This is a genomic window from Gemmatimonadota bacterium, assembly GCA_026705765.1.
Lineage (GTDB): Bacteria > Latescibacterota > UBA2968 > UBA2968 > UBA2968 > VXRD01.
Map to the genome: position 1 here is coordinate 1 of JAPPAB010000168.1, position 57671 is coordinate 57671.

Sequence of the window (57671 nt, forward strand, 5' to 3'; positions counted from 1 at the left end):
TGATGCGGTCTTTTTAGACGGGGCGGACGATCCGTTGATCCGTAGGTGCGGGTTTCAAACCCGCACCTACTTTTTTTTATTTTTTTTGTCTGAAATGCATGCCCGGCAGTTGTTCGACATGGCCCTGGATTTCGAGACTCAAGAGGATGTTGAGGGTCTCTCCAGAAGAGAATTCCACGGCTCTGGCGAGGGCGTCAATATGTACGGAGGGCGCATCTTCAGACAGGTTGGCAAGAGCGTCCCATACGCGTTGTTCCCGTTCAGAGAGAGAGGGTTGCTCAGTGGGTTGAGGGGGGAGTGCTGACTGATGTTCAATTTCGCTCAAGATGTCTTGCGCTGTCTGCACGAGAATGGCCCCCTGGCTGAGAAGGCTATTTGTGCCCTGACTTTTTCCCGAGTAAATCGGACCAGGTACGGCAAAGACATCGCGGTTCTGATCAAGTGCAAATTGGGCGGTGATGAGTGCGCCGCTCTGTTTGCCAGCTTCAACAACGACTGTGCCGAGGCTCAAGCCACTGATGATGCGGTTGCGTCTTGGGAAGTTGTGGGCTTCAGGGCTGGTGCCCAGCGGAAACTCTGAGAAGACCACACCGCGTTTACATATTTGTTGAAATAGGGTGCGATTTTCTGGTGGATAGGGGCAATCGAGGCTGCTGCCAAGCACTGCTGCTGTTGCGCCGTGTTCGAGCGCTCCACGGTGTGCATGGGTATCAATGCCAACGGCCATTCCGCTGACTACTGTTATTCCCGCTCTGGCGAGATCACTTCCCAGGCGATGTGCGGTTTCCCGTCCATAAGGCGTGAAAGAGCGCGAGCCGACAATGCTTATGGTGGGGCTATGGCACAGGCTTATGTCGCCTTTTGCAAAGAGCAGGGGCGGTGGGGCGTAGATCTGGGTTAAAATTTCGGGATAGAGGGGATCGGTGAGTGTGCAGATATGGATGTCGAGGTCTTTTGCGCGTGAAACCTGGTCTCGCGCCCAATTCCAGTCCCGATTGGTAGAGATAGATTGTGCGGTACTGGGACCAATGCCGGGGATTTCGCACAGTGCTCTGGGAGATTGTAAGAGTATATTTTCCGGCGTTTCAAAATGCTCGAGAAGCGCGCAATAGGCGGCGGGACCCAGGCCCGGTACCGCGTAGAGTACCAGCCAGGGTATAGCGTGGTCACACATAATGTCTCGTTTGAGGGGTGCGTTTTTAGGGATACATGTAAGCAATATTTATGCCAAAAAAAAAGCCCGGTAAATGGGCTTTTTTTCTTTTTTATGTGAATATTTTGTTCACAATGCGGGTGGTTGCTTGAAAGATTTGAAAGGGAAGAGGGGGATTCAGTCTCTTGAATATCCGGGGATATTGTAGAGGGGAACCGCCCATCCCGCATCCTGGATTAACAAATTTGCATCCACACTTTTGGGGTCAGCTATTGCGCCAAAGTCTTTCCATTGGTCGCCATCTAGAGGTTCGGTATAGTTTTCGTTTTGGAAAAAGCCTATTAGTTTTTCGCGCATTGTTTTTACCTCGGAAGCGTACAGGATATTGTACGCACAGTTGCGCGTTTCCTCTGCATCTGTGCGGTGATCGAGCAGGTATTCCTTTTGGTCACCGGCTGAATAGATGTATTTCAAGTTGCCGTCATAGGCCATGTACATACCCCGTTGCCCGCGCTGGATCTGACCGTAAATCATTCGTTCGCGCCCATTGCCTACGAGATCGGCCATGTCCAGACCATCTAAATCTGCGTTGTGATGGGAAATGCCTGCTGCGCCCAAAAATGTCGGGATCAGATCCATCAATCCACACGGTGTTTCTTCTACAATACCGCGGGGGAAACGCTCGGGATAGCGCACCAGCATGGGGACTCGGGCCGCTGCATCGAGAAAGCTGCGCTTGCCAAAACAGTTGTAATCCCCCAGTAGTTCACCGTGATCCGATGACCAGGCAATGAGGGTGTTGTCCAGTTCGCCCTGTTGTTCGAGTTCGTCAATGATCCGGCCCACGCTGTAGTCGATGAAAGATATACACGCCCAGTAATACCCGCGCATGACCTGCAACATGCGATTGTCCAATCCCGCATCGCGGTATTTGTATCGATTCTGATGGCGATTGAAATGTGTCCACAGATCTTCCATGTCATCGGGGCGTTTGGGAAAGGGCATTAAGGAACCGCGATAGAGTTTGTTCCAGGGTGTTGGCGGTGAGAAGGGCGGGTGCGGATGGATAAAACTCGACCAGAGGAAGAACGGTTTGGATGTGTCGCGGTTTTTCAGAAAGTCAATGCTGCGGTCTGCGACCCAGGCCGTTGGATGATGGCGTGCGGGGAGTTGAGAAATTTGCGGGATATAATACATTTCTCCTCTTGCACCCATTGGGTCATGTACATAGTCATAGCCGTGTGCATGCAAGTATTTTAGATAATCGTTTGTATCAATCGTTCCCGAAATTTCTTCCTGTACATCTCGTGCGTGAAATCCCCGCAGTCCTCCACGATCCCCGGTAAAGTGCATTTTGCCCACTCCGTGACAGAGGTACCCGCCCTGTGAGAGGAGGTCCATTAGCGATGGACGGTCTGTCGGTTGTCGAAATCCATTGTCAAAGCACCCATTTTTGTGCGGGTATTGGCCGGTAATAAGGGATGCGCGGGCTGACACGCAAACGGGCGAGGGCGTGTATCCTTTGGTAAAATTTACTCCTTCATGACACAACCGATCCATCACTGGTGTGCGAATATGCGGATTGCCTGCCGCGTGAATGGTGTCCCAGCGTTGCTGGTCGGTAAATGCGAATAGAATATTGGGTTGTTTGGGCATTTTTCACTCCCTGGAGAATATTAATAACTCGAAGCTTTCATGTAAAAACACAGCCAGAATCCCACCAAAACGGTTGTGGCTGATAGGGCAAATACACCTTGGAGATGTACGAGGTCTGCGAGTACGCCTCCAAATATGGGATAGAGCGAACCAATGCCCAGGACGGTGTTGGTGATGCCGATATAGGTTGGGCGACGCTCTGCTGGCGCAATGTCCAGAAGATAACTTTTGAATCCGATAAAGATGCCTGTTGTCGTTCCGCCTATCAAGAGAAAAATTGGCGAAAAACACGCCGCGATTATCCATTCAGACGCGTGTTGCAACAAACTCGCCTGGTTGCTCAAGATCAATGCCATACACGGAATTGAAGCCACGCCCAATACGGCGAACAAGACCACGCGGTGGTTTCCGTAATTGAGCGAGAGTCTTCCCCATATTATATTAAAAATAGCTGCGCCTATGGTTTGTATGGCCAAAAAAAAGCCGACTGTGCTTTCCGAGATGTAAAATGTCTCCTGGGCGAGTACCACGTAAAACGGGAGCGAGAATCCGATGCCCGATGCCAGCATTTGAACCAGGAGAAATCGACCGAAGTTGTGATCGCGGCGCAACAATTGAGGAATACCGCGAATCACCTGAATGGCATTTCGGTGGGTCGTGCCCATCTCGCCTTCTGGCTCTCGAACCAGACAGAAACACCCGATGCCCAGGCTCATCATCCCTGCACCCAGCGCGAAGATCATGACGTAATTTATCGGAAAGTCATAACCGCTATCTGAGTCGAGAAAATACTTGACCAATAGACCTGCGAGAATGCTCAATATGCCGCCGAGAAATGAACGGGATGCGTAAAATAATCCCGTGTGCGACCTCGGCAGAGATCTGCCCACAATATCTGTATAGGCATTGCCCGCGGGGCCACCAAAAAGAGAAGCGATGCCGTATAGGATGAGAAAGCTGCTCAATACCAGACTGGGGCGCTCGAGTCCGTACCACGCGAGCAGTGGCACGATTGCCCAGATCAGCGACATGCGCATGAGGTTGGCTTGTCTATAAACAGGTAACCGACGCGCACGCCGCTCCAGATATCCCGCCACGAGCAATTGGGGCAAATGCCAACCTGCGCGGTGTAGAGATGCGGCCAGGCCGACCAGCGTATCTGAGGTTGTAAAATGCCGAATAAAAACGGGTAAGACTGTGGTGGGGTCTAAAAATGCCGTGCCAAATGCGAAGATGCCACCATTTAATGTCCCCACAATAAAGTTGAACCGCGCATTGCCCTTTTCAGGTAAGAATCCCAAGGAATTGTCCCCACACCCAGTGAACCGCTAAGTAGTTATACGCTGTTCCACAATATAATGCTTCTTGACAATCGGGAAACTCGTTTCTATATCTTGGTTATAGATTGATTTTTTACGAGGAGAATAATCTCATGTCCAGAATTATCTATCTCGCCAGTCCCTACGGTTTTTCGTCTCAACAGAAACAGAAACTTTTGCCCGAGTTTGTTCAGGTGCTCGAGTCTCTCGGCGCAGAAGTGTGGGAACCGTTTGGACGCAATAATCAGATTGACAAGGCACAGCCCGGATGGGCGTATCAAATCGGGCAGGCAGATGTGCGCGATGTCAAAGAATCAGACGCGATATTTGCCATTGTCAATGGCACGCCGCCCGATGAGGGTGTGATGGTTGAACTCGGGATTGCCATTGCTTTAGGGAAAAAGACCTTTTTGTTTCGAGACGATTTTCGCCGCTGTACCGATTCAGAAGACTATGCGCTTAATCTTATGCTTTTTACTGGTTTGCCAGAACACGGCTGGGAAGATTATTATTACACTTCTTTGGATGAAGTTGTCGATCCGGATAAGGCTCTGGTGCGCTGGCTGAATGGAGCGGTAGATTGACGATAGATGTGTTCGAAAAAAGGGGCGACCTTTTCAGGTTGCCCCTTTTTGTTGTATTTGCTGTGTATTACCGCGCAGCCTCTATGGCCTCGGCTTTCATTTTTTCCCTTTCCACATCGTCCTGCCATCGCGCTTGAATATCTTCGCGCAAACGCCAGAGTGGATCAAAATAAAAGAAAAATGTATCGGGTTTTACTACGGGACTGATATAGACGGCGATTCCGGTTTCCCGGTTGTAATACTCGTAAGAGTGTGCGTCTCGTTTTCCGCCACCGCCCAATGTATCTACAATAAATGTGGGCATGTTGAACCCGGATGTGGTGCCGCGTATGGCTTTTTCAATGGCGAGGCCATCGTCGAGCGTTGTACGCAGGTCTTCAACGCCGCGCACGAGGTCGTGGAAATATACGTAATAGGGTTGTACGTTTAAGTAGCTCAATCGCTTGACCAGGAGTCTCATTGTCTCGGTGCTGCTATTCACGCCGCTTTGAAGTACTGCCTGGTTGCGTATTGTTATTCCGCGGGACTGCAGCCGATTAAGCCCGTCCTGGGTAATGCCGGTGATTTCGGCGGGGTGATTAAAATGGGTGTGCAGGACGACTTCTTTGTGCATTTTGCGCCCGCGATCTACCACGCGCGTCAGCGCATCTACCCAGGCATCATCTGTGACGAGTTTTTGTGGCATGACCGCCGGGCCTTTGGTCGCAAAGCGAAATCGCCGGATGTGGTCGATATCCAGCAGGCGATTGCCCAATTCTTCGAGTTGATCGGCTTTGAGCTGATACATGTCGCCGCCGCTGACTACGACGTCTTCGATTTCGGGGCGCGATTGAATATACCCAATCGCATTGTCCCATCGCTCGCGATTGACCCGCAGATTTACCTTTTCTACATCTTCTGTATCCAGTCCCACGGCATAGCTGCGGGTGCAAAATCGGCAATATACAGGACAGGTGTCCAATACGAGGAATAACACGCGGTCTGGATAGCGATGTGTCAATCCATCAACGGGGGCGTCTCCCAATTCATTGAGCGAATCGAGGTGCAATTCGGGGTGATCGTGCTCTTGCTCGCATCTGAGAGACAAAAATTGTTTGCGAATCGGATCGCGATATGGGTCATCCCAATTGATCAAGCTCGTGATATACGGCGAAATCCGCACACTCATGGGCGCGTGTTGCAGGCCCGCTGCGACTTCTTGATAAAAGTCATTGGATACCCGATCCTCGAGTACTCGCATCAATTTGCCCACGCTGGTTATTGAATGGCGCATCTGAAAGATGTGCGAGTGAAAGGTGCGCGCGTCTATGTCTGCAAAAGCGGGGATGTGTCGCCAGAATTCGTCCCGACGCAATTCGCGATGTGCGAGATCCTCGGGATCGACGGGATGTTTTGTGCGAGGGGCATATACTTCTTCGATAACGTCCATCTTTCTGCCTTTTTATTGAGATACAAGGTATGGTTACGCCTGTGAGCAGGCTATCTATAATACACCCGCTATGTATCTCTGTCAAGTCTGGGCGCGGACAAAAACCTTGTTCAACCTGTTTGTTTATTTTACTTTAAAAACGCTATTGCCATCATTCTGAACGGAATTTTTTATGACAAAACGCGCGTTTGTTCTTCTCATTTTGGGTTTTGCTGTTTTTGCAGCTTTTGTTGGGCTGAGGCTGCTCTCGGTGGTTTATACCGATTATCTCTGGTTTTCATCACTCGGTTTTCACGACGTATTTATCACCATTATACGCACCAAAACCCTCGCCTTTTTCGCATTTGGAAGTGTTTTTGCACTGATTTGCGGTATCAGTATTGTCGCTGCTCGGCGCTATGGACAGCCCACCCGCGTCATGGCGCTTGAGGTTATTATCGATGGCGCTGTTCCCATACCGCCTGATCACTCTCTCCGACAGCGTTACGCCTGGATTGGGATTGTCGCGCTGTTGTCCTTTTTTATGGGTGTTGCTGGCACCACGGCCTGGTCAGTTGTTCTAAAATACGTCAATCCCACCTCTTTTGATCTGGCTGATCCCATATTTGGTCACGACATCGCATTTTATGTTTTTAGCTTGCCGCTGTACAATTTTCTGCAGGGTTGGCTTATTTCCGCAGTTATTGTGACGGGGATTGCTACGGTTGTTTCCTATCATCAGGATAGAGCGCTTCGATACGATGATAAGCGCTGGATTACGACGCCATATGTGCGAGCACACGTTTCGATTCTCGCCGCTATTCTCGCTCTATTACTCGCGTGGGGGTATTGGTTAAAAAAATATGAACTGCTCTATTCTTTTCGCAAAGAAGCTTTTTTTGGCGCGGGTTATACAGATCTCAATATCCAGATATGGGTTTATTATCTGATGCTTTTGGGGCTGGTTGTTCTCGCGGGGTTGCTCTTTTACAATGTGCGCGTTCGCACATGGAAGATTCCCGGATTTGGCGCGGCGGGCTATCTCGGCGCGCTCATTGTCGTGAGTTGGTGCATTCCTATTATTTTTGAATTGGTGGTCGTGCGGCCCAATGAATTTGACAGAGAGAAGCCCTATATTCAACATGCCATCAATTACACGCGCAAAGCATATCGTCTGGACAAGATCGAGGAGGTGCCTTTTCCCGGCGAATCCGATCTCACTGCGGACGATATAGCAAATAATCAGGCTACCATACAAAGTATTCCGCTGTGGGATCGCCGTCCGCTTATGGACACGTATTCGCAGATCCAGGAAATTCGGTCCTATTACAAGTTTCGAAGTGTCGATGTGGATCGCTATCACATTGACGGCACGTATCGACAGGTGATGCTGGCCGCGCGCGAACTGGCGAGAAATCCGCGCGATTTACCGGGGGATACATGGGTCAATCGGCATCTTGTGTACACGCATGGATACGGTCTGGTCATGAGTCCGGCCAATGAGATTGCCGCCGAAGGACTGCCGGGTTTTCTGCTGAAAGATATTCCACCGGTTACATCGAATGGTATTGAGGTTACCCGCCCCGAACTCTACTACGGGGAAGATATGCGCGATTATATCATCGTTCGGACCAATACACCCGAATTTGACTATCCCAAAGGCGATGAGAATATATACACGAATTATCAGGGGCGCGGTGGCGTGCTGTTGGACGGATTTTTGACGCGTCTTTTATTTTCTATTCGCTTTGTCGATCCATTTATTCTTTTTACCGATGCGATAACGCCTCAAAGTCGCGTTGTTTTTGACCGGCATATCGGCACCCGCTTTGGAGAAGATGCCCCGCGGCGGTTTGATAAAATCGCCCCGTTTCTCCGTTTTGACAGCGATCCCTATCTCGCCGTGGTTGAAGGCCGGTTGCTCTGGATACAGGATGCTTATACTGTCTCCAATATGTTTCCCTATTCGATGCCTTATGGGCGGCCTTATGTGCGAGAAATGAATTATATTCGCAATTCTGTCAAAGTGGTGCTCGACGCGTATAATGGGAGTGTCACTTTCTATGCCTGGGATACGAGTGATCCTCTCCTCGAGACCTATATGGCGATTTTTCCGCACCTGTTCAAGTCGGCCGATGAAATCAGTCCCGCACTTCGCGTACACCTGCGGTATCCGATAGATCTCTTTGATATTCAGGCGACGCTCTACAATACCTATCATATGACCACCCCGATTGTGTTCTACAACCGCGAAGATGTGTGGGAGATTCCCACAGAATACTACGGGACAGTTGATCGTCCTATTCGCATGCGTCCGTATTATGTGATGGCGCGTTTGCCGGGTGAAGACCGCGAAGAATATATTCTCATGTTGCCGGCTACGCCTTCCAGCAAACCCAATATGATCGGCTGGATATTTGCGCGTTGTGACGGAGAAAATTACGGACGACTTGTGGTCTATAAATTGCCGAAGGAAAAGCTTATTTACGGGCCGATGCTCATTGAACAACGCATCAATCAGGATACCGATATTTCGCGAGAAATTACCCTGTGGGACCAGCGCGGGTCAGATGTCATACGCGGCAATTTGCTGGTTATTCCCATCCGCAATTCGTTCATTTATGTCGAGCCGCTTTATTTGCGCGCATCCCAACACGGCATGCCAGAGCTCAAGCGCGTGCTCGCCATTCACGGTGATCGCCTCGCTATGGGCGAAGATCTCAACGATGCTCTCAACAGGGTTTTTGCCAAAACAACGGGCACGCGAGTTCGGGATACTAAAAATTTGCCAGAAGATCTCAAAGGACTCGCCCGGCAGGCCTATCGGCAATTTGAAACGGCGCAAAAGCACTTGCAGGCGGGCGCGTTTTCCGATTATGGCCAAAGTGTTGAGGCACTGCGCCAAACGCTTCGGCGCATGAATGAAAATGAATAAACAGGTCTCAAAGTGGGCTGGATTGCTCACCGAACAGCGCAATTCCAATAGCACCCATATTGATCGGTGTTCGACAGTGGATGCACTGCGCCTTATCAATACCGAAGATCAAAAAGTAGCGCGTGCTGTTGAGGGTGTGATAGACGATGTTGCCCGTGCTGTCGATTTCGTGGTGTCGGCATTCCAAAAGGGCGGTCGTCTCTTTTATGTCGGTGCGGGAACCAGCGGTCGCCTCGGCGTTCTCGATGCGTCTGAATGCCCGCCGACTTACGGCTTATCGCCCGATCTCGTTCAGGGGGTTATCGCGGGCGGTATTCCCGCTTTGACGCGTTCACAAGAAGGCGCAGAAGACCATCCAGAAGACGGCAAAGCAGCACTTAAAGATCTCGGCTGCACGTCCGATGATGTTGTTATGGGCATTGCGGCGAGTGGGGTGACGCCTTTCGTGCTGGGTGCGCTCGAATACGCGCAATGCATTGGCGCAAAGACTTTGTTTTTTACATGCAATCCAGATGTCGCAGAAAAGGCGCGCGCAGATGTCGCGATTGTTCCTGTGGTGGGGCCAGAGGTCATTACCGGTTCGACGCGTATGAAAGCGGGCACGGCAACCAAACTCGTGCTCAATATGATTACTACAACTGCTATGATCCGCCTGGGCAAAGTCTATGAAAATCTGATGGTTGATCTCACGCCGACCTGCGAAAAACTCATAGATCGCGCCGAGCGCATTTTGGAGATTGTATCTGATCTGACCCCTGAAGAAAGTCGCCGGGCACTCGACAACGCACAAGGGGATCTCAAAACGGCGATTGTCATGACAAAACGGGCTGTCTCTATAGAAACAGCCCGTGAATTACTGCGGCAAAACGATGGTGTTATCAATAGGGTTCTGGTGGATTAAGCTTTGTTGTGTTCCCCTTGATAGAAGGTTTTTACCAGGCCGTTGAGATAGCCTTTGGGCTGGCGCACGGCTTCTGCGGTAATGACGTAAGATTGGTGACCCAACAGCTTTAGTCCGTGTCCGTAATCATCGAACAAATCAGGACAGACTTCGTCAACTGTTCGATTTTCTTTTGCAGCCTTTTCGGCAAGTGCGCGCAGTGCTTCATCGTCAAAGGTGAGCGCGATACCATAGGCGTCCTGGAATCGCTTGACAAACGCGCCCGTGCCCCGCAAGACCAGCAACTGCTGAAGCGCGTGTTCGGGGTCTTCAATCACATTTTTCGTGACGTGAAACGAATCGATTTCTGTCGAGGGCAATGATTTTTCAAATTTTAGTAACGCGCGTTCACATACGCTGACCAGGCTTCGCGCGCCGGTTTGTTCCAATGCGGCCTGTTCGGCCAATAACCTGAGGGCGTCGTCGTCAAAAGTTAGATCAATGCCGTAGGCTTTGAAGTCGCGTTTTTTGCCCAGAATTACCGAACTGGTCTGGCTTTGCAAAATCGCGTAGAGATCATCAACGCTCAAGGGCGTTAAGACTGCTGTTACGGGCAATCGGCCCACAAACTCAGATTCAAAACCGTATTCGATCATGTCTTCTGTTTTGGCGTGTTGCAAAAGTTCTGTGTGGTCCTGTTCGCGAGATATGTCGCGCCCGGATTGGAACCCGACTTTGCCCAGATTGAGACGCTTCCGCACGATGTCGTCAAGGCCGCTAAATGCGCCGCTTACGATAAACAGGATGTTGCGCGTGTTAATTTTTTGACGCTCTACTTTGCCGCTGCGCTGAAATTGCATCATGGATTCCATCTGCGATGTGAGGTCGTGTGGTGCTTTGAGATCGACATCGGTTTCTTCCATGAGCTTGAGCAAGTTGCGCTGAACTCCCGTGCGCGATACGTCTGGACCGACCAGATTTGAAGCGGATGCGATTTTGTCTATTTCGTCGATGTACACGATGCCGTATTGCGCCATTTCAATGCTGCCATTGGCTTCGCGCACGAGTTCTCGAATCAGGTCTTCGACATCGCCGCCCACATATCCCGTTTCGCTGAATTTTGTCGCATCGCCTTTGACAAATGGAACGCCAATGCGTTGTGCAATCAACTTAATCAAGTACGTTTTGCCCACGCCCGTAGGCCCAATCAGGAGGATATTGTTTTTGATGTGTCCCACATTTTTGCGCGAAAATTCCGGGTCTTCGCGGTCGAGTTTCATGCGATTGTAGTGCGTACATATCTTGGTAGATAATACTTCTTTTGCTTCGGATTGCTGCACCACATATTCGTTTAGATAAGCCTCTAATTCTTCGGGCTTGAGGTCAAAATCTATGGTTTGTTCTGCGGGTTCTTCCACGCGGGGACCTTCCTGTATCCCGTCGGCTTCTCCCTGCGGAAAGACTACCTGATTTCCGTATTTTTCTTCGAGGAAGTTTTTGAGATCTTTTTGCAATTCTGCAGGAGAAAAAGGTCTTTTTTCAGACATAAAAAAAGCTCCAGAGTCAAGGGGCTGGGGACTGGGGATAAACTCTTAGTCCATCCAGAGTAGTAATACTGAAAGTTCTTAAACAATACCAATACTGCTTCTGACTGTCAAGTTATCATGAGACACAGTTATGAATCTCAGTCCACTAACACTTCGCAGATTATGCGATGAATTGCGGCCTCAGATTGACCACCGTCTGATCCGCGATGTGTTCCTCGTTGGTCGGCACGATCTCTTTTTGTCTCTGGGCGATGCCGGGCATCTCTTGCTTTCCGCACATCCAGGTCGAAGTTGTCTGATGCTGACTCAACCGCCTGTCGATGCCGAGCGCGTACGCATTCCCTGGGCAGATCGCTATTTGCGCGGTGCGGGTATTATTGGCGTTGAGCATGTTTCCCACGAACGCATTGTGCATATCGTAGTTCGCAAGCGCGACCGCATTGGCACGGTTACCGATTCCCGCATTATATGCGAATTGATCAACAGGTATGCCAATGTCGTTCTCGTCGATATGAGAACGAACCGAATCCTGGGGACGCTCAGGACCTTTCGCGCGCGCCAGAACCGCGTGCGGGAAATAGCTCCGGGAAGATTCTATCAGCCGCCGCCAGCACTCGACCGCATGCTGCCGGAAAACGCGAAGTTTTCCTTTTTGGTCGATATTCCCGAAGATGCGCGCGCCGATGCGCTTGTACAACATATTGCGGGGCTTGACCTTTTATCTGCGCGCGAATTGCTTCATATTGCTGGTTTTGGCAAAAAACGCTCACTTTCCTCCAGCGATCTTGCAAACTTTGCAGAGATTATCCGCACCTTTTTTGCGAATCCGCCATTTTGTGACGGGGGCCTGCGCGTACTCGAAGGGGATAATCGCAACGCGGTTTGTGCGCTTGATATTCGGCATACGCAGATAGAACAAGCGTATCGCACGCTCGGCGAAGCCATATCGGATGTTGTGGCAGGCGAAGTCCAGTCTGAAGCTCTTAAAGGGCGGTGGAAAAATATCGAGAAGGATCTAAAAAACCGCCTGACTATTTGCGAGCGAAAAATTGGGCGTATCCGCGCAGATATCGACGATGCGGATCATGCAGATCTATATGAAAAGATGGGGAATGTGCTGATGTGCCACATCGCGCAGATTCCTCCAAATGTCGATACCATAACGCTTCCCGATGTGTTTGATCCGTCTCGTGAGGATATGGTTATCTCCCTCAATCCGCGGCGTACGGCCTCGGAAAATGCCAGCGCGTATCTCAAGCGGGCGCAGAAAGCGCGAAAGGGCGCACCTATTCTCGCCAAACGCCTTGAGGTTGCACAGAGGGAGAGGGATGAAATCCTGAATTATACAGATCGTCTCAACACTATCCGTTCGGAATCCGAGTTCGACGAGATACGGCGGGAACTGGAAGATGCGCGTCTGATCAAAGCGCCCAAAAAGAGGCCTCAAGTCAGGTCTAAACGCCAGAGTGGCGATATTCACCCCAGACGGTATCGCACACAGGATGGTTGGCGCGTGCTGGTGGGGCGAAATAATGCGGAAAACGACAGGCTTACCAAAAGTTCAGGCCGAGACGATCTCTTTTTGCATGTTCACGGATGCCCGGGGTCCCATGTGATTCTCAAACGCGATGGCAGAGCGGATCACCCCTCTCGAAAAACGCTTGAAGAGGCGGCCTGTCTGGCGGCTTATTGGAGCAAAGCGCGGGGTGCTAAAAGTGTACCGGTCAATTATACGGAGGTTCGCTATGTGCGAAAGCCGCGCGGGGCACCGCCGGGGCTGGTCACGATTCGGAATGAAAAAACTCTGATGGTCTCGCCTCGCGAACTCAAGCGCGAGGACGAATAGACGAATAGACGAATGGCAGTACATACTGGTTTTGGGCGGATGGGTGGGGTTCGTTGATTCGTTGATTCGCTGTTTTGCAGTTTCACATTTTTTCAAGGGAGATATTGTGGCGCGAAAGAGGGTGTTGATTACAGGTGCAGCAGGGCGTATTGGCGTGGTTCTCACAGATGGCTTGTACGAGCGATATCAACTGAGGGTGCTTTACAATCGCACAGTTTTAGATCAGAAGTACGACGAGGAAGTGATGGTGGGAAATATCACGGATCTGGAGAAGATGGAAGAGGCTGTGGATGGCATGGATGCGGTGGTTCACATGGCGGGCAATCCATCGGGTGGGGCGACGTTTGAAGAAACTGTGGAGGCGAATATTATTGGTACCTACAATATTTACGAGGCGTGCAAGCGCAGGGGGGTGAAGCGGGTCATTTTTGCCAGTACCAATCACGTTACCGGTATGTACGAGAAGAAGGGCCCGGTTTATACGACCTGGGAAATGCCCGTGCGTCCCGATAGTTATTACGGTGCGAGCAAAGCGTATGGCGAAGCGTTGGGACGGTATTATGTCGATGCGTATGGTCTGTCTGTGATTTGCCATCGCATTGGGTCTTTTCAGCCCGTGTCTTCTGTTCAGAATCGAGGCAGTGACCGCATTTTGTCGTCCTGGCTGAGTTATAAAGATACGGTGCAACTGACCTGGCGGAGCATTGAGGCACCGGAGAAGATTGATTTTGCGATTTATTACGGTATTTCGGGTAATACGCGAGCGTATTGGGATATTCAAAATGCGCGCGAAGAGATCGGGTACGATCCCGTGGATAATGCCGAAGATTATGTTTAGTGGGAAATGGGAGAAACCGCCGATTGCTCAAGATCGGCGGTTTTTTTGTGTCTGAATGCGACGGTTTATGCGAGGCCGTACATGCGTTTTGCCGATGTTATGGTGTTGTACAGGAGCATGGTGATGGTCATGGGACCAACGCCGCCCGGGACGGGTGTGATGGCGCGCGCTTTTTTGCTGATGGCCGTGTAATCGACGTCGCCAATGAGGCGATAACCCGCTTTTTTGGATTTGTCGGGTACGCGGTTGACACCGATGTCGATGACGACTGCGCCATCCTGTATCATGTCGGCGGTGACGGTGTTGGGATGTCCTGTCACCACAATGAGGATATCTGCCTGACGGGTGAAGTGCCCGAGGTCGCGCGTGCCGGTATGGCATAAGGTGACGGTGGCATTTGTGGTTTTTTGCGAGAGGATGTTGGCGAGCGGACGGCCCACCAGGGTGCTGCGCCCTACGATGACGACATGTTTGCCCGCAACTTCGAAGTTGCCGCGTTTGAGGATTTGTTGTACGCCGTGGGGCGTGCAGGGCAAAAAGCCTTCTTCGCCGCGCATGAGGCGGCCGAGGTTGACCGGGTGGAGACCATCTACATCTTTGTCGGGTGAGATGCTGTTGAGGGTGGTTTGTTCGTCAAAGCCTTCGGGCAGGGGGAGTTGAACGAGGATGCCGTGAATGGAATCGTCGTCGTTGAGTTGTTCTATGGTGTCGAGGAGGTCGGATTCGGGTTGGTCGGCTGTCAGGGTGTGTTCAATAGAATATATGCCGATGTCTGCACAGGCTTTGCGTTTGCCTTTGATGTAGGATATGGATGCCGGATCGTCGCCGACGAGTACGACCGCGAGGCCGGGGGTGCGGTTGTGATTTGTTTTGAGGTGCCTGACTTCTTCGACCATTTCAGCGCGCATGGTTTTGGACAGGTCTGTGCCGTTTATGATTTTTGCCATGATCGCTTTCTCCTATGTGAATGCCCAAAACAAAAATACGCCCGGGCGATGTGATTGTTTTCAGCCCAGGCGGTCGGCAGGTGATATGGTCCAGTGCTTCCTCGTGGTTATTTCCACTTTTCCGCCAGTTACACTGGAGATTTCTATAAATTTAAGGGATTTGGGCGGATAATTCAAATTTTTTTTGGGTTATATTTTTCAAAGGGAGATCGGGTGCTCGAAATCTCTTTCCATTGTTTCGGGGAGTTGATAGACGTTGCCTTTTTTGTCGCAGAAGTAGAGGCAGGATTTGGATGCACGTCGCGCATTGCCGTCGGCCCAAAGGGCGTAGAAGTCGGGGTGAGCATTGACGGGGCTTCGGGCGTAGGTGTGGTTGCGGGTGCTGTTTTGCGTGAGTTTTTTGACGCGCATCCACGTTTGTTCACTGCGTTCCCACATCGCCATTTCTCCGCCGGGATTGTAGGGTTGTGGTCCGGTTTCTGTGGGGGCGATGACGCGCCAGGTGCCGTCGGTTTCGAGGTAGAGGGACCCCATGTCGTAGTTGCTGTCGGATGTGGTGATGGGGTGGGCGTGCCAGTCGCTTCCCGTCCATTGCAATAGGGTCCAGGTGCGCGGATCATTTTCCGGTCCCGATTCATAACCTTTGCTGGTGATGACGAGGATGACGGGTTTGCCCTGTGGATCGAGGCGAATGTCTTTGAGATAGACTTTTAGTCCTTCTGCTTCGTAGTCGCGCACGAGGGCGTTGTTGTGTGGGGTTGTAAGCGGTATTTCAACGGGTTCACCGGCCGCGTTTTGCCAGGTTTGTCCAAAGTCGGGGGTTTCGAGATAGTAGAGGTTGGTGCGCCAGTTGACGCCGAGGGGATCGGGATGGTAGTTGAAGGCCGTGACGGCTTTTTGGCTGGAGCATATACTGATTTGATAGTGTCCTTTTTCGATGGCGGATAGGCGCGTCCATTCGGACCAGTTGACGCCGTTTGGGCTGGTCATGAAGAAGAGGGTGCGGTCGGCCGGGTCTTTGTAGCGGGTGACAAAGTTGATGAAGCCGCGACGGGGTAAGTGCCAGGCTTGCATGTAGGAGAAGTTGTCCATGGGCCGTTCTTCGCCATTGAGGCGATAGGTCGCGTCAATTTGTTCAAATTCGTCGATGGCGTAGGGTTTTGCACTTCGGTGGATATACGAGGGGCGCGATAAGCCGTGTGCGGTTGAGAAGATCCAGATATAGCCTTTGTCGTCTATGGATATGACGGGGTTGTCGTGGGCGTCGGCTGTGTTTTTGTCGAGGAGGATGGTCGGTCGGGGTACCTGTCGGGTTTTGTGGTCGAAGTAGGAGATCATGTGCAGGAGAAAGCCGCTGCGATTGCGGGAGAACGAGTGATCGCCATTGAGGTCTTCTTCGGTGTGTTTGAGGTGTGCGTCAAGGGGGGTGCCGCCATAACAGAAGAAGGTTTTTTCGACTTCGGGACGGTACACGGCAAAGGGGCGATGTTTGGCACAGTACGTGCCCAATCCGCCGCTGTATTTGTACACGTATTCATCGCCGGATGGCTGATTGTAATACCATATTCCGCGGTAGCCCGTGTCTTTTTGGTTTAAGGTGAGGGTCATGTTTTCTCCTTTGGAAAATATTCGCAGAGGGTAAAAAAAGGGAAAAGGAAATTCTCGTCAAGTTTCTTGACAAAGTTTGGTTTCATGACTTCATTCAGGATATGAAATGTAGCGTGCAAAACCCGGTTCCTTAGAAAGGATTATTATGTCGAATCCCACGATTGATGTGTTGATGTCGCACAGGAGTATTCGGAGGTTTGAAGATCGGCCGTTGCCCGATGGGGTGTTGGAGACGCTGATTCGGTGCGGGCAGCAGGCGAGTACGTCGAGTAATTTGCAGGCTTATACGGTGATTCATGTGGCTGATCCCGAGCGCAAGAAGAAGTTGGCCGAGTTGTGTGCCGATCAGGTGCAGATTCATCAGAGTGCGGCATTTTTGGCTTTTTGTGCGGATTTGCATCGGGATCGGATGGCGAATCAGATGCACGGGGTTGAGCGATTTGATGGGGATTATGTCGAGGCGTTGATGATTGCGACGGTGGATGTCGCGCTGATGATGCAGAATGTGGCTATTGCTGCGGAGTCTATGGGGTTGGGCATTTGTATGATTGGGGCGATGCGGAATAATCCAAAGGCTGTGGGTAAATTGCTCGGTTTGCCACCTTATGTTGTTGCGGTGTCGGGATTTTGTATTGGGTATCCCGCACAGGAGCCAGAGGTGAAACCGCGGTTGCCCGTCGATGCGGTGTTGCACAGAGAGCGTTATCTGGACGATGAGACGCATTGCGCGATTATGAAGGATTACGATGAGAAGATGGTGGCGTTTTATGCGTCACAGGGGATGCACGAAGGAGATCAGCGCTGGACGACGGTGGTGGGCGGGCGCACCGGGCAATTTCATGCGCGTGAGGAACTGGACGAGTTTCTGACAGCGCAGGGGTTTAAGTTGCGAAGATAAGGAACTCACATAAAGGCACAAAGGGATATTTGGGACTTTGTAGTTTTGTGTGAGAATATTCTTTATATTTTAGTGTCTTTGTGTCTTTGTGTGAGAATATACCATGAGCAACGTCATTGAAGAAATTGATCGGCTGAAAAGAGAGTTGGACGAATTGCGTCCATTGCCTTCCGATGTTCTCGCCCGGGTAGAACAAAAACTACGGATTGAGTCGAATTATCACTCCAATGCCGTAGAAGGCAATAGTCTGACGCTCGGAGAAACGAGAAGTTTGATCCTCCATGGGCTTACTGCTCATGGGAAGCCCATGCGCGATCATCTGGATATTGAAGGGCATGATGAGGCGGTAAAGGCTATGGAGGATGCAGTAAGAAGAAACGAGTCTCTCAATGAGGTTTTTATACGCAATCTCCATAAAGTATTGTTGAAGGAGCCGTACGAAAACGACGCGATAACGCCAGATGAACAGCCTGTGAAACGACGCATTGCTATTGGAGAATATAAGACACAGCCCAATAATGTGCGAACTTCTACGGGAGAGATTTATTATTTTACGCCGCCAGATCAGGTGAAATCGGCGATGGGCGATCTTATAGATTGGTATAGGAAACAAGAGGACGAGGGCGAGCATCCGGTTGTCATAGCTGCTACGTTTCACTACCGGTTTATCCGTATCCATCCTTTTGATGATGGTAATGGCCGTATGGCGCGGCTTTTGATGAATATGATTTTGATCAAGCACGGGTACACGGTGGCCGTGGTTCCCGTTGAAGAGAGAGGTCAATACATCGGGATGCTGGAGCAAGCGGATAAGACCGAAGATTTGGCGGAGTTTATCATCTATATTGCGGCCTGTTGCGAATATACCCTGAATCTCCATCTAAAAGCCGCTCGTGGAGGGGATATTGAAGATGTGGAGGATATAAATAAAGAGATCGCGCTATTTAAACGTTCTTTGGAAAAAAGCACGAGGGAGACAATTGAAGCGAGAGAATACGAAAAGGATACGGGCGACACAATTGAAGCGAGAGAATACGCAGAAAAGGTGCTGTATCCATTATGCTTTTATTGCAAAGAGAAGGTCGAACAGTTTTCCGACCTGTTCGAGGATGTTCTTGTACATTCTGATGACTCTTTTGTAAGCGAGGTTGGCAACCAAACTACTATTTTTTCGTTATTAAAATTCGAAGATAATAGTGACACTTGGCCGGAAAACGCGCTTCTTATTTCTTCTTACATCGAATTTCATTTACAGGATTTTCAGGAGAAGCAAGGTGACTCTTTTTACTTGCAAATTGAAAATGGAGCAGACTCAAATAGTTGTGTATGGGAGTTTTATTCACGGGAGCTTGATTATAAAAAAGAATATACAGGGCAAGATTTAGAGGTGCTCAAGAAGATGTTTAACGATATGATACGGTTCATGATGAACAAGCTATCGGAGCAATCTGATGATCAAGAAGCCGGATGATAACGAGACTAAAAGAGCATGTAGCGCATAGTAGCGTGTTATGATAATTAACTGAATAATAGATATGCTCTTGAGGAGGATATACTGAAGTGGAACATACTGTAATGTTTCAAGTTCTTCAGGAATGGGAAGGATATATCATAGAGATAGGAGAGGATGATTTCACTGCGCGGCTTTTAGACCTGACCGCCGGTTCTTTGCATGAAGAGGAAGAAGCAGTCATTCCTCTCTCTGAAATTTCAGAAGAAGATCCCAAGCACCTGCGCCTCGGCAGTATCTTTAGGTGGATCATCGGTTACGAGCATTCCACGAGTGGAGCTAAGCAGCGTGTCTCCCATATCGTCTTCCGCGAACTTCCTATTGTGACTAAACAGGATATAGCCGAAGCCGAGGAATGGGCCAAGAAGACCGCTCAGGTATGGTCGGACTAACTGCTATTGAAATTTCACCTGAACATAATTAGGAGCACTCGTTGAAGAAGGGGTATAGCTCTGATGCCGCGAACGCGAAATAGCAGTTTGGAACAGCAACTCTTTCTGGTGCAAAGGAAATAATTATGAATGTGACAGATATACTCGAAAAAGCTCAATTTGTCGTGGACGCTGGTGGCGAAAAAAAATCAGTGCTACTTGACTACACGGCTTGGGAGGCTTTACTGACCTTACTGGAAGACCTGGAAGACATAGAGGAGATTCGCCACCTTCGCGACGCAGATGAAGAAGTAATTTCATGGGAACAGGCCAAGGCAGAACTGCGCGAAGAAGGTATAGATGTATAGCGTTCAAATCCTTCGGCGTGCGATGAGAGATATTTCAAGGCTTCCATCGCAATATGCCCGGCTGGTGAGCAATCATATTAATCGTCTTTCAGAAAATCCTCGTCCTGCAGATGCAAAAAGGCTTCAGGCAAGAACAGATTACAGTTTGCGTGTGGGCGTTTATCGGATTCTATATGAAATAGATGATCGCACACGGATTGTCACCATCTATCGGGTGAAACACCGCCGCGATGTCTATCGCTGATATTGAAAAGCGCTTGACCGAGTAGTGGGTGTGTATTATATACGCCGATGCAATTTGAAGATGAATAATCATAAAGGAGGATGAAATGAAAGTGCTGATTTTATCGGGGCCGAACCATCGGTTTGATGCAAGTGCCGAGGTTATCCATGGATTTTTGGGCGCTCAGGACGATTTGTCTGTCGCGCTTGAAGACAATAAGGATGTGCTGACTTCAGACGCTTTGGACGATTTTGATGTGCTGGTACACGGTACGGGATTCACGCGCACAGAGCGGGATGCTGATGGGGCGGTGAATCGCTTGCCGGATTTGACGCCCGAGCAAGAAGAGGGACTGTTTGATTTTGTGGCAGGTGGCAAGGGTCTGGTGGGTATCCACGGTACGGCCTGGTGGATTGGTGGGCGGGCTGTGGATTTAATTGGCGGACACGCAAACTGGCATCCGCCGGGATTGACGTTTACTGTGAATATTGCAGATGACGCGCATCCCATTACGCAGGGGGTCGATGATTTTGAAGTGGAAGACGAGATTTATATGTCGGCGTGGGATCCCGCTGTTCACATTTTGGCAACCGCGGATTGGAGCGATAAGCAGCATCCCATGGCCTGGGTGAAAGATTATGGCGAAGGACGGGTATTTTACACGACTCTGGGACACGGGCCAGGTACATTTGAGCGGGCAGGGATGCAGCAACTGGTTACGCAGGGCGTGAGATGGGCTGGAGGGAACTCGTAATGCTTAGATTTGCCGAAGAACTCTTGCTTCTGACACTCGACGATGAGAATGGGAGATTTGCTCGCGTGCCAGACCGGCTGATGCGGTACGCGCTCGCCGGTGGTGTGTTGATGGATTTGGCGCTGGAGAATCGGATTGATACGGATCTCAAAAATCTGATTCTCGTCGATTCGACTCCGCTCCAGGATAGCTTGCTCGATCCAACGCTGGCGGATATTGCCGAGGCAGACGATACTAAGGATGCGCGCTTTTGGGTGGAACGCACCGCGCTTCGCGCAGATACGATTCGAGAAGTGGCACTCAATCGGCTCGTAGAACAGGGTATTCTCAAGCGCGAGGAGGACCGGTTCATGTGGGTGTTCCAGGCGCGGCGCTATCCCATTATTGACAATACAGCTGAGCGCGAGGTCAAGCTGAGGATTATGGAGGTGTTGTTTAGCGATCAGATCCCAGGTCCGCGCGATGTCGTGATTATTGGCCTTGCACATGCGTGCGATATTTTCAAGGAGATTCTGTCCGCACGCGAACTGGCGCGTGTTTCAGATCGCATCGATCAGGTGCGAAAGCTGGATTTGATCGGTCAGGCGATGTCGCAGGCGATTACAGATATCGAGCTATCGCTCGCCCTCGCGGTGCAGATGATGCCATAAGAAGTGTGAAGTGAAAAGTGTGGAAAGGGGTACAACTGGTCGGTGAACGGGCCTGAAAAGCGGCTCGTTGTACACCATCCTCAGACCAGTTCACTGAAAAGCCGCTTTGCTGAAGTCCCAGCAAGGCGGCTTTTTTTGAGGTCCCGCTGTAGTGAGGCAGAAGTTACACGCCTTCGGCGATTATCACGGAGGCGGTGGCAGACCTCAGGCGGATTTCTTTGAGTCTGGCGTATTCCGGGGAATTTAGCCACGTTCTCGCCTGTTCAACGCTGTCAAATTCCACCACTACCATGCGGTCGGGTATCCAATCGCCCTCTATCGCCTCAGTGGTGCCGCCTCGCACCAGATATTTGCCGCCGTGAGCCTCAACGGTCGCTGCAATCCCTTCTTGAAACTCAGCGAAGACTGCCTGGTCCGTTATTCCGTTATTCAAAATTACATATCCAGCCATGTTGACTTCTCCTTTCGCATGTTATGTGAGCAAGATGGTAATGCCGATTTTACTATAAGCAACGATCTAAAGTTTTTGTCAACACTCTTTTTTATGGATTGGTGTCGCTCGTATCCTCAATAGGTCCGTCTCTGGTTTGCAATCGCATCCCGGTGTTATTGGCGCGCGTACTCCAGACTTGTCCCGAGATAGCAGCGTGCTTCCGTAAGGCTGTTAGCAACTGCGCCTTGACTGCATCATCTGAGATCTCATCGGCGTCGAAGAATCCGAAGACTGTGGATCCAGTTGACGAAAGGCCACACCCAACAATGTCAGCCACCTCGTTAAACCCGCGTCGAACCGCCTGAAGCGGGGCGAGTTCTGGTCGCTCCCAATGTCGCCGCTTCCAGCCAGTCTCCTGCAGGGCACTCACTGATGATCCAAACGCCGTCAGGTCGAACTCCAAGATCGCGGGCAGGAGTTGCATCAAGATCACATGCGATACCGCTTGAACCTCATTCAGCGGTATCGGTGTGTTAGCGACCATGAATTCAAGTTCTCGCTGGCCCGATAGCCCACCCAAATCCCGAGGCGTGAACAGGACCACGCCCCAGTAAACTGGAAAATCGTAGCGAAGCAAAAGAGGCGGTTGACGCACATCGCGGGCAAAGCGGCTGGGCGCAAAGAAGTCTTTGTCCCGGTCAACGGAGTGGCCGCCGTCCAGTAGCAGACCGCCCCATTGGAATGCACCAATGCCGATGCCCGACGTACCCCCTCGCGTCGATATTTCTGTCAGTTTGGACTGTGACAGGTTCAGCTCGAAGCAGTGATTCAGTGCCGCCAGCAAGGACAGCCTCCACTGGGTACCCGAACCAAGCCCATGATGGGGAGGAATCGTCTCGCGGATAACGATCTGCAAGGCTGGATCAACATCCAGCAACTCGCTGCTGGATATGAGTTCTCTCATCACGAACTTTCGTAGCCTGGCGTCGCCGCCACGCACGTTGGCGTGCCCGTGGGGGCAGAAGTCGAACGCGATTCCCGGTTGTTCCAGCGCAATACCGAGACCGCCGTCGATGCGACCCAGTTGACCGTTCATGTCAACGAGCGTGAAATGCAAACGCGATGGGGTGCCAATGCGATTGTGAGTGAAGGTTGAGGACATCGGTAGCCTCTGTGGAATTGACCGGGCAACAGGTGCTGGATACGAAACTGTGGTAACGCAGAAGTTATTCGACGATGGTGGATTTGATTATGTGTGTTCTGTCAATACTATTGCGAGCCATCAACCTGCACCGTAATGATGTCTATGCCGTGATATTTTCGGTGACGCACAGAAGACGCATAATGCCGCAACAGGCGGAACGATATCTCGCTTTCCTCCGGAACCTCGACCTGTTCGCTCAGGTACGCCAGTTGGTCTTCGATGTTCACCTCTTCGAAGACAGCCAGGAACTCTATCTCTATTGTCCCGTTGTTGGGACGCGCAAAGAGGATTAACTTCGGCGCATTATCAGTCGCGTAGTTACCCCCCAGTTGTAACAGACTCGACAGTGCCTCCTCACCTGCGGCACGCAGCCGCTCCGTCGAAGCATCATTCCAGCCGATCCTGGAAGCGAGGTCGCGGAGTAATGCGTCGATCCTGGGCAGAGCGGAGATGTCCAACGCGGTCTCCAGGCGTCTGCGCCTCGGGTTGGTCATCTCTGTGAATGAGGTCATCAGAATCGCAGCCAGAATGCCGGCTGTCATGCCGTTGCCGAGTGACGCGCCCCACGTCTGGCCCAGCAGGTCCAGGAGGATGTTCTGATTCTCCAGGCCCACTCCTATTGAGAGTGCCAGGCCCACCGTCAGAGCCTTTCGATGATCGAGACCGTCCTGCAAGACTGTCCTCATACCTTCCACGAAGAGCAGACCCATTATCATCAACAGGAAAGCCCCCATGACGTGACTGGGAATTGTGAGCAGGATAGTCGCCGCCTTGGGCAAGAACGCCAGTCCGAATAAGATGCCCCCAATAATATATCCAACGCTGCGTGCTGCGACTCCAGTGAGGGTGATGAGCGACACGCAGGAAGGCGAATAGATTATAGTGGGTAGCGTTCCCGCAATTCCGGATAGCAGCGCGCCCAGTCCGTTGGTGTTGAGTGTGCCCTGGACCAGGCGGAAATCGGTCGCCTGTGGCCTGCGTCGCGAAATCTGTTGTATGACAACACTATCGCCACTGGTCTTGATGGCGACTACGAGACTCACAATCACGAACACCGGCAGAAGTGCCCAGAACTCCGCACCCGGTCTCAGGTCGAGCCCCGCCCATACTGCGATATCCGGCAGGTCAAACCAGGGTGCTTCGATTATTCGCCGAGCATCGTACAGTCCGAAGTATGCGGCGACCGCGCAACCCGTTGCGATTCCGATAAGTGGCGACCACAGCCGCCAAATCCCCGAAGCGCGCAGTGCCAGTGCTACGGCGACGATCAATGTCACTGCAGCACTGACTATACCCGCGGCCAGAGGCACCCCTTCGGGTACTTCTTTCAGCCCGTCGAATGCGATTGTCATGACTGTGACTGCTATCAGCATGAGCGCTATGCCTGAGACGACCGGCGTGATGATGCGCCGCAGCAGCGGGAGATAGGCGGCCAGCGCGAACTGCATCAGCGACGACACGACGATGAGACTCGCCAGCATGGACAGATCGCCCTCCTTTAGCGCCAGGACAGAGACCGCTATGAAGTGAGGTCCGGCACCTGTCATGAGCACCTGTCCAGATCCCAGCCGTCCGACCCGACCAGCCTGTAGCGCAGTAATAACGCCACCGATTATAAGCGAGGAAAAGACGGCCCACGATAGGTAGTGATCACTCTGGCTGGCCGCACGGAAGATAATGGTCACAAATAACACCGTGTTGGCCAGGGTGAGCAGGACACCCTGAAAGGCGACGCCAATCGACACTGAGGGAGGACACCGCTCGTCAGGCTCGTATTGGATGGTTTCATTTTTGTGTGCTATACTCAAAGATAGCTCCCAATTCAAACTAATTCTGCAGGATCGTTGATGCGCGCGCCTTCGGGGGCGGAGACTGAGCCTGCCAGCAGTGGGTCGTCGGTTGTTTCCATCCAGGTTTGGAGGCGATGGCGCAGGTCGTCTATCGCGTCCTGATATTTGGGATCAGAGGCGAGGTTATTGGTTTCATGGGGATCAAAAATGAGGTCGTAGAGTTGTTCCGGGGGCTGGTTTTTCTGCCGCCAGCCCTGGGCGAGAAAGTAGGTTTTGCTGGGGCTGCCATCGCAGTTGATGTCGCCGGGGCGCAATGTGGGATACCAGTGGCGGATGTATTTCCATTTTTTTGTGCGAATGGCGCGTTGCGGATCGTAATAGCTGTGGTAGTTGATTTCTGCGAAAATTTCATCGTGGATTTCATCTGTTTCTTCGCGGATGAGTGGTAATATGGATTTGCCTTGTAGCCAGTTTGGATGGTCTATGCCGATTACATCGCACAAGGTGGGGAAGAGGTCAGTTTGTGAGACCATGCCATCAATGACTTTGCCGCCTGAAAAACCCGGTCCGCGCATGATGAGCATGACGCCGATGCCGTGATCGGTGAGGTTGCATTTCATCATGGGGAATGCGATGCCGTGATCTGTGGTGCTGATGACGATGGTGTTGTCGGAAAGACCGGCACGGTCCATGGCGTCGAGGACGCGCCCGGCTTCTGTATCGAGGATGCGAACGCAGGTTTTGTATGCGGCGGTGTCGTATCGAGTTTCGGGGGTGTCGGGAAAGGGCGCAGGGGGTATGCAATAGCGCGGGTCGTCTCCGGGGGCCGGTTCGGGAAAGCTGCGATGGGTGACGGTATATCCAACGTCGAGGAAGAAGGGCTTGTCGTGAGATCGGTTGATGTATGCAATGGCTGCGTCGGAGGTCGCTTGTTGATTTTTAGAGGTGTCAAATATTTCGTCATAACCGATTTCTGAGGGATCGGCTACTGGGGGGCGACCGACGTGCTGAAAACCCGATAGAGCGGTTGTGTAACCCGCTTTTTTGAGGGTGTGAACGAGGTGATGGCTGTAATCGTTGAGCCGAAAGCCGCGGTGGGCAAGTCCCAGCATGCCACAACTGTGGGGCCATTGTCCAGTCAGGAGTGCGGCTCGGCTCGGCGAGCAGGTTGGGTTGGCGCAAAATGCTTGGCGAAAGAGAACGCCCTGTTCGGCGAGGCGCTGAAAATTCGGGGTGGGCATGGCATGTCCAAAGGGCTGAATATATCGACCCGTGTCGTGAGAATGGATGTAGAGGATGTTTGGATGAGACATTGAGTTCTCCTGTGATTGTTACGTATGCGATAGATACGCTCGGAGGTGTTTGAGGGCGCGGCCATTGTCTATTGCTTCTCGCGCCTGTTGAATTGCATCGTGGGGGTCGGCGTTGAAACCGAGTAGATGATCTGTGAGGGCTGCATTGAGTACAATGCGGTCGTAAACTGGACCTTTTTCGCCAGAGAGGGCTGCAAGACCGAGTTCGGCAAAGGTCTGCGCATCGACGGTATTGGGACGTGGATTTTGTGTGTAGTGAAAGCCGTAAGTGGCGGGATTGATGTCGCAAGCATAAGTTTGATCGGCGCGAAAGCCCTGTGAAAAATTGATGGCGTTGCGCGTTTTATCGGTGGGTTTTCCCAGGCGAAGGGAAAAGTGGCTGGTGCCTTCTTCTCCCTTGATTGCGACTGCGGATGTAAATCCGGTCTCGCGTGCGATTTTCAGAAGGGGGATTTCGTATCCCGAATGGTAATAACCGATGACGATGTGATTGCTTCCAGAACAGGTGAAGATTTGCTGCGCTTTTTCTGTAGCAGACCACGGGGGGCGTTTGCCAATGTGGGCGCGAAGGTCGCGGGCTGCATAGGCCGCTGGCGCATATTCGCGCTGGCTGATGTAGGCAAAGCCAATCTCGGGATTTTCGAGTCGTTCTACTGCTTCTGAAAGCGACAGATTGGTGCGGGCATTGAGGGCGTTGAGGATCTGTTCGTCGGTTACACCCCATTTGGGCGGCATGGCATCTACACCGTGAAGCACGGTGGGGCGACCGAGAGCTGCGCGCAGTGCTGCGACAAAAAGGGTGGGTTTGAAGTAGCGGGTTGAGCCATTGTAGGGTTGACCAAAGTGTGTGAGGCTATTTACCTGTACTGTGTGGGCGCATTCGGGCGCAAAGGTCGAGTGGAGGTATCCGCGCACTTCGTCGTAGGATTCGAGGTTCATACGCTGGCCTATTAGTGCGGCACCTTTAAAGCTGGTGCGAATGCTTTCGGTGAGAATGGCTTCGCACATAAGGCGCGTTTGGTCATAGGTGAGATGACCTCCGGCGAGAATGGTTTTTAACGCGGCAATGACGGTTTGCTCGTCGGGTGATTCTGCGGGACAGTGATCTTTAAGGCCGAAGATGTATTGCAGATCTGGTGAGAGGTGGGTTTGTAGAAGGGGGGTATATTGTTCAAAGGCGTTGATTTCCGCCTGGCTCCAGGCTGTTTTGGGCGGGTAATTGCGCCGCAGACGCATGGCGGCAAAGAAGGATCCCATCTGGATATCTGAGACCGGATGAGGCGCTTTGTTTTGCAGGGTATTGAGGATGGCATTCAGTACGGGTTGCGGCTGTGGATCGCCGGATTTGTTGCCCAAAGGACGAGATTGCGTGGGACCTGTACACACACGCGCCTGGGCTTCGAGGACGAGGGGATTGGGATCAAATAGTGGCATAGATGGAAGGTATTGCGGGGATGCGGTGTTGTCAAGAGATTGGAAACGCGAAGGGTAGTGCAGGGGAAAGTCACGGAGGGTGTAAAAGTGCTATACATCCCTCCAATTTGTTTGTATTATGTTTCCTATTAGTCTCACTCCGTGTTTCGTTGGAGATTATAAATCAGAAACTGAGGAATTTTCCAATGTTTTTCAGGTGTTCTCGTTTCGCTTTTCTGATGGGACTGTTTCTGTCCAGGGATGCATTTGCACAGGAAGCTTTGGCTGGCGAGTCGTCTGGCGCGATACAGATGGTTATTGACGTATTGAATGCAGGCTTAAGTGCGATAACCAATTTTCTATCTTCGATTATATTTTTTGATTTTGGCCTGGGTATTCCACTCGTCATTATTGTGCTCGTAAGTGGTGGCATTTATTACTCTTTTTATTGTCGCTGGATCTCTCTGCGCGGAATGAAACATTCGATTGATGTGATTCGCGGAGGGTATGACAGTCCGGATCATCCCGGTGAAATTTCGCATTTTAAGGCATTGACCAGTGCGTTGTCTGCCACTGTGGGTCAGGGGAATATCGCGGGTGTAGCGATTGCGGTGAGTTCTGGGGGACCTGGTGCTGTTTTCTGGATGATTGTCACAGCTTTTTTTGGTATGGCGTCCAAGTTTGTATCCTGTACTCTGTCGGTGATGTATAGAAGAATCCATCACGATGGTCGCGTGTCGGGTGGTCCGATGTACTATCTGGAACAGGGCTTAAAAGAAAAAGGACTTGGGATTTTGGGGCGCGTGATGGCCGTGATTTTTGCCGTGTTGACAGTTGGCGGTTCTCTGGGCATCGGCAATATGTTTCAGGTGAATCAGACAGTTGAAATGCTCGGCACTGTATCTGAGGGATTTAAGACTTATAACTGGGTTGTCGGGATTTTAATGGCGGGGGTAGTGGGCATTGTCATTAGTGGAGGTATCAAGCGCATTGGCACTGTCGCAGCGAGCATTGTACCCTTCATGTGTGGGTTGTACGTGCTCACATCCTTTCTCATTATTCTCGCGCGTATTACCGAATTGCCCAATCTGATTGTGAATATCATTTCCCAGGCGTTTATACCTGAAGCCATGTATGGTGGCTTCATGGGAGCACTGGTTCAAGGGGTGCGCAGGGCGGCTTTTTCCAACGAAGCTGGGTTGGGTTCTGCGGCATTTGCCCATGCGGCAGCCAAAACCGATGAACCCGTGCGTCAGGGGATAGTGGCGATGATTGGACCATTTATTGACACCGTTATTATATGTTTAATGACGGCATTGGTTTGTATGATTACGGGTGCGTATCAGTTGCCCGAGTTTCAAGGGCAAAGTGGATATCTCGTGGGTATCCAGATGACATCTGTGGCATTTGATTCGTTCGCGCCCGGGTCGCGTTATGTCATCGCAATTGTGGCAATGTTCTTTGCCTATACGACGGTGATCGCGTGGGCATATTACGGCGAGCGAGCGTGGGAATATCTTTTTGGATTGCGATCTACTCTGACGTATCGAATTGTTTTTGTGTGCTTTGTATTTATCGGGTCTGTCACCGCGCTAAAGAGTGTGGTCGATTTTTCCGACGCGATGATTTTTGCAATGGCATTTCCGAATATTGTCGGCTGTATTATTATGTGTCCGCAGATCAAAGACAGGCTCAACGAATACTGGGGGCGCTACAAGGCGGGTGAGATAAAGGCGTATCCGAGGAACCCATATTGATAACACTTATAAGACGGGCTGACCATCACAGGTGAACCCGTTTTGTGTGTACTATAAAATAAGAATAAAAAAAAGATTTGACTTTCGCATAGACAAGTAATATTTTAGCTGAACTTCTCAATTCCCTGCAAGGAAACATCTCGCTATGGGGCGCAATGGCTCTTGACCGAATTGCGTGCGTTTGTTTTTTGCACGCGCCGTGCGGCAAGAGCTTTCGTAGATAATTTCACACATCAGGATACAGATCCATGGAGATTAAAACCCAAAGAGAAAATGGCATTTTAATCGCGAACGTGAATGGCCGGGTTGATAGTGCCAATGCCCGCGAGTTCGAAAATGTATTAAGCTCTGCAATCAGTGACGACGACACATGCGTGATCGTAGATTTTGGGGGGCTTTCTTACATTAGTAGTTCGGGCCTGCGGGTCATTTTGCTGGTTGCCAAGTCACTCCGGAATCGCAATGCGGAATTCGCGCTTTGCTCGCTTTCTGGTCCCATCGGAGAGGTCTTCAAAATCAGCGGATTTGACAAGATCATTTCGATCTACGACTCACAGGCAGAGGCTTGCGCCGCTCTGGGCGGATAACCTGCTATGGCGTGTGCTCTCAAGCCATAGATGAGAGTTTTGGCGTATCTCGCCTGTTGCACAGACCGATTTAGCTCGCCAGGCTTACTGTGTGCTTTCTCCAATCGGGTTGCAAGCGCTATCAGACCCATCAATCCGATTTTCCTGTGTATCTGGTCCATAGATCACTTTCCAGGGTATTTCTCATGCCCCGTATATCCGCTTTCAAAACCTCCCGAATACCAGCCAACCTTCTACCTGGTGTCGCGCAGTTTGTCATTACAAAATGATCGGTCTGGCATTTATCTACTTTAGTAACTCTCCCCGGAACCCTTTCCACACAAGTGAGTAAAAAAGATAGGTCCATTAAGCGAGGACTTTTGCTATCGCAACCATTGTGCTCCGATCAAAGAATGCTTAACATTGGTATAAGTAAAACACCATTAATCAAAGAGGCGCATATATGAAAAAGGCGCAATACAAAATACTCGTGGTTGATGACGAACCCGATCTCGAACATCTCGTGCGACAGCGCATGCGGCGCGATGTTCGCGCCGGACACTACGAATTCGTCTTTGCCTACAACGGCATTGAGGCTCTCGAGGTGCTGAACGCGGATCCGGATATCGATATGGTGCTTTCGGACATCAATATGCCGCGGATGGATGGTCTCACACTGCTCGAACAGATGTCGCAAGTCGATCCCGACCTCCGGGCTGTCATTGTCTCGGCTTATGGCGATATGAAAAATATCCGTACGGCCATGAATCGAGGGGCATTCGACTTTGTTACCAAGCCCATTGATTTTCAGGATCTGAGGGTCACGATTGAGCGCACTTTGGAACACCTGCAGATGTGGCGCGAGGCTGTGGCTTCGCGGGATAAGTTGGTGGCACTGCAAAACGAGCTTCGCGTTGCCCATGAGATGCAGCAGTCGATCCTGCCGAAGATCTTTCCCAACAAACCGGGCTATCAGCTATTTGGAAACATGGAGCCTGCACGCGAAGTGGGCGGTGACTTTTTTGATATTATCAATCTGGAAAATGACTGTGTCGGTCTGGCAATTGCCGATGTTTCCGATAAGGGTGTACCGGCTGCTCTATTCATGATGTCCAGTCGCACGTTGATGAAAGGAGCCGCAATTGGCAGATCAAGTCCGGCCGAGGTGTTGAGCGAGGTCAATAATCTCCTGCAGGAAGACAACGACGCAGCGATGTTTGTCACCGTGTTTTACGCCGAATACAATCCGGGGAGTGGGGTGCTGTCGTACGCCAACGGAGGGCACAATCCCCCGATTGTCGTCCATGCAGATGGCAGCTCGACTGTGCTCCCCCAGACCAACGGAATTGCTCTGGGTATCATGCCAGATATTGAATACGAACAAAACTCAGTCACTCTGTCGCCTGGCGATGCCCTCGTGCTCTACACAGATGGTGTTACGGAAGCGATGAATGCCCAGAATGAGGAGTTTGAGATGGAGCGCTTGTGTGCCGTATTGTCCGAACATTGTTCGTGTGATGTCCGCGAAATTAATCAGGCGGTTTTTCAAGCTGTGCAGGCATTTGCGGGTGATATGCCCCAGTTTGACGATATGACTTGTATGACACTTTTTTGCAGAGAGATAGGAATATGAAGGTGAAACGTTCTCTATGTATTGCGTCGGATCTCAACGAGTTGGAGCGGCTCCACGATGCCGTGGCAGAACTCGGCGAGGCGGGGGATTGGCCCCCCGATCTCGTGTACCAGGTTGATCTCGTTCTCGAAGAATTGATCGTCAATACTGTGAACTACGGATACGACGACGATGCACGCCACGAGATTGAGGTCACGCTGACCTCGGATGAGGATGTCTTCACCGTTGAGATTATAGACGATGGACATGCCTTTAATCCACTGAGTGACGCTCCCGAACCGGATCTGGACGCGGGGATAGAAGATCGGCCGATAGGGGGGCTTGGCATCCATCTGATGCGCGTTATGATGGACGATGTACACTATCGCCGCGAGCAGAATAAGAATCATCTTACTCTGATTAAGCGGAGGAATGGATGAGGAGAACGCGCTACATTTGTGCGGTTTTATTACTCGTCTTGCTGATTGTAGAAATCCGCGCGGAAGAATCTGGAATTTCTGACGAGCGCATCCTTTTTGGGCAGTCCGCCGCCTTTAGTGGCCCCGCTCAAGAATTGGGCAAGGACATGCGGATTGGTATTGAGGCAGCTTTTCAGGAGGCCAACGCTCGGGGCGGTGTGCATGGTCGGCAACTCACGTTGTTGTCTCTCGACGATGCATACGAACCCGAAGCTGCTATCGCCAATACCCGTCGTCTGATTGAACAGGAAGGGGTTTTCGCGCTGATCGGTGCTGTCGGTACGCCTACATCGCTCTCTGCCACCCCTGTGGCCGCAGCTGCTGACGTCCCCTACATCGCCCCCTTTACCGGTGCGGCCTTCCTGCGTGAGGCCAGGTGGCAAAACGTGATTAACCTGCGGGCGTCTTATAACCAGGAGACTGAGGCTATGGTTGCTCGTTTGACCACAGACCTGGGTATTAAACGCATTGCTGTTATGTACCAGGATGACTCTTTTGGTCGGGCGGGTTATCGCGGCGTGCGGCAGGCACTTGAGCGGCGTAGCATGGCCCCGGTGGCAATAGGGGTGTACCAGCGCAATACCACGGCGGTGAAGACAGGTCTGCTCAACCTGCATAGTGCAAATCCCGATGCAGTCATCTTGATAGGGGCCTACCGGCCGGTGGCAACGCTGATTGCCTGGGCGCGACACATAGGGCTGGATCCCGTATTCATGACCATCTCTTTTGTGGGCAGCAATGCGTTGGCGAGGGAACTCGGTCGCGGTGGTGCTGGGGTCTTCGTTACTCAGGTCGTACCTTTTCCAACCGATAACACGCTCCCCGTTGGTCTTGCCTATCGCCGTGCCCTAACGGCACACGCCCCCGAAGCGACTCCTGGTTTTGTCTCCTACGAAGGCTATTTGGCGGGGCGATTGGCTATCGCCGCTCTCGAACGCTGTGGCAGAGAGGTTGACCGCGTTGGGTTTCTCAAGAATTTACGCGGTACAGATACTATTGATCTGGACGGCTTTGAACTTCGCTATGGCGCAAATGACAATCAGGGTTCAGACGCTGTCTTTCTCACCGTGATTGGTAGCGATGGCAGTTATCGATCTATCGACTCGTTGCGGGACGCAATAAATCCATGACTGACATACTAAAACACTTGCTTGAAGGCCGCTACCGAATCTCGACGCAACTCTATTTGGGTATTGGCGGTGCTGTTGTCCTCACTATGGGGGCGAGTCTGGTTGCCTGGTTTTCCTTCAACAGCGTGGGTGACGCGCAAAGTCGCGTGAATGAAGGCAGTGTGCCCGGGATGGCAGCCGCATTTGGAGTCGCTCAACAAAGCGGTGCCATTGTAGCCGCAGCACCGCGTCTCATCGCTGCTGCAACGCCAGAGACATTTGATCAGGTTATTGCCGAGATCGCCACAGAGCGAAACACTTTTGAAGCGCAGTTGGCGGCTCTGACGCAGCGAGGTGAAGAAGAGGAACGCTTTAGTCGCATTCGCGCCCAGGGTGGTACTCTGATCTCAAATATCGAAGAAATTGAATGCTCCATGGCCGAGCTTTTTGTGCTACAAGAACGGAGTGAAGCCCTGCGTGGAGAACTTGCCGAATTGCGCAATGATCTGGTTGGTGTCATGGTTCCGCTTATTGACGATCAGTTATTCTACGCTATGACGGGGTATCGCAATCTCGGCGAAGCACCCGCGTCGCCTGCGCAGCATTTGTCGAGAAAAGAGTTCGACCACTATCGCCATCTGGCTGCATTACAAGCAGACGCCACCACAGCAATCCAGCTTCTATCGAGTGCTTTCAATCTTTCAGATGCGCCCTTGATTGAGCCATTGCGGGAGCGATTTGAGGCTGCTAAAGACAGGATTGAATGGAGTTTGTCGGCACTCGGAACGGCCAGCGCGCGTAGTCAGATCGCTCCGATATGTGCCCGCCTGTACCAGTTGGGACTGGAAGAGCAAGGGGGCTTTGACCTGCGTACACGAGAACTCGAGCAGGTCGCACATCAGCGGGACCTGCTCGCACGCAATCAGGCTCTTGCCCTTAATCTGGTCGCCGAAGCCGAAGGGCTGGTAAATGCTGCCCGCATAAGTGCGAAGGAAGCTACCCACGCTTCCACACTGGCCATCGGCACCGGGCGCAGTCTTCTGTTGGTTTTGAATGTGATCAGCATTACTGGCGCATTGTTGATTGCCTATGTATTCGTGGGACGAATGCTATTGCCCCGTCTCGAGCGACTATCTGAGCGGATGCGCCGCATGGCTGACGGCGATCTGGAGGGCAAGGTCGATATCGGTGGAAACGACGAGGTGGCAGACATGGCTGCAGCCCTTGAAGTCTTTCGCCGCCATGCTCTGGAGGTGCAGCGCCTGAATCTGGTGGAAAAACTGGCTGAAGAGTTGCAATCTAAGAATGCAGAGCTCGAAAAAGTGCTGGAGGATTTGCAGGTGGCGCAGGATCAGATTGTCATGCGCGAGAAATTGGCCGCGCTCGGCGAACTCACGGCAGGTGTGGCGCACGAGATTAAGAATCCGCTGAATTTTGTGAAGAACTTTTCAGAATCGTCGGAAGAGCTAATGGAGGAATTGGTGGAGGTACTGGACGAAAATCCCGAAGCACTGAGCGAGGAGCAGCGCGAATTGGTCGATGAGATATGCCAGGACCTCACCGACAATATGGGGCGCATCCTCCAACACGGCACCCGCGCCGACCGCATTGTTCACGATATGCTCATGATGGGGCGCGGCTCTGGTGAGAGACAGGCCATTGAAATCAATAATCTGCTCGATGAACACGCTCGCCTTGCCTACCACAGCGCACGGGCGACTGACGCGGATTTCAACTTGACTATTGAGACGGATTTCGATCCAGATGCGGGGCAAATCGAAGTTGTTCCGCAGGATTTGGGGCGCGTCTTTCTCAACATGGTAGGCAATGCCTGTTATGCTACCGACGAGAAACGTCGTGCGATCGAAGCAGATAATGGTGAGACCTTTTTTCCGACTCTGTCGCTGAGTACCAGGCGCATGGATGATCGGATAGAGATAAGCATAAAAGATAATGGGAATGGGATTCCGCCCGAGGTTGTCGATAAAATTTTTAATCCTTTCTTTACCACCAAGCCGACAGACAAGGGCACGGGGCTTGGCCTTGCCCTTTCCAACGATATTGTGCGCGAACACGGGGGAAATATCCGGGTTGTATCCGAACCTGGTGAATTTACAGAGATGATAGTTGAATTGCCTTTGGTGCCGCCCGCGGTGACGACTGAAGAGGTAGAGAGATAGAAGGGAGTGGCGGCACTGTTCCATCATTATGGGAGGGAATATCCATGCGGACGTTTTTAAAAACCCTTATTCATCACCGGTTCACCAACCGGGTGGGAAAAGTACTCGCGGTGCTCGGGTTCCTTGCGTGTGCCACAACCGCCGCGCATGCAGCGGTTGACGAGGAAACGCTGTTCGTCTTCAACACTTTTTCATTCCTCATTTGGGGCGCGCTGGTGATGTGGATGTGCGCGGGATTTACCATGCTCGAGTCCGGGTCTGTGCGCACCAAGAATGCCTCCATGATCTGCCTGAAGAATATCGGACTCTATTCCATTGCCGGGCTTGCCTACTATTTCATCGGCTATAATCTCATGTACGTCGATGTGGGGAGTGTGATCGGTTCATTCAAATTCTTATATGGACCATCTGGTGATGAGATTGCTTTGCTGGGGGGACAGGAGGCCGCGAAGGCGGCTGTGGTTAAGAACGGCTATTCCACCATGTCCAACTGGTTTTTCCAGATGGTCTTTGTTGCGACCACTGCTTCTATTGTCTCTGGGGCCCTGGCCGAACGGGTCAAGCTGTGGTCCTTTTTACTTTTTATTCTGGTGATGACAGGGATTATCTATCCCATCGTCGGTGCGTGGACCTGGGGCGAGGGATGGCTGAGTGCGATGGGTTTCAAGGATTTTGCTGGTTCGACCATCGTGCATAGCACCGGCGGTTGGGCGGCTCTTGCCGGTGCGATAGTCGTTGGACCGAGGTTAGGCAAATTCCGCAGCGATGGTACGGTTAAATCCACGCCACCATCCAATATTCTTGTGGTGACGCTGGGTGTCTTTATTCTGTGGTTCGGATGGTTTGGTTTCAATGGCGGATCGCAACTGGCATTGGGAAGCGCGCTTGACGCGGTCGCGATGAGTCATGTGCTGGTCAATACCAATCTGGCGGCCGCAGCCGGTGTTATGGCAGCTCTTTTAGTTTCTCGACCCATCCTGGGGCGCATAGATCTGTTCGCCGGTCTAAATGGCGCAATCGCCGGTCTGGTGTCGATTACCGCGGGACCCGATATTGTCGATCACTACTGGTCGGTCATTATCGGTGCTATTGGCGCAGTTGTGTGTACTGCCGGGATCAAGCTTCTGGAAAAAATCAAGCTGGATGATGTGGTGGGAGCAATACCGGCTCACCTGTTTGCCGGTATCTGGGGCACCATCGCAGTCTGCATTGCTGGCGGTGGCAATTTAGGCGTACAATTGATCGGCATCGCAGCAATTGGCGCATTCGTGTTTGTGACCTCGTGGGTGTTGTGGCGCGTGCTTGCGATGACGTTGAGTGTGCGCGTGTCGCGCCAGGTTGAGCAATTGGGTCAGGATGTTGGGGAATTGGGAATTGACGCCTATCCCGAATTTGTGCTTATGCCAGAAGAAGATGATGAGGAATAAGCGTCGGTAAGAATTTTCTGCATATCCCCTGGGGGGCGTGCTTCAAACATCATTTCTTCTTTTGTTACGGGATGCACAAATTTCAAATGCGTCGCGTGGAGCATCTGTCGATTAGTCTGTGCGAGTAGCCGGGTTGCTCTCCTGCGAAACAGGGGGGCAATCCCAGATAGCCGTTCCTCGCGGCCACCGTATAGCGGATCGCCAAATACAGGGCGATTGAGGTGTGCCAGATGCACTCTGATCTGGTGGGTGCGACCCGTCTCCAGCGCGAGTGATAGCAAAGAGAGAAAATCGTAACGCGTTCTTATTTTCCAGCGCGTTGTTGCATATCTGCCATTCTGAGAAACAGCCATTCGCTTTCGATCTTTTGGATGTCTTCCAATTGGTGCTTCTATGCGCCCCTCATCTGCTTCAAAGCCCCCCCATATCAACGCGAGATAACGCCGCTCCATTGCTCGAGTTTCCAACTGGGCAGCCAATCCGCGGTGCCCTTCATCACTTTTGGCGACGACCATCAGCCCCGATGTGTCTTTGTCCAGCCGATGCACAATACCCGGTCGCAAAACCCCATTGATACCCGATAAATGCGTGCAATGTGACAGGAGGGCATTGACGAGTGTTCCCGATGTTACGCTCCCTGCCGGGTGTACTATCATACCCGCAGGTTTGTCGAGTACCAGCACATGATCGTCTTCAAAAAAAATATCCAGAGGTAGATCCTCTGGATTAATTGTGCTCTCTATTGGAGGGGGTATATCTATTGTGATGCTATCGCCAGCGACCAGTCGATAGCTCGACCGCGTCGTCTTTCCATTGATGCATACAGCACCCTCGACAATTAGCTTTTGAAGGCGTGAACGCGAAAATTCTGGGCGTTGATCGGCCAAATAGCGGTCCAGACGCTGGCCTTTATGTTGGGGCAGAATTTTTAGATGAATCACGGTTGTACACCGTCTTGCGGTGTTTCGATGTGATGCCAAAAGTAAAAATTAAGAGGGCGGTTCCCACGCTGACGCAGGTATCCGCGAGGTTGAAAACCCACCACCGCGTAGTTCCGATACCAAAATCGAGAAAATCAATTACGACGCCAAATCGCACGCGGTCGATGATATTGCCAATTGCGCCTCCCAGTACCAGAGTCAAACCAATGGCTGCGAGGCGGTCTTCGGGCGCGATGCGCCACAGCAGCCCGCCAACTACGAGAAGTGCCACACAGGCCAGTAACAAGTGCAGGTACGGATTGCCCAATCGGATACCGAATACTGCACCCGGGTTGTGAATATAGGTTAATTTAAAAAAAGATCCCAATACCGGTACAGATTCGCCCAGAGCCATGGTTTGCAACACCCACCATTTGGTGAGTTGATCCAGCACCAATGCCACGCCTGTAATCCATAAAAATCTCACAAGTAAACCTCATGCTGATTTGTTTTGTTTTTCTTTACACGGGACGCAAACTTCCGTGGTCGGTACTGCTTCCAGTCTTTCTCTAGGGATGGGAATGTCACACGCTCGACACCTGCCAAATTCGCGATTTTTGATGCGCGTTAAAGCGGCTTCAATTTGGTCCAGATAAGCACCGTCGCGTGCTGCAAATAGAAAAGCCTTTTCGCGTTCCATGGTCGCATTGCCCAAATCGGGCATGTGATCTGAATACGTCAGGTCTCCCGACGATTCTGCCGAGGTGATCTGCATGGAATGGCTCTGCAATGTGCCCAGGTCTTTAACGATAGAGGTGCGCTTGGTCTCTAAAAGATTTTTGAAATACTCCAGGTCTTCGTTTGTCATTTTATTCCTTTCTATCCACGGCTTCCCAAATTTGACACGCATTTTCTTTGATTAGTGCGCGTTGCTCCGGCCAAAAAAATACAGGGAGTGGATCAAGCGGTACCCACGACATGCTTTCGTGATGTGTTGTATCGGTTGGCACGGCATCAATCTGCTCGGTCAAATACAAAAAATAATGAGTTATTTTCCACTCTTTCTTGTGGAAATCAAGCCTTTCTTTTATGCCGAGTTTTTCTACGAATTGCAGTTTTGATATCCCCACTTCTTCTTCGATCTCTCGTCGGGCAGCACATTCGATTTTTTCGCCCGCTTCAATGTGTCCTTTGGGCAACACATAGTCGGCATGCCCTCTCTCGCGGGCCAGAGCCAGCAATACCTGGTTGCCATCCCAACGCACCACAACACCGCCCGCGGCATGACGTTCTCGCAACCCTTTGGGACGTATGTACCAGCTATCGTCGATCATAAATGTTATTAGTAGCTCGCATCTTTCTCAAGACCAGTACTTACCGTATAAAAGACTGAGGCGTTCTTTTGTCGCGCTGGAAATCGCATCTGGCGATGTAATAATCGCAAATTGTGCGGCATTGAGACAATCGCAATCCGATGTTCTGGGCAACTGTGCAGCCAATGTGCATACAATTTGGTTTGCGTGTTCGGCATTGGCTTTTAACACAGCGACCACGGCTTCTACCGATACATCTTCTTCGGCTTCATGCCAGCAATCGTAATCGGTGCCCGTAGCCAGCATCGCATAACACATTTCGGCCTCGCGCGCGAGCTTGGCTTCCGGCAAAGCCGTCATTCCGATTACGGTCGCATTGACTTCTCGGCGATAAAAATGGGACTCTGCTCGCGTGGAGAACTGCGGTCCCTCCATACAAATATACGTTCCGCCATCGTGGGTGGTCACTCCGGATTTTTTTACAGCGGTCAGCAGTAAGTCGCGTAATTCACTGCAAAAAGGATCGGCAAAAGCCACATGACCGGCAATGCCCTCACCAAAAAATGTGTTCGCGCGAATGCCGCGGGTGCGATCAAAAATCTGATCGGGTACTACCATATCACCCGGTTTTATGGTTTCCTGCATAATTCCCACGGCACTTATCGCCAGCAGATGCGTCACGCCCATCTGTTTCAGGGCATATACATTGGCGCGATAGGGCACTTCAGAAGGCAGCAGGACATGCCCGCGTCCATGACGGGGCAAAAAATATACCGATTGGTCATCTATACGCGTTTCGACAACTGCATCTGAGGGTGCGCCAAAAGGTGTGACAAGGCGATGTTCGGCTACGATTTCCACACCTTCCATGTGATAAACACCCGATCCGCCCATAACACCCAGTCGAACAATCTGTTCAGGCATCTTCGTCGTCCTGACCTGTGGCGTCATCTTCTATTTTCGGGATATCTTCTTGTACCACATCAAAGGTGGTCACTTTCAACTGGTCTAAAAAATCGGTCTGAACCTGTACCAGCGCCTTAAATTGGGACAAGAACATATCGCGTTGATTTTGTAACTCCACAGTCTCTGTGCGTATATCATGTACCTGCGTGCGCGCTTTTTCAATGGCCCGATTGCTGCGGATCTCGGCTTCTTTCACAATCAGCCGCGCTTCCTTGTGCCCATTTTCCTTGACTTCCTCAGCCGTTTGTTGGGCAGTCCTGAGCATCTCCTGGAGGGTTTGCTCTATTGACCGATAGTGATGCACTTCTGATTGCAACGCATGGAGGTGTTCTTTTAGTTCGAGATTTTCGGCACCGAGTTTTTCGACTTCTGTAGCCAGCATGTCGAGAAATGCCTGTACTTCCTCTTGATCATAACCGCGAAAAGACTTCTTAAAAATCTGCTTGCGAATATCCAGTGGTGTGATGTTCACATTCCCCTCCCCTAAGGGCTATCGGTTATAACTCAAATACACTTTGAATGGCACTTTGAACAACCTGCAGAAGCAAAATTAACAAAATGGGTGACAAATCGAACATGCCCAGTGGAGGAACGATCTGTCGGAAAGGGCCCATAATAGGCTCAGTCAAGCTGTAAAGGGTCCACATAAATCTGCCTCCGCGCACAAAGGGCAACCACGAAAATACGATACGCGCGATAATTAAAACGAGCAAGACCGCAACAGTTCCATAGAGCAACCATCCGATGATATGCAGGATTTCACCGGAAGAAATACCGTGTAACAATCCTATGAGTGAACGCAGCACATCGTTGGTCAACCACTTAAAAAAAAATGCCCCGATCAATGTCGCAATTATCAGAATTAACGGTGCCGCACCGGCATTTCCTGGCATGTGTTGCGCAATGGGCCACACGAGCGGGTCGGTTATGCGCCGAACATAATATTGAGACCAGCCAAAAGAACTCATACGAACCAAAATAGCGCGTAATAGCAACAACGCCACCATGCCGATTACCAATGCAACAAGCATCCAGTCAATGGCTTGTTGTATTAAAATAATCGCCTGAGCAACCACATCAACCATAGTTTATACCGTCCGCTGACCAAAAATCGCCGTGCCCACGCGCACCATTGTTGCGCCTTCTTCAATTGCAACTTCAAAGTCGCCGGTCATCCCCATAGACAGGGCAGATACATGGGGCTTGTGAATTGCGATGTGGTCCCTGATTTGTCGCAATAAGACAAAATTTGGTCGCGCTGTTTCCGGGTCTGGCGCAAATGCGCCAATTGTCATCAGCCCCGCCACCGAAACGCCCTGCAAGTCATCGACCTGCTCGACCAGATCTAATGCCGCGTTGGGGGATATACCGAACTTCGATGCTTCGCCCGATGTATTTACCTGTACCAATACGCGAGCTGGGGTATTTCTCCGCACAGCCCACCGGCTGATCTCTTTTGCCAGGCGCAATGTGTCAACCGAGTGAATCAGGTCGAATAAAGGCAAGGCTATTTTGACTTTGTTGCGCTGTAAGTGTCCAACCAAATGCCAGGATACTGTGCCAGCCACCTCTGGGACCTTGTGCTGTGCTTCTTGCACGCGACTTTCACCTAAAACCCGCGTCCCTGCATCTACGACCTGTTGCACGACATCGGCGGGCCAGGTCTTTGTTACAACAATCAATTTAACCGCATCTGCTGACCGCCCGGACCGCCTGGTAGCGCTGTCAATGCGGTCTTGAACGCGCTTTAAGTTCTCAGCAATTGCCGACATGGGTTTCGGTCTCAAAATTGAAATATAGATTTCATAATTTATGTAAAAAATAGTGTAATGGCAACAAAAACGGCTTGGAACATATGAGGTGAGCCACGCGAATTTTTTAGCCATGTAGGCCAGAAAACCGTTGACCCCACGCGGAGGATATATGTATTGTACAGGTACTCTCACGTCACGTCTTATCCTTCAAATCCGGAGCTATTCTTATGCCGCGAAATGGTTATGGACACATGGTACTGGATGATTATGTCGCGCGCGTACGAGCAGTAAATGCCGACCGCGCAAAACGTCTGTCGTCTATCCGAACAAAAAAAGAAGCTTTCGCATATCGCGATGAGGTGCGCGAGGCGATTGACAAAGCCTATCGCCCCTGGCCGAGTAAAACACCGCTTAATGCGCGCGTTGTCGGTACAATTGAACGCAGCCATTACCGCATTGAAAAAGTTCTTTTTGAGAGTCGTCCGGGTTGTTTGGTTACGGCCCATCTTTACGTGCCGGACAAACTCGATGGGCCAGCACCTGGTATTATTGGCTCTTGCGGTCATGCTGCCGATGGCAAGAATGCACCGCTTTATCAGGCTTTTTGTCAGCGTCTGGCGCGCAATGGCTTTGTCGTCTTGATCTACGATCCCTTCAATCAGGGCGAGCGCGATCAATACTATGCCCTGCACAGCCGCGAAAGCGTGCGGTCGTCAACACATGCCCACAATATGATGGGCAAACAACTCGAACTCGTGGGCGAATGGTTTGGCGCGTGGCGCGCCTGGGATGGTATTCGCGCGCTCGACTATTTGCTTACCCGTCCCGAAGTCGATCCCGCACACATCGGGCTTACGGGCAATTCGGGTGGCGGTACTATGACCAGTTGGATCTGGCCGGTGGAAGCGCGTTTTACTATGGCTGCCCCCAGTTGCTTTGTCACCACGTTTGCCGCCAATCTCGAAAATGAGTTGCCCGCCGATTCGGAACAGTATCCGCCGGGTGTGATTGGCGCGGGTCTGGATATGGCCGATTTTTTTATTGCCCGAGCACCTGCTCCCGTCATCTTGCTCGGTCAAGCCTATTGCTTTTTTGACCGACGCGGTCTCAAACAAGCCTATTCTGAAATTCGTCGTTTCTACGATATCATTGGCGCGCCAGCCAATGCGACTGATATTTTTATCGGGTCAGAAGACCACGGTTTTTTCCGCGATAACCAGGAAGCTATGGTGCAATTTTTTGCAACACAAGCCGGCATTCAGCAGGTTACCCGTTTGGAAGAGACCGAAGACTTGCGCGATGTCTTGAATGTTACCCCAAAAGGCGAGGTTGTGCCCGAAGGCGCTACGCCCATTTACGATTTGATTGCCCAAAAAGCAGTTGTTCTTGCATCAAAACGCAAAGCGTTGGGTAAGGATGAACTCATCCGTTGTGTGCAGAGCACGCTCAATTTGTCTGATGACCGCGACCTGCCCCATCACCGCTGGTTGCGCAGTACGACGGAAGATGGCGTTCGCCTGGCGCGGTATGCGATTGAAACCGAGGGCAATATTCGCGCTATTATGCGGAAGCGCCTGTCCAATCCGTCTTATTCGCATACGCTCGATGTCGAGCGCGAGGTTTATCTCTATTTGCCACATGTTTCTGCGGAAGAAGATTTGATAGAAGATCCTTTTGCAAAAAGACTGAAAGAACAACATCCGCTTTATGCTCTCGATGTACGCGGTCTGGGAGAATCGCTTGCCGATGATGAACGCGACTTTTTTCACCCTTATGGCAATGACTATATGTGCAATGGTTATGGCCTGATGCTCGGTCAGAGCTTTCTCGGACGGCGGATTCACGATGTGTTATCCACACTTGATCTGCTGGTTTATGAGGGTGCGGAAAAAATCCATCTTTACGGTCGTGGGCAGGGTGCAATTCACGCGCTGTTTGCCGGATTTTTGCATTCTGCAGTGGCGACTGTTACCCTGAAAAACTATCCGCTGTCCTATCACGCTTGGACACAAGCGCCCCTGGTCAGTTGGCCTGCTGCCAATATCCCTCGGGGCGTTCTCGCATCTTATGATCTGCCCGATTTGATACACGCTCTGGATAAGAAACTCGAGCTTATACAGCCCTGGGGGGCGGATATGTCGGAAGTGGGAAGTGTGAAGTGAAGAAGGGCTGAGGAGAGGAGGGGGGTTATCCTTCCAGTTGCTCACGCAGATGGGCTTCCATGGCCACAAATTGGGGGTCGGCGCGCAAGGTGTTTTCCCGGGGATGGGGAAAATGAACGCTCAGGTCTTCCGCGATTTTGCCGGGTCTGGCAGACATGACCACAACGCGGTCGGACAGGAGCAATGCTTCGGAGATGCTGTGGGTGATAAATAAGACAGCAGCACCGGTCGCCTGCCATATTCGCAAGAGTTCAATTTGCATTTTTTCTCGCGTCATTTCGTCCAGTGCTCCAAAAGGCTCGTCCATAAGCAAAACGGATGGGCGGAAGGTCAAGACTCTGGCTATGGCGACCCGCGATTGCATGCCGCCCGATAGTTCGCGCGGATACGCCTGCTCAAATCCTGCCAGTCCGACAATGTCGATCATTTCAGAGACCCGGCTTAAAACCTCTGTGTCTCCAAAGACCTCTGCGGGTAGGCGCACATTTTCTTCTACCGTGCGCCAGGCGAGAAGCGAGGGATGTTGAAATACAAAGCCCACCAACCGTTCGCGCCGTGCGACTTCGGGTATTTTCCCCAGTACGCGAACCGTGCCCTTTGTCGGTGTTTCCAGGTCGCCGACAATCCGCATTAAGCTCGTTTTGCCACATCCCGAGGGTCCGATCATACTGACAAATTCCCCCTGCGCTATTTGCAGAGAAATTTGTGCGAGTGCTTCTACCCGGTTGCTGTCGGTCACAAAAACCTTGTGAATATCCCGCAGTTCAATGGCTACTTTACTCACTTCGCGTCTCACCTTCAATGTTTGATCAAGTGTTTTTCCAGGGTGTTGACCACGGTTTTCAGCGTTTTAATGCGCGCATATAGCTTGCAATTGGACTCGACAATGGTCCACGGTGCGTAATCTGTATTTGTGCGATACAACATGTCATCCACTGCGTCGCGATACTGATCCCATTTCTCTCGATTGCGCCAGTCTTCATCCGTAATTTTCCACTGTTTGGACGGTACTTTTTCGCGGTCTTGAAAGCGCTTCAATTGTTCGTCTTTGTCGATATCGATCCAGAATTTGAATAATAAGGTGCCGTAATTTGCCATCTGTTCTTCCATTTCGTTGATTTCGCGGTACGCGCGTTGCCATTCCGGTATTGTCGCAAATCCCTCTACGCGCTCAACCAGAACGCGCCCGTACCACGATCGGTCAAAGATGGCAAAATGACCGGCTTTGGGCATTTTGATCCAGAACCGCCACAAATAGTGATGTGCCAGTTCAATATCATTTGGCGCGGCGATGGGGAACACGTCGTATCCCCGCGGGTCCATGCGGCGCACGAGACGTTTGATATTGCCTCCCTTTCCCGCAGCATCCCAGCCTTCGTACACAATGACGACTGACTGCCTTTGCAAATACACTTCGTGCTCGATTTCCCATATCTTTTTTTGATAAATGCGGCGCAGGCGATCGTATTCTTTGCGCGTGAGTTCTCTGGACAAATCAGATGTTTCGAGCATAGAATGCGGGATTGAGGATAGGGAAACCGCTTTGGTCCGCGTCTTTTTGTTCAGAGATGCCAGTTTTTTTTCGAGGACTTCAATCACTTTTTCAAATACTGAAACCGTTGCAAAACGCCAGTTTTCAGCCGGCACAATATGCCAGGGCGCGTATTTGCTATCCGTACGTGAGATCATTTCTTCGATGACTTCTCCATACCATTCGTATTGTTTATTTTTTTTCCAGTCGTAATCTGTCACGCGCCAGGACGTCAGGGGATTTTTCTCGAGTTGCTTAAAACGCTTTTTTTGTTCTTTGCGCGAGATGTGCAGGAAGAACTTGATGATTACATGGCCGTCATCTACAAGTTGTCGCTCGAAATTATTCACTTCTTGATACGCCTTATCAACCGGTAGCTTGTCCATCATCGGATCCATTTTCTCTACAATGAACCGACTGTACCAACTCCTGCTGTAAATGACCAGGCGTCCGCGTTCGGGTATTTTGGTCCAGAACCGCCACATAAATGGTCGGTAAATCTCTTCTTCATTGGGAACCTGGGTCGAATATACCTTGACGCCGCGGGGATCGAGTACTTGCAACAACTCGTTGATCAGCCGCCCTTTGCCAGAAGCGCCCCAGCCTTCGAATACAATCGTGATGGGCACTTTGTTTTCCAGTGCCTTTCGCTCGAGTTGGCCCATTTTTATTTCCAGTTTTTCCATTCGGGCGTTGTAGTCAGATTTTTTTGTTTTTTGTTTTAGATCAATAGCATCCAGCATTCCCATATTTTACTCCTCTATCCACGAGCGCGAGTCGGGCACGTGTAGCCACGCTCCGTCTTGTACAATTGATTGTTGACTGATTAAACCTGGCAAGGTCATGTCCATGGCTTCGTGAATGCCAATTGGACAGGCGATTTCGCCGTTGATGCTTTGAATAAAATCCATGATTTCGAAATAGTCGCCCCCGCCGTGTCCGGCTTTTAATGCCGCTTCAGAGGGGTTGCGCCACATGTCGGGTAGATAGTCTTCTTCCAGATCTGTCAGATCTATCCATTCATTTTTTTCGCCACAGATATCTTCAAGCCATATGCGATTGACACCGCCGCGCTCTCTCGCCGATTCATAACACCCTTTTGTTCCTTGTAGTTGAAAATTGCCGGTTGCGTGGGGGCGTTTCGATAGCATATCTACCCGGATTTTTACCAGCCCGCCGCTCGCCATCTGGCACAACATGACGCACGAATCTTGATTTTCATACTGGTCTCCCCGAGGGTCTGTGTAATGGTGTCCGCTGCCCGCACAACACACGCGCACTACGCGGTCCCCCGGCATCCACTGCAAGAGAGGTCCCAGGCTGTGCGTGCAATAGGTTATACCATCAATGCCCGTTTGCCACTTGCGCCGCCATTTTGTGATTTCATTCAGGGCTTTCAGTTCGTGGAGATATTCTCCTTCTCCGTAATATACATCGCCGAACAAACCCCGCCGCACGAGCTCTTTTACCAGTACATTGGGGCGGGTGTAGGTGTAATTTTCTGCCATCATATAGAGTGCTTTTGACGATGTGGCGGCGTGTACCAGGGCGCGGCATTCCTCCACAGAGACCCCGGCTGTGACTTCGCTCAAGACGTGGATGTTGCGATGCAGTGCCTCAATTGCTTGCTGAGCGTGAAAATGCATGGGCGTGCCGATGACGACTGCGTCGAGTTCAGAGCGCGCGAGCATGGTTTCGTAATCCGCGTATTTTTCAGAGGCTCCCAATCGTTCAGCAGCAGCGTCGAGTTCCTCTTCGCGCACATCGCATACCGCGTGAATGCGCGCCGTTTCATGCGCTTCGAAAGCGACTCGAAAACTGCCCCCACGCCCCGCAGCCCCCACAATGCCCACGTTTAATTTTTCAGCAATGCCCATTAAATACCTCCGGAAAATTGGCTAATCGCTAAGGTTCGACAAGCGCATGTCCTCTACCAACATTTGCACATTAGTTCTGCCCTGCCAGGTATTGGCCTGTAGTGCAAAGGCGAGATCGACGCTGTCGCCCACTGACAATTCGTAAACCCGCTCGCCCTGGCGAAACCAGATTGCGTCGCACAGATCACCACCTGTATCCACTCTGAGTTTCAAATGCGCCCCGCGGCCTATGGCGCGCGCATCTGCAATTCGGCAATTGTGGGCTACAAAACGCGGCAACTCGTTTTTTGCGCCAAAAGGTGCCAATTTGTCCAGGGTGTCAACGGTTGTCAGCGAAATATCGGATGGTTTGAGCGCGACATCGACTTCCAGTTGGGGCGTCAGTGCTTCCTCTGATAGCCGCGTTTGGGCATCTGCGATCAACCGGTCTTGAAATTCGAAATAATTTTCAGCGGGGACTGAAAATCCGGCGGCATCTGCGTGTCCGCCAAATTCGGTGAGCAGATCTGAGACGCGGAAAATCGCCTCGACGATATTGTATCCACCGGCTGTGCGCGCAGAACCCGTGTAGATGCCATTTTTTCGAAAGTTGGTACACACCAGTGCGGGGCGCGAAAATTTTTCGACCAATCGTCCGGCAATCAGCCCGACCACACCCAGATGCCAGTCTTCACCGCGTACCACCAGAATGCGATATTGATCCAACCAGTTATCTTCTACCATGCGTTCTGCTTCGGCTATGCCGTCGTTTTGGAGAGCCTGTCGTTCGCCGTTTAGACCGTTTAATTCTTCGGCGAGTTTTTTCGCCTGTCCCCGGTTTTGGCAGCGCAACAAATCGAGTGCCAGATCGGCCGATGATAGGCGCCCGGCGCTGTTGATGCGCGGTCCCAGGAAGAATCCAATAGAGATTGTGTCAATGGAGCGGTTGGTCGTGCCCGCGACGGCTTTGAGTGCCTGCAAGCCCGGGCGCTCGGTGGTGTTGAGGACTTGCATCCCCCTTCGCGTAAGCAGACGATTTTCTGCAACCATGGGGGCCATATCAGCCACAGTACCCAATGCGACGAGATCTAAAAGCGAGTTCAAATATCGGCGGCGTTCTGAATCGGACAAGAACTCCGATGCCAGAGCCTGTACTACCTTAAATGCCACTCCTACGGCAGCCAGTCCCTTGAAGGGATATTCGCAGTCTGCGCGATTGGGATTTACCAGTGCCAGAGCGTCTGGCAATTTGTCCTGTGGATGGTGATGGTCAATGACTACCACATCTATGCCGGCGTTATTGGCAGTGTCAATAGCCTCAAAAGCTGAAATGCCATTGTCGGCAGTTACAATGAGTTGCGCTCCTTTTGCGGATGCTTTCTCTACACCCGGTGGTTTCATGCCATACCCATCTCGGAACCGGTCGGGCAACAAAAATGTGGCATTGGCACCTACCAGATCAAAAAAATCCAGCAAGACAGCGGTGCTCGTGACGCCATCTACATCGTAATCGCCAAAAACCACAATGCGCTCTTTATTGCGAATAGCTTCTGATATGCGTTCGACAATGCGGCGCATGTCTTTCATTAAATAGGGGTCATTCAAAATATCGGGAGAATCGGCCAAATCTTCTATTTTTAATGAACGGTTTGCGAGAATGACATCGGCAATAGAATGATAGTCGCCTCTATGGCGTATGTTCCATATCGGGTACCTGGGTTCCATAAAATCTCCAGAGTGGTTGATCAGAGTGCGTATATGCGATCTCTACTTGACTTGAAGTCAATTTGAACGTTAATTTTTGAAACCAATATTTCGCTTGCGTATCTCATAGGCAGGACGGAGGGTCGCGTTACACCTCCCGCTAACCGCTTTCAGGAGTTTAAAATGTCAGAATATTTCAATACAGTCAAATCTTATCTTCAAGACCTCAATCTCGCGGTTGACGAGGAAGATACCGCTGAAGAACTCGTGGTGGTGAGCGACGAAGATCGCGGGGTCAATCACCTCATTGTCGATTGCGAAGATCCCATCCTCATTATTGAGCAGGCTATTATGCCCATTCCCAATGCCCCTGGGGATCTGTACAAAAGGTTGCTCGAAATGAATCGCACACTTGTTCACGGGGCGTTTGCCCTGGACGATGAAACCGGCACGGTTCTTTTTCGCGATACCCTGCGCCTGGATACACTCGACCGATCTGAGCTTGAAGGCTCGATTACTGCGCTCGAACTCGCCTTGGCCGATAATGCCGCAGAATTACTCGAATATAGCCATCAGTAGGGGGTGGGTTGAACTGCTGGCGCAGTTGTACATCGCTCGAAACCCACCCGTACAAAAACTGACCATTTCCAAAAAAGGAGTATCTCATGAGCATCTTTCAACGTCTCTTCAGTGTGGGCAAGGCCGAAGTCCATTCGGCTATTGACAAATTTGAAGATCCGATAAAAATGACCGAACAGGGTATTCGCGATCTGAAAAATGACCTCAATGGCGCGATGACCAGCCTGGCTGAGGTCAAAGGGCAGGCCATTCGATTGCGAAAGCAAGCTGAAGACAATAAGAAGGCGTCTGCTGACTGGGAGCGAAAGGCCATGGTTTTGCTCCAAAAAGCCCAGAGTGGTGATCTGGATGCTGGAGAGGCTGACCGGTTGGCAACCGAGGCTCTTAGCCGCAAATCAGAGGCCGATAATCGTATTTCTCAGTTTGAGCAAGATGCCGAGATGCAGGAAGATATGGCCGCTAAGCTACAAAGTCAGGTGGAGAAGCTCAAATCTACCATTGCAACGCACGAAAATGAACTCATTTCACTGCGTGCGCGTGCAAAAACAGCCGCTGCGACGAAGAAAATCAACAAGCAACTCGCCAAAGTCGATTCGTCCGGTACAATTGCCATGCTCGAGCGTATGAAAGAACGGGTTGAAGAAGATGAATCGCTCTCGCAGGCTTATGGTGAGATAGCCGGTGAATCCAAGAGCGTTGATGAGGAGATTGACGCGGCACTGAGTACCTCGTCAGGGGGCACAGATCAACGCCTTGCTGAACTCAAAGCAAAGATGGGGATGACTTCGAAAGACTGATTCTGTCTGGGTGTGCCTGCGAGTGAGACGCTGGCGCACCCGTTCTATCTGTCGCAGAAGATTCATGGGGTGTCTGGAGATCAAATGAATTGGAATCCTTTTAAGAAAAAGAAACAAGAACCCGAAGTTCTCGATCCCCTCAGTGTTACACTGTCCGATCTCAAGCTGGGTTATGTCCTCGATTACGATCTCAAAACATGGCAGGTTACAGCGCAGCATTATTACGATTACGAAGGTGATCGCGTGGATGAATGGGAACTCACCTGTGGCGATGATGTGGCATTTCTCGAGCGGGCAGAAGACGATAGTATCACCTGGGTCCTGACGCGCAAAATCCCCCTTTCTGATATTGAGGGCGATATCCGTGGGCATATGCGCGACCACGACAATGAGGATCCGCCAGATGAAGTTCGATGCCAGGGGGTTATGTTCTATGGCATATCGTCAGCCGTTGGATCTTTTTACAAAGATGGCGGAGACGAGGGACAGGAGTTTATCATCTGGAATTATCTCGACGAGCCGGAGGAACACACCCTGTCTATCGAGCAATGGGCTGAAGATGCTTTTGAAGCCGCGGTGGGTGAGTTCGTCGAGGAATATCAATTTAGCAATATTTTGCCTGTAGATTAATATCTCTATTCAAATCCCCATTCTGATTTTCGATAGTATCGATCTACTGTCGGTTCCATCTCTGTGCTGACCTCAATCGCATGTTGCCCATCAAACATGCCCTTCCAGAAGTGCAACATTCCCCGCATTGCTTCTGCATTCAAAAATTGCGTTTCAATATCCTCAAATGTGAGTTGTTGCGTTCGGCGAAGGAGGCCCTCTTTGCGTATCTTTTCGGCTTTCATTCCCAATACCCATCCCCAATCTCCCATTGTTGGTATATAGGTGTGATAGGGTATGGTGGAAAAACCGGCGTCTGTCATTGTGCGCTCAATGCACAGAAATGCAAGATGCGCGTTGAGAGGACTCGACGCCTGGGTTACCAGTACGCCATCGGGTGTTAAGTGACGCGCACACAGGCGATAAAATTCCCGCGAATACAATCTGGCGAGGTCTGGTCCTTTGGGGTCGGGCAAGTCGATGATGATGATGTTGAATAGTGCTTCTGAATGCGCCAAAAACGCGCCCGCATCGCCGATTACCACACTGACACGCGGGTCGTCCAGTGCCCGTGTATTCGCTTCTACAAAGACCGGGTGCGCGCGCGCCAGATCGATTATCGCTTTGTCTAAATCTACCAGCGTGATCGCCTGTACATCTGCATATTTTACGACTTCGCGTACAGCGAGTCCATCCCCCCCGCCTAAGATGAGTACGTTGTTACGCGATCCGGATAGTTTCATGGCCGGATGTACCAGTGATTCGTGATAGCGTTCTTCGTCATAGGTGCTGAATTGCACGTTGCCATTTAAGTGCAGCCAGTAATAGCCTTTCCATTCTGTTATGACAATGCGTTGATACGCGGTCTGATCTTGATAGACTACGCGGTCGCGATACCGACTTTGCTCGCCCCATATTACAATGGGACGGATATAAAGCCCCAGTACCAGAAGGCCCGCGCCCAGGGTCCAGAATGCCGTCAATAGCAGCCAGCGACGCGCCAATAAGTGCCGATATTGCCACAGCAATACCGATGCCACGATAAAGTTAATCGCGGCCAACGCCAGCGGTGTGTACGTCAGGCCCAATTCTGGCAATAAAAAAAAGGCGAACAATAGTCCGCCGATCAATGCGCCAAAATAGTCTTTTTCCATCACTGAGGCGATGTTGGTGCGCAGATCCTGATATGCTTCGTTCATGCGCGCGACCAGCGGAATTTCCATGCCGATGAGTACGCCGATTGCAAAGGCGTAGCTATAGATGAAAACACCTGCCGATAACGCGAGTACCGATCCAAAATACGCTACAACCGCACAGGTGGCGCACAGGACCGAGAGGTAAAATTCGATTGCGATAAAGCGGTCCAGTAGCCGGTCTGTCAATAAGCGGCTCCATCGGCTGCCCAGGCCCATAGCAAATAACATCAACGACATGAGCACGGCCCACTGCAATGTCGTGTTGCCCAATAGATAGCTCGCCAGTGTTGACAATGTAAATTCCGCTACAATGCCAGCACATCCCGTGGCGAATATACAGGTTTTTAAGAGGTAGCTTTGTCGCATAAAAAATAAATAACTCGGCGGGTGTTCAGTCCGCCGAGTTAGAGAGATTTAATACAACTTTCTTTTTTATAAACTCCATACGATCAGAAACGATGCACCGACGTAAGATGTGGCTTCGATGAAGCCCGCGCCGAGATTGGGGTGTTCTTGATTGGCGATTTCATCGGTCAGTTTTTGTCCGGGCAGGAGGATGACGTCGGAGATGAATCGGACGATGGGTAGCAAGATCAATCCCGCAACTACTTCGATTGCGAAATCCTGTAGATTTACAGCCCAGGAAATAAAGTTGCCCGCCGATGCGTGAAACACGATGACGCCAATGCCGACCAGTGCACCCGCAAAAGCGACGCCAGCGGCGACGTTGTCTTTTTCGATTTCATCGTGAATGCTATACGGGGTAATCCATTCGTACACCAGCCCGGCCAGTACCAGAGCTACCTGCCCCAATGCCCAGAAAATCACGGTTGTCACAATTCCACCGATCTCACCCGATACTGCGCCAAAGATCACCAATCCCGTTGCTATGTACGACGCGGCGATCACGGCACCCGTGCCCGCGTTTTGATCGTCGATTAATTCATCCCGAATTTTGAATCCGTGCAGGATTACTCCGTCATTGACCAGACGCGAGAGATTTAGCAAGATGATCGCCAGCAGTCCGTATATGCCGATGTCGATCAAATCGTTTTCCAATCCCTGAGACGGTCCGGATAAGGTGCCGCCAATGGCCATGAACAATCCGAAGTAATATCCCGCCATGGCCACACCCAGTGCGACGTTGTCTTTTTCTACGAGTTCTTCTCGCACGCTGTAACTCGTTGTCGTCAAGTCTTTGACCAATTTGCCGATCCAGAATAATATAAACGCGCTGATGAGATAAATACCCGTTGCGATTAAGTCCTGTACTATCATTTTCCAAACCCTCCAAAACTGCGGCTGCCAAATCCAGATCGGCTGCGACTTGTTGAACGCGAACTTCCAAAGCCGGTCCGACTCTGGCTCGTGCGACTTTGCACTTTTTGTGCGAATGATTGTCTTTTTTGCGCTATGTTTGCCTGGCGTCGCTGGAATGTCGATGGTTTTTGTTTCTGTGTTACAGATCCCTGCGTGCCATACTCTCGATTGCGTCCGTAATACGGACGTTGATCTCGGCGATAAGACCGATAATCATCGTAATCGTAGCGACTCATGCCAAATCCGCCGCCCCAACCGAGCAAATGACTCATGAGCGCGTATTGGCCGTAGAATTCCCAGAATGATGTGCCTCCGCGATCCGTCCAACGCCCGTAGCTCGGATTGCCCACATAGTGGTATCCGGGCGGATGTGGCGTGTTGTTTACGCCGTCTTGCTCCGATTTGGCAACGAGTGCCATCCCCAAAAACGGTTCGTATTTTCGATAGATGGATTCCGATACTTCTATCCAGTCCGATTGTACCTGTTTTTCGCCCTGTGTTATTAAATACCGGTGATAATACGTGGTGAAAAGAGAGCCTTCTTCGCGCATGTCATCCAGTACAATCATATACGCCGGTGCTGAGGCAAGCGATTTTTGCATTTCAACGACGGGATCGCGTTCGCCGCCGCATCCAGACAATAACAATAGGCCGATCAACAAGACCGGCAATCGTTCTCGTGTCATAGCTTCCTCCTTTGTTTTATCTAAAATACCTCAATATCGATTTTATGCAATACTATCTGGGGTCTTCGGGCAATTGTGAGAAGTCGAATTTGTTTACTTCGTCGATGTCTGGCGCAAATGGGGGGATGGCGTGGGGGATATGGCTGTGCCCGCAGCGCGCGATGAGTGCTCGGGCGCGTGCTTGTTGTTCAGCTTGTTTTAAGATGTCATCGGCAGACCAGCGTGCAAATATTTTTTCGAGACCCGATTGGATCACTTCACGATACCGGGGATCATTGGATAGATCGCGGCGTTCTTCGGGGTCTTCGTCAATGTTGAACAATTGGCAGGAGTCAAATTCGGAGTAATAGTTCAATTTCCACGGTCCCGTGCGGAGCATGCACGCGGGCTGGTCGCCGAGCAAGCCGATGTATTCTGCAAAGACTTCATTGGGCCAATCCGGTGGGGGATCGCCTGTGAGGAATGGGGTGAAACTTTTGCCCGAGACATCAGGCATGGGGTCTGCGCCCGCAATGTCCAGAGCCGTGGGTCCGACGTCGATGAGGCTGACGATGGCATCTTCTGCGTGGTTTTCGCGAAGATGACCCGGCCAGGAGCAGATTAAGGGAATGCCCACAGAGCCTTCGTAAAAGCTGCTCTTCCACCACATGCCGTGTTCGTGGGCCATGTCGCCGTGGTCCGAGGTGTAGATGATGACGGTGTTGTCCGCATCGGAGGAGGATTGGACGGTTTTGATAATTTGACCGATGTAGCGGTCGAGTTCGGTTGTCAGGCCGTAATAAGCGGCTAATCCGCGGCGGTTTTGTTCTGGGGTGATGTCTTCAACGCCGCGTCTTTCGCGCCATTTTTTCAGGGCTGGATGCAGGGCGTTTAAGTATTCGGGCGATTCGGGTTCGAGCGGGGGGATTTGCGCCATGTAATATTCGAAGTCTTCTCTGCCGCAGATGAGGGGATTGTGCGGGTTCATGTAGCCGACGACGAGGGCATAGGGTCTGTCGCTGTTTTGACGGTCGGCGATGAATTTGCAGGCTGTTTCGGTGACGGATTTGTCAAAGTGGCGATAGCCGGTTTCGCCATAGCCGGATACTTGGACGCCGTATTTGGTCTGTCCCGTTGTGCGGTTGTATCCATAGCCGAGAATTTCTGCGGATAGCCCGCCGCAGTCGGCGTGGATGCGTTTTTCAAAGCCGTGGAATTGGTCGGGGTTTCTAAAGTGCATGCGACCGCATAGTACAGCTTCGTATCCCGCCGCGCCAAATGCATGGGCAAACGTGGGGGTGTCAAAAGACAGACTGCCGCTGTTGTCATAGACGCCCACATCGCTGGGATATTGCGCGGACATGAAGCCTGACCGCGAAGGCGCGCAGAGGGGATAGGGGCAATACGTATTGCGAAACCGGACCCCGCTACGGGCGAGCGCGTCCAGATTGGGCGTTTGCACAATGGGATTTCCCGCACATCCCATTGCATGGGGATTGTGCTGGTCGGAGATGATGATGATAATGTTGGGAGTCATAAAATTAAGAATTAAGGAGCGGTGTACAACTGGTCGCCGTCCAGACCAGTTCATTGAGAATTGATACATCTACCATATAGAAGCGATCCCCGGTCTCGTATTCTTAGATCAGAAAATGGCCTCGCGCGTTCCAGACTGATCAATCCCGATCCTATTTTCGATCATTCCCGTTATATAATCCCTCGCCGCGCACGAGCAGGCGTTTGGGGTTGGGAATGTCCATGAGTTCATCGACGCTGTGATAGCCAATTGTCATGCTCATGCGCGTGTCGTCGGTGTGATTTTCGCCTGCGCCGTGGACGACCATGCTGTCGATTGCGAGCATTCCTCCTGCTGGCATGGGTACGGGGAGTGCCTGACCGAGGACATCGCTTGCCCATTCTGCATCGTGAATAGATGTGGAGGTGCCAGGGAAGTGATGCGATCCGGGAATGATGCGGGTGCATCCATTTTCGAGGGTGGTTTCTTCGAGGTAAAAGATGATGGTGTAGATGTTGCGCGTCCACTGTCTGACATCGCGATGGAGATACGCACCTTTGTTGTCCTCTGCTGTGCGCAAGGTGGCGTGGTTGTGGCGATTGGTGAGGATTTCGATGTTGGGTCCCAGAAGCGATTCGAGTGGGTTGAGCGCGTATGGATGCGTGACTGCTTCTCGAAAGATCGGCGCGCGGTCCATAAGTGCAGAGATGCGAACAGGCCGACCATCCTTATTGCGCACGATGGGTTCGACTTCGCGGTCAATGTCTTCCATAATAGCGGTCTTCAGGTTTTCAATCATTTCTTCTGGCAAAAGGTCTGGGAAGCAGAGAAAACCGTTGTTTCGGAAGAGTTGGATTTGTCGCATTGTGAGTGAGGGCATGTCCTACTCCTGGGCGGGAAGCGTATAGGGATGAGGGTGTCCCGTATAGACTTTTTCGCCGCGTACGAGAATTTTTTCCGGGTCGTCTTTGATTACGTCGTGGGCGTCGTGGGCGCGATAGGCAACCGTCATGCTGCGGCGAGAATGATTGGAACAATTTGTGTCAGATCCGTGATAACAGCAGTCGTTAAAGAGCAGGACACCACCGCGCGGCATGGGGATTGGCACTGCGCGGTAATAGTTGTCGCTGTCGTAAAAATTGTCTCTTTGTTTCTGTGGTCGGCGCGGGTTGAGAAATGGGCGGTTGTGGCTGCCGGGCACGATGCGCACACAGCCGTTTTCAACGGTTGATTCTTCGAGGTAGATCAAGCCGGTGATAAGTGTGTGGTCATAGGGTTCTTCACCGGCGTGCCAGGGGACGGGATAAGACCCGGAGGGGCGCACCATGACGTGATTGTGTTTGTTGGTGAGTACTTCGATGTTTGGACCGATGATGCCTTCGAGGGCGTTGAGGATGATGGGATGAGATGCGGCTTCAAAATAGATGGGGTCTCGCAAAAAAATTTTTGAGAGACGGCGGACGTTTTTCGGCTCTCGCTCCACCTTTTCTTCCCATACAATGGGTTCGCGCATGTCTGCAATTTGCCGGGAGGTGACTTCGTTTAGACGATTGACCAGATCGCCGGGCAAGGTCTCGCGGACTTTGTAAAATCCAGTTGTTTTGAAATACCAGAGGTCTTCTTCTGTGATCATGTTTGAGCTATCCTTGTATTATCTCGGGTCCATTACTCGCCCGACAAATAGAGTGGTATTGGTCGCTATGTCCCGGATGAGGAAGATGAATGGCCGATCGATCGTGACTCTCGGAGGGAGGGATGTTACGCCTATGACTACGCCGGTGGCAGCAGCGGCTTCTGTGCCGTTCTCATTGACGAGGACGAACGCCTTGTGAAAGGCGTCCGAAATGGACAGGTCTTTTGTTCCATCCATGCCCGAGAAGTCCGCTAATTGCGGGTTAAAGGCATCGGATATTCCCATCTTCTGGAGCATTGCGCCCAGCTTGAATTGGGCTTCAAACTCGAATGAGGGCATGATGAGTTCTATGCGGTTGCGTCTCAGGTCTTT

General features: G+C 51.3%; 54 protein-coding genes and 1 riboswitch (1 of these 55 running past the window's edge). Of the genes, 23 read left to right on the forward strand and 31 right to left on the reverse strand.

Going from position 1 to position 57671, the window contains the following annotated elements:
• Positions 1–76 precede the first annotated feature (76 nt).
• The 3 genes from dprA to OXH16_21150 form a co-directional block, all read right to left on the reverse strand.
• Positions 77–1174, reverse strand: coding sequence for a DNA-processing protein DprA (gene dprA / locus OXH16_21140; protein MCY3683914.1), 1098 nt, complete (start codon positions 1172–1174; stop codon positions 77–79).
• Between the two features lie 156 nt (positions 1175–1330).
• Positions 1331–2809: a sulfatase-like hydrolase/transferase gene (locus OXH16_21145; GenBank protein MCY3683915.1), complete on the reverse strand. Its 1479-nt coding sequence runs from the start codon at positions 2807–2809 to the stop codon at positions 1331–1333.
• A gap of 20 nt (positions 2810–2829) precedes the next feature.
• Positions 2830–4110: an MFS transporter gene (locus tag OXH16_21150; protein MCY3683916.1), complete on the reverse strand. Its 1281-nt coding sequence runs from the start codon at positions 4108–4110 to the stop codon at positions 2830–2832.
• A 131-nt stretch (positions 4111–4241) separates the two neighbouring features.
• Here OXH16_21150 and OXH16_21155 point away from each other — a divergent pair, with 131 nt between their 5' ends.
• Entirely contained in the window at positions 4242–4712 is a 471-nt protein-coding gene (locus OXH16_21155; protein ID MCY3683917.1) for a nucleoside 2-deoxyribosyltransferase, read from the forward strand.
• Positions 4713–4779: 67 nt separating this feature from the next.
• Here the strand turns inward: OXH16_21155 and OXH16_21160 are convergent, their stop codons facing one another.
• Complete coding sequence (locus tag OXH16_21160) at positions 4780–6141, reverse strand: KamA family radical SAM protein (protein ID MCY3683918.1); 1362 nt, start codon at positions 6139–6141, stop codon at positions 4780–4782.
• Between the two features lie 172 nt (positions 6142–6313).
• On the opposite strand from OXH16_21160, the gene OXH16_21165 reads away from it, so the two are divergent.
• On the forward strand, positions 6314–9055 hold the full coding sequence (locus OXH16_21165) for a UPF0182 family protein (protein MCY3683919.1): 2742 nt from the start codon (positions 6314–6316) through the stop codon (positions 9053–9055).
• Complete coding sequence (gene murQ, locus OXH16_21170) at positions 9042–9956, forward strand: N-acetylmuramic acid 6-phosphate etherase (protein MCY3683920.1); 915 nt, start codon at positions 9042–9044, stop codon at positions 9954–9956. Before OXH16_21165 ends, murQ begins: the two co-directional genes overlap by 14 nt.
• Here murQ and OXH16_21175 read toward each other — a convergent pair.
• Positions 9953–11482, reverse strand: a complete 1530-nt coding sequence (locus tag OXH16_21175; protein ID MCY3683921.1) for an AAA family ATPase — start codon at positions 11480–11482, stop codon at positions 9953–9955. The genes murQ and OXH16_21175 overlap by 4 nt on opposite strands.
• 130 nt (positions 11483–11612) lie before the next feature.
• Here OXH16_21175 and OXH16_21180 point away from each other — a divergent pair, with 130 nt between their 5' ends.
• Positions 11613–13328, forward strand: coding sequence for an NFACT family protein (locus OXH16_21180; protein ID MCY3683922.1), 1716 nt, complete (start codon positions 11613–11615; stop codon positions 13326–13328).
• 106 nt (positions 13329–13434) lie between these two features.
• Positions 13435–14166 carry an NAD(P)-dependent oxidoreductase gene (locus OXH16_21185; protein ID MCY3683923.1) on the forward strand — a complete coding sequence of 244 codons (732 nt, stop codon included), beginning with the start codon at positions 13435–13437 and terminating at the stop codon, positions 14164–14166.
• 65 nt (positions 14167–14231) lie between these two features.
• On the opposite strand, the gene folD is transcribed toward OXH16_21185, so the two are convergent.
• The gene (folD, locus tag OXH16_21190; GenBank protein MCY3683924.1) at positions 14232–15116 is read right to left on the reverse strand and encodes a bifunctional methylenetetrahydrofolate dehydrogenase/methenyltetrahydrofolate cyclohydrolase FolD; all 885 of its coding nucleotides are present in this window, start codon (positions 15114–15116) and stop codon (positions 14232–14234) included.
• Between the two features lie 53 nt (positions 15117–15169).
• Positions 15170–15255, reverse strand: a riboswitch (ZMP/ZTP riboswitch).
• A gap of 56 nt (positions 15256–15311) precedes the next feature.
• A complete protein-coding gene (locus tag OXH16_21195) occupies positions 15312–16721 on the reverse strand; it encodes a BNR-4 repeat-containing protein (protein MCY3683925.1) in 1410 nt (469 codons plus the stop codon).
• Positions 16722–16866: 145 nt separating this feature from the next.
• Between OXH16_21195 and nfsA the strand changes: the two genes are divergently transcribed.
• The 7 genes from nfsA (at position 16867) to OXH16_21230 (ending at position 21495) form a co-directional block, all read left to right on the forward strand.
• Positions 16867–17619, forward strand: coding sequence for an oxygen-insensitive NADPH nitroreductase (nfsA, locus tag OXH16_21200; protein MCY3683926.1), 753 nt, complete (start codon positions 16867–16869; stop codon positions 17617–17619).
• Positions 17620–17722: 103 nt separating this feature from the next.
• Entirely contained in the window at positions 17723–19090 is a 1368-nt protein-coding gene (locus OXH16_21205) for a Fic family protein (GenBank protein MCY3683927.1), read from the forward strand.
• Positions 19091–19179: 89 nt separating this feature from the next.
• On the forward strand, positions 19180–19521 hold the full coding sequence (locus tag OXH16_21210) for a hypothetical protein (GenBank protein ID MCY3683928.1): 342 nt from the start codon (positions 19180–19182) through the stop codon (positions 19519–19521).
• A 125-nt stretch (positions 19522–19646) separates the two neighbouring features.
• Positions 19647–19868, forward strand: coding sequence for a hypothetical protein (locus tag OXH16_21215; protein ID MCY3683929.1), 222 nt, complete (start codon positions 19647–19649; stop codon positions 19866–19868).
• Positions 19861–20112, forward strand: coding sequence for a type II toxin-antitoxin system RelE/ParE family toxin (locus OXH16_21220; GenBank protein ID MCY3683930.1), 252 nt, complete (start codon positions 19861–19863; stop codon positions 20110–20112). The genes OXH16_21215 and OXH16_21220 overlap by 8 nt, the downstream gene beginning before the upstream one ends.
• An 85-nt stretch (positions 20113–20197) precedes the next feature.
• Entirely contained in the window at positions 20198–20845 is a 648-nt protein-coding gene (locus OXH16_21225) for a ThuA domain-containing protein (GenBank protein MCY3683931.1), read from the forward strand.
• The gene (locus OXH16_21230; GenBank protein MCY3683932.1) at positions 20845–21495 is read left to right on the forward strand and encodes a GPP34 family phosphoprotein; all 651 of its coding nucleotides are present in this window, start codon (positions 20845–20847) and stop codon (positions 21493–21495) included. Before OXH16_21225 ends, OXH16_21230 begins: the two co-directional genes overlap by 1 nt.
• 163 nt (positions 21496–21658) lie before the next feature.
• Here the strand turns inward: OXH16_21230 and OXH16_21235 are convergent, their stop codons facing one another.
• From OXH16_21235 to OXH16_21255, 5 genes are all read right to left on the reverse strand, one after another.
• Positions 21659–21946: a DUF1330 domain-containing protein gene (locus OXH16_21235; protein MCY3683933.1), complete on the reverse strand. Its 288-nt coding sequence runs from the start codon at positions 21944–21946 to the stop codon at positions 21659–21661.
• A gap of 91 nt (positions 21947–22037) precedes the next feature.
• Positions 22038–23090 carry a hypothetical protein gene (locus OXH16_21240; protein MCY3683934.1) on the reverse strand — a complete coding sequence of 351 codons (1053 nt, stop codon included), beginning with the start codon at positions 23088–23090 and terminating at the stop codon, positions 22038–22040.
• Positions 23091–23197: 107 nt separating this feature from the next.
• Positions 23198–24940: a hypothetical protein gene (locus tag OXH16_21245; GenBank protein MCY3683935.1), complete on the reverse strand. Its 1743-nt coding sequence runs from the start codon at positions 24938–24940 to the stop codon at positions 23198–23200.
• Positions 24941–24954: 14 nt separating this feature from the next.
• Positions 24955–26235: a sulfatase gene (locus tag OXH16_21250; GenBank protein MCY3683936.1), complete on the reverse strand. Its 1281-nt coding sequence runs from the start codon at positions 26233–26235 to the stop codon at positions 24955–24957.
• Positions 26236–26253: 18 nt separating this feature from the next.
• A complete protein-coding gene (locus tag OXH16_21255; GenBank protein MCY3683937.1) occupies positions 26254–27669 on the reverse strand; it encodes a hypothetical protein in 1416 nt (471 codons plus the stop codon).
• Positions 27670–27854: 185 nt separating this feature from the next.
• Between OXH16_21255 and OXH16_21260 the strand changes: the two genes are divergently transcribed.
• The 7 genes from OXH16_21260 to OXH16_21290 all read left to right on the forward strand — a co-directional run bounded on the left by OXH16_21260 (position 27855) and on the right by OXH16_21290 (position 36778).
• The gene (locus OXH16_21260; GenBank protein MCY3683938.1) at positions 27855–29405 is read left to right on the forward strand and encodes an alanine/glycine:cation symporter family protein; all 1551 of its coding nucleotides are present in this window, start codon (positions 27855–27857) and stop codon (positions 29403–29405) included.
• 248 nt (positions 29406–29653) lie between these two features.
• Positions 29654–29992: an STAS domain-containing protein gene (locus OXH16_21265; protein ID MCY3683939.1), complete on the forward strand. Its 339-nt coding sequence runs from the start codon at positions 29654–29656 to the stop codon at positions 29990–29992.
• A gap of 442 nt (positions 29993–30434) precedes the next feature.
• Positions 30435–31604 (forward strand): SpoIIE family protein phosphatase, encoded by a 1170-nt coding sequence (locus tag OXH16_21270; GenBank protein MCY3683940.1) that lies wholly within the window; start codon positions 30435–30437, stop codon positions 31602–31604.
• 2 nt (positions 31605–31606) lie between these two features.
• Entirely contained in the window at positions 31607–32023 is a 417-nt protein-coding gene (locus tag OXH16_21275) for an ATP-binding protein (GenBank protein ID MCY3683941.1), read from the forward strand.
• Complete coding sequence (locus tag OXH16_21280) at positions 32020–33192, forward strand: ABC transporter substrate-binding protein (GenBank protein ID MCY3683942.1); 1173 nt, start codon at positions 32020–32022, stop codon at positions 33190–33192. Before OXH16_21275 ends, OXH16_21280 begins: the two co-directional genes overlap by 4 nt.
• Positions 33189–35351, forward strand: a complete 2163-nt coding sequence (locus OXH16_21285) for an ATP-binding protein (GenBank protein MCY3683943.1) — start codon at positions 33189–33191, stop codon at positions 35349–35351. The genes OXH16_21280 and OXH16_21285 overlap by 4 nt, the downstream gene beginning before the upstream one ends.
• 44 nt (positions 35352–35395) lie before the next feature.
• Entirely contained in the window at positions 35396–36778 is a 1383-nt protein-coding gene (locus OXH16_21290) for an ammonium transporter (protein MCY3683944.1), read from the forward strand.
• Here the strand turns inward: OXH16_21290 and OXH16_21295 are convergent.
• From OXH16_21295 to OXH16_21330, 8 genes are read right to left on the reverse strand one after another with little or no spacing between them, the layout of a single operon-like run.
• Complete coding sequence (locus OXH16_21295) at positions 36733–37719, reverse strand: RluA family pseudouridine synthase (protein ID MCY3683945.1); 987 nt, start codon at positions 37717–37719, stop codon at positions 36733–36735. The two genes, OXH16_21290 and OXH16_21295, sit on opposite strands and share 46 nt — an antisense overlap.
• The gene (gene lspA / locus OXH16_21300) at positions 37688–38185 is read right to left on the reverse strand and encodes a signal peptidase II (GenBank protein MCY3683946.1); all 498 of its coding nucleotides are present in this window, start codon (positions 38183–38185) and stop codon (positions 37688–37690) included. The genes OXH16_21295 and lspA overlap by 32 nt, the downstream gene beginning before the upstream one ends.
• 9 nt (positions 38186–38194) lie before the next feature.
• Positions 38195–38566, reverse strand: coding sequence for a TraR/DksA C4-type zinc finger protein (locus OXH16_21305; GenBank protein MCY3683947.1), 372 nt, complete (start codon positions 38564–38566; stop codon positions 38195–38197).
• Position 38567: 1 nt separating this feature from the next.
• Positions 38568–39032: an NUDIX hydrolase gene (locus OXH16_21310; protein ID MCY3683948.1), complete on the reverse strand. Its 465-nt coding sequence runs from the start codon at positions 39030–39032 to the stop codon at positions 38568–38570.
• 27 nt (positions 39033–39059) lie between these two features.
• Positions 39060–39935, reverse strand: a complete 876-nt coding sequence (mtnP, locus tag OXH16_21315; GenBank protein ID MCY3683949.1) for an S-methyl-5'-thioadenosine phosphorylase — start codon at positions 39933–39935, stop codon at positions 39060–39062.
• Positions 39928–40449 carry a DivIVA domain-containing protein gene (locus tag OXH16_21320; GenBank protein ID MCY3683950.1) on the reverse strand — a complete coding sequence of 174 codons (522 nt, stop codon included), beginning with the start codon at positions 40447–40449 and terminating at the stop codon, positions 39928–39930. Before OXH16_21320 ends, mtnP begins: the two co-directional genes overlap by 8 nt.
• A gap of 25 nt (positions 40450–40474) precedes the next feature.
• Positions 40475–41062: a YggT family protein gene (locus OXH16_21325; protein ID MCY3683951.1), complete on the reverse strand. Its 588-nt coding sequence runs from the start codon at positions 41060–41062 to the stop codon at positions 40475–40477.
• A 3-nt stretch (positions 41063–41065) separates the two neighbouring features.
• The gene (locus OXH16_21330) at positions 41066–41749 is read right to left on the reverse strand and encodes a YggS family pyridoxal phosphate-dependent enzyme (protein MCY3683952.1); all 684 of its coding nucleotides are present in this window, start codon (positions 41747–41749) and stop codon (positions 41066–41068) included.
• 209 nt (positions 41750–41958) lie between these two features.
• Between OXH16_21330 and OXH16_21335 the strand changes: the two genes are divergently transcribed.
• The gene (locus OXH16_21335; protein ID MCY3683953.1) at positions 41959–43893 is read left to right on the forward strand and encodes a hypothetical protein; all 1935 of its coding nucleotides are present in this window, start codon (positions 41959–41961) and stop codon (positions 43891–43893) included.
• 25 nt (positions 43894–43918) lie between these two features.
• Here the strand turns inward: OXH16_21335 and OXH16_21340 are convergent, their stop codons facing one another.
• The 4 genes from OXH16_21340 to recJ are packed head-to-tail and all read right to left on the reverse strand — an operon-like array spanning position 43919 to position 49005.
• Complete coding sequence (locus OXH16_21340) at positions 43919–44677, reverse strand: ABC transporter ATP-binding protein (protein MCY3683954.1); 759 nt, start codon at positions 44675–44677, stop codon at positions 43919–43921.
• A gap of 14 nt (positions 44678–44691) precedes the next feature.
• On the reverse strand, positions 44692–46167 hold the full coding sequence (pap, locus tag OXH16_21345) for a polyphosphate:AMP phosphotransferase (GenBank protein ID MCY3683955.1): 1476 nt from the start codon (positions 46165–46167) through the stop codon (positions 44692–44694).
• Between the two features lie 9 nt (positions 46168–46176).
• Positions 46177–47301, reverse strand: a complete 1125-nt coding sequence (locus tag OXH16_21350) for a Gfo/Idh/MocA family oxidoreductase (GenBank protein MCY3683956.1) — start codon at positions 47299–47301, stop codon at positions 46177–46179.
• Between the two features lie 21 nt (positions 47302–47322).
• Positions 47323–49005, reverse strand: a complete 1683-nt coding sequence (gene recJ / locus OXH16_21355; GenBank protein ID MCY3683957.1) for a single-stranded-DNA-specific exonuclease RecJ — start codon at positions 49003–49005, stop codon at positions 47323–47325.
• A 162-nt stretch (positions 49006–49167) separates the two neighbouring features.
• On the opposite strand from recJ, the gene OXH16_21360 reads away from it, so the two are divergent.
• From OXH16_21360 to OXH16_21370, 3 genes are all read left to right on the forward strand, one after another.
• Positions 49168–49563, forward strand: a complete 396-nt coding sequence (locus tag OXH16_21360; protein MCY3683958.1) for a YbjN domain-containing protein — start codon at positions 49168–49170, stop codon at positions 49561–49563.
• An 86-nt stretch (positions 49564–49649) separates the two neighbouring features.
• Positions 49650–50360 carry a PspA/IM30 family protein gene (locus tag OXH16_21365; protein MCY3683959.1) on the forward strand — a complete coding sequence of 237 codons (711 nt, stop codon included), beginning with the start codon at positions 49650–49652 and terminating at the stop codon, positions 50358–50360.
• An 84-nt stretch (positions 50361–50444) separates the two neighbouring features.
• Positions 50445–50990 (forward strand): DUF4178 domain-containing protein, encoded by a 546-nt coding sequence (locus OXH16_21370; GenBank protein ID MCY3683960.1) that lies wholly within the window; start codon positions 50445–50447, stop codon positions 50988–50990.
• A gap of 5 nt (positions 50991–50995) precedes the next feature.
• Here OXH16_21370 and OXH16_21375 read toward each other — a convergent pair whose 3' ends face one another.
• The 7 genes from OXH16_21375 to OXH16_21405 all read right to left on the reverse strand — a co-directional run.
• Positions 50996–52531, reverse strand: coding sequence for a polyamine aminopropyltransferase (locus tag OXH16_21375; protein MCY3683961.1), 1536 nt, complete (start codon positions 52529–52531; stop codon positions 50996–50998).
• 66 nt (positions 52532–52597) lie between these two features.
• Positions 52598–53443: a DUF350 domain-containing protein gene (locus tag OXH16_21380; protein ID MCY3683962.1), complete on the reverse strand. Its 846-nt coding sequence runs from the start codon at positions 53441–53443 to the stop codon at positions 52598–52600.
• On the reverse strand, positions 53440–54171 hold the full coding sequence (locus tag OXH16_21385; GenBank protein ID MCY3683963.1) for a hypothetical protein: 732 nt from the start codon (positions 54169–54171) through the stop codon (positions 53440–53442). Before OXH16_21385 ends, OXH16_21380 begins: the two co-directional genes overlap by 4 nt.
• Positions 54172–54223: 52 nt before the next feature.
• Complete coding sequence (locus OXH16_21390) at positions 54224–55687, reverse strand: sulfatase-like hydrolase/transferase (GenBank protein MCY3683964.1); 1464 nt, start codon at positions 55685–55687, stop codon at positions 54224–54226.
• A gap of 151 nt (positions 55688–55838) precedes the next feature.
• Entirely contained in the window at positions 55839–56546 is a 708-nt protein-coding gene (locus tag OXH16_21395; GenBank protein ID MCY3683965.1) for a phytanoyl-CoA dioxygenase family protein, read from the reverse strand.
• Positions 56547–56549: 3 nt separating this feature from the next.
• Positions 56550–57299, reverse strand: a complete 750-nt coding sequence (locus OXH16_21400; GenBank protein MCY3683966.1) for a phytanoyl-CoA dioxygenase family protein — start codon at positions 57297–57299, stop codon at positions 56550–56552.
• Between the two features lie 18 nt (positions 57300–57317).
• A protein-coding gene (locus OXH16_21405) for a serpin family protein (GenBank protein MCY3683967.1) crosses the window boundary here: on the reverse strand, positions 57318–57671 show its 3' end. Its footprint extends 975 nt past the window's final position; the window shows 354 of its 1329 coding nt (coding positions 976–1329); the start codon falls outside the window, past its right edge; it ends in the stop codon at positions 57318–57320.

What these genes read in the sequence shown, in the direction of transcription:
- dprA (MCY3683914.1), bottom strand. Translation starts at nt 1,174, where the DNA reads ATGTGTGACCACGCTATACCCTGGCTGGTACTCTACGCGGTACCGGGC.
- OXH16_21145 (MCY3683915.1), bottom strand. Translation starts at nt 2,809, where the DNA reads ATGCCCAAACAACCCAATATTCTATTCGCATTTACCGACCAGCAACGC.
- OXH16_21155 (MCY3683917.1), top strand. Translation starts at nt 4,242, where the DNA reads ATGTCCAGAATTATCTATCTCGCCAGTCCCTACGGTTTTTCGTCTCAA.
- OXH16_21160 (MCY3683918.1), bottom strand. Translation starts at nt 6,141, where the DNA reads ATGGACGTTATCGAAGAAGTATATGCCCCTCGCACAAAACATCCCGTC.
- OXH16_21165 (MCY3683919.1), top strand. Translation starts at nt 6,314, where the DNA reads ATGACAAAACGCGCGTTTGTTCTTCTCATTTTGGGTTTTGCTGTTTTT.
- murQ (MCY3683920.1), top strand. Translation starts at nt 9,042, where the DNA reads ATGAAAATGAATAAACAGGTCTCAAAGTGGGCTGGATTGCTCACCGAA.
- OXH16_21175 (MCY3683921.1), bottom strand. Translation starts at nt 11,482, where the DNA reads ATGTCTGAAAAAAGACCTTTTTCTCCTGCAGAATTGCAAAAAGATCTC.
- OXH16_21180 (MCY3683922.1), top strand. Translation starts at nt 11,613, where the DNA reads ATGAATCTCAGTCCACTAACACTTCGCAGATTATGCGATGAATTGCGG.
- OXH16_21195 (MCY3683925.1), bottom strand. Translation starts at nt 16,721, where the DNA reads ATGACCCTCACCTTAAACCAAAAAGACACGGGCTACCGCGGAATATGG.
- nfsA (MCY3683926.1), top strand. Translation starts at nt 16,867, where the DNA reads ATGTCGAATCCCACGATTGATGTGTTGATGTCGCACAGGAGTATTCGG.
- OXH16_21205 (MCY3683927.1), top strand. Translation starts at nt 17,723, where the DNA reads ATGAGCAACGTCATTGAAGAAATTGATCGGCTGAAAAGAGAGTTGGAC.
- OXH16_21215 (MCY3683929.1), top strand. Translation starts at nt 19,647, where the DNA reads ATGAATGTGACAGATATACTCGAAAAAGCTCAATTTGTCGTGGACGCT.
- OXH16_21220 (MCY3683930.1), top strand. Translation starts at nt 19,861, where the DNA reads ATGTATAGCGTTCAAATCCTTCGGCGTGCGATGAGAGATATTTCAAGG.
- OXH16_21225 (MCY3683931.1), top strand. Translation starts at nt 20,198, where the DNA reads ATGAAAGTGCTGATTTTATCGGGGCCGAACCATCGGTTTGATGCAAGT.
- OXH16_21230 (MCY3683932.1), top strand. Translation starts at nt 20,845, where the DNA reads ATGCTTAGATTTGCCGAAGAACTCTTGCTTCTGACACTCGACGATGAG.
- OXH16_21235 (MCY3683933.1), bottom strand. Translation starts at nt 21,946, where the DNA reads ATGGCTGGATATGTAATTTTGAATAACGGAATAACGGACCAGGCAGTC.
- OXH16_21240 (MCY3683934.1), bottom strand. Translation starts at nt 23,090, where the DNA reads ATGTCCTCAACCTTCACTCACAATCGCATTGGCACCCCATCGCGTTTG.
- OXH16_21250 (MCY3683936.1), bottom strand. Translation starts at nt 26,235, where the DNA reads ATGTCTCATCCAAACATCCTCTACATCCATTCTCACGACACGGGTCGA.
- OXH16_21255 (MCY3683937.1), bottom strand. Translation starts at nt 27,669, where the DNA reads ATGCCACTATTTGATCCCAATCCCCTCGTCCTCGAAGCCCAGGCGCGT.
- OXH16_21260 (MCY3683938.1), top strand. Translation starts at nt 27,855, where the DNA reads ATGTTTTTCAGGTGTTCTCGTTTCGCTTTTCTGATGGGACTGTTTCTG.
- OXH16_21265 (MCY3683939.1), top strand. Translation starts at nt 29,654, where the DNA reads ATGGAGATTAAAACCCAAAGAGAAAATGGCATTTTAATCGCGAACGTG.
- OXH16_21270 (MCY3683940.1), top strand. Translation starts at nt 30,435, where the DNA reads ATGAAAAAGGCGCAATACAAAATACTCGTGGTTGATGACGAACCCGAT.
- OXH16_21280 (MCY3683942.1), top strand. Translation starts at nt 32,020, where the DNA reads ATGAGGAGAACGCGCTACATTTGTGCGGTTTTATTACTCGTCTTGCTG.
- OXH16_21285 (MCY3683943.1), top strand. Translation starts at nt 33,189, where the DNA reads ATGACTGACATACTAAAACACTTGCTTGAAGGCCGCTACCGAATCTCG.
- OXH16_21290 (MCY3683944.1), top strand. Translation starts at nt 35,396, where the DNA reads ATGCGGACGTTTTTAAAAACCCTTATTCATCACCGGTTCACCAACCGG.
- OXH16_21305 (MCY3683947.1), bottom strand. Translation starts at nt 38,566, where the DNA reads ATGACAAACGAAGACCTGGAGTATTTCAAAAATCTTTTAGAGACCAAG.
- OXH16_21310 (MCY3683948.1), bottom strand. Translation starts at nt 39,032, where the DNA reads ATGATCGACGATAGCTGGTACATACGTCCCAAAGGGTTGCGAGAACGT.
- mtnP (MCY3683949.1), bottom strand. Translation starts at nt 39,935, where the DNA reads ATGCCTGAACAGATTGTTCGACTGGGTGTTATGGGCGGATCGGGTGTT.
- OXH16_21325 (MCY3683951.1), bottom strand. Translation starts at nt 41,062, where the DNA reads ATGGTTGATGTGGTTGCTCAGGCGATTATTTTAATACAACAAGCCATT.
- OXH16_21330 (MCY3683952.1), bottom strand. Translation starts at nt 41,749, where the DNA reads ATGTCGGCAATTGCTGAGAACTTAAAGCGCGTTCAAGACCGCATTGAC.
- OXH16_21335 (MCY3683953.1), top strand. Translation starts at nt 41,959, where the DNA reads ATGCCGCGAAATGGTTATGGACACATGGTACTGGATGATTATGTCGCG.
- pap (MCY3683955.1), bottom strand. Translation starts at nt 46,167, where the DNA reads ATGCTGGATGCTATTGATCTAAAACAAAAAACAAAAAAATCTGACTAC.
- OXH16_21350 (MCY3683956.1), bottom strand. Translation starts at nt 47,301, where the DNA reads ATGGGCATTGCTGAAAAATTAAACGTGGGCATTGTGGGGGCTGCGGGG.
- recJ (MCY3683957.1), bottom strand. Translation starts at nt 49,005, where the DNA reads ATGGAACCCAGGTACCCGATATGGAACATACGCCATAGAGGCGACTAT.
- OXH16_21360 (MCY3683958.1), top strand. Translation starts at nt 49,168, where the DNA reads ATGTCAGAATATTTCAATACAGTCAAATCTTATCTTCAAGACCTCAAT.
- OXH16_21365 (MCY3683959.1), top strand. Translation starts at nt 49,650, where the DNA reads ATGAGCATCTTTCAACGTCTCTTCAGTGTGGGCAAGGCCGAAGTCCAT.
- OXH16_21370 (MCY3683960.1), top strand. Translation starts at nt 50,445, where the DNA reads ATGAATTGGAATCCTTTTAAGAAAAAGAAACAAGAACCCGAAGTTCTC.
- OXH16_21375 (MCY3683961.1), bottom strand. Translation starts at nt 52,531, where the DNA reads ATGCGACAAAGCTACCTCTTAAAAACCTGTATATTCGCCACGGGATGT.
- OXH16_21380 (MCY3683962.1), bottom strand. Translation starts at nt 53,443, where the DNA reads ATGATAGTACAGGACTTAATCGCAACGGGTATTTATCTCATCAGCGCG.
- OXH16_21385 (MCY3683963.1), bottom strand. Translation starts at nt 54,171, where the DNA reads ATGACACGAGAACGATTGCCGGTCTTGTTGATCGGCCTATTGTTATTG.
- OXH16_21390 (MCY3683964.1), bottom strand. Translation starts at nt 55,687, where the DNA reads ATGACTCCCAACATTATCATCATCATCTCCGACCAGCACAATCCCCAT.
- OXH16_21395 (MCY3683965.1), bottom strand. Translation starts at nt 56,546, where the DNA reads ATGCCCTCACTCACAATGCGACAAATCCAACTCTTCCGAAACAACGGT.
- OXH16_21400 (MCY3683966.1), bottom strand. Translation starts at nt 57,299, where the DNA reads ATGATCACAGAAGAAGACCTCTGGTATTTCAAAACAACTGGATTTTAC.